This is a genomic window from Streptomyces sp. NPDC004667 (assembly GCF_040609475.1).
GTDB lineage: Bacteria > Actinomycetota > Actinomycetes > Streptomycetales > Streptomycetaceae > Streptomyces.
The window spans coordinates 1-50,754 of the sequence record NZ_JBEXKC010000059.1 but is presented as its reverse complement, the minus strand read 5'-3'; the positions used below and the strand labels follow the sequence as shown (position 1 = coordinate 50,754).

48 protein-coding genes are annotated in these 50,754 nt (G+C 73.2%); 25 read left to right on the top strand and 23 right to left on the bottom strand.

What is annotated here, in order from left to right:
* The 3 genes from ABZW32_RS27755 to ABZW32_RS27745 all read left to right on the top strand — a co-directional run.
* Positions 1-1,021 (top strand): dihydrolipoamide acetyltransferase family protein (locus ABZW32_RS27755; protein ID WP_356220744.1); only part of this gene is annotated, 1,021 nt, incomplete at its 5' end.
* Between the two features lie 129 nt (positions 1,022-1,150).
* Positions 1,151-2,104 (top strand): GNAT family N-acetyltransferase, encoded by a 954-nt coding sequence (locus ABZW32_RS27750; RefSeq protein ID WP_356220741.1) that lies wholly within the window; start codon positions 1,151-1,153, stop codon positions 2,102-2,104.
* A 34-nt stretch (positions 2,105-2,138) separates the two neighbouring features.
* Positions 2,139-2,903 carry a hypothetical protein gene (locus tag ABZW32_RS27745; RefSeq protein WP_356220739.1) on the top strand — a complete coding sequence of 255 codons (765 nt, stop codon included), beginning with the start codon at positions 2,139-2,141 and terminating at the stop codon, positions 2,901-2,903.
* Here ABZW32_RS27745 and ABZW32_RS27740 read toward each other — a convergent pair.
* Positions 2,877-3,611, bottom strand: coding sequence for a TetR/AcrR family transcriptional regulator (locus ABZW32_RS27740; protein ID WP_356220737.1), 735 nt, complete (start codon positions 3,609-3,611; stop codon positions 2,877-2,879). The genes ABZW32_RS27745 and ABZW32_RS27740 overlap by 27 nt on opposite strands.
* Before the next feature lie 190 nt (positions 3,612-3,801).
* On the opposite strand from ABZW32_RS27740, the gene ABZW32_RS27735 reads away from it, so the two are divergent.
* Positions 3,802-5,211, top strand: coding sequence for a DHA2 family efflux MFS transporter permease subunit (locus ABZW32_RS27735; RefSeq protein WP_356220735.1), 1,410 nt, complete (start codon positions 3,802-3,804; stop codon positions 5,209-5,211).
* Here ABZW32_RS27735 and ABZW32_RS27730 read toward each other — a convergent pair.
* Complete coding sequence (locus tag ABZW32_RS27730; protein WP_356220733.1) at positions 5,208-5,621, bottom strand: PPOX class F420-dependent oxidoreductase; 414 nt, start codon at positions 5,619-5,621, stop codon at positions 5,208-5,210. The two genes, ABZW32_RS27735 and ABZW32_RS27730, sit on opposite strands and share 4 nt — an antisense overlap.
* A 74-nt stretch (positions 5,622-5,695) precedes the next feature.
* Positions 5,696-6,904: a DUF1266 domain-containing protein gene (locus ABZW32_RS27725; protein ID WP_356220731.1), complete on the bottom strand. Its 1,209-nt coding sequence runs from the start codon at positions 6,902-6,904 to the stop codon at positions 5,696-5,698.
* Positions 6,905-6,986: 82 nt separating this feature from the next.
* On the opposite strand from ABZW32_RS27725, the gene ABZW32_RS27720 reads away from it, so the two are divergent.
* The 6 genes from ABZW32_RS27720 to ABZW32_RS27695 all read left to right on the top strand — a co-directional run bounded on the left by ABZW32_RS27720 (position 6,987) and on the right by ABZW32_RS27695 (position 13,167).
* Positions 6,987-7,259: a glutaredoxin domain-containing protein gene (locus ABZW32_RS27720; RefSeq protein ID WP_356220728.1), complete on the top strand. Its 273-nt coding sequence runs from the start codon at positions 6,987-6,989 to the stop codon at positions 7,257-7,259.
* Positions 7,260-7,358: 99 nt separating this feature from the next.
* Complete coding sequence (locus ABZW32_RS27715) at positions 7,359-8,579, top strand: FAD-dependent monooxygenase (RefSeq protein WP_356220726.1); 1,221 nt, start codon at positions 7,359-7,361, stop codon at positions 8,577-8,579.
* Positions 8,580-8,715: 136 nt separating this feature from the next.
* Positions 8,716-10,731: a C1 family peptidase gene (locus ABZW32_RS27710; protein ID WP_356220723.1), complete on the top strand. Its 2,016-nt coding sequence runs from the start codon at positions 8,716-8,718 to the stop codon at positions 10,729-10,731.
* 12 nt (positions 10,732-10,743) lie between these two features.
* Positions 10,744-11,061 carry a protease inhibitor I42 family protein gene (locus ABZW32_RS27705; protein WP_356220720.1) on the top strand — a complete coding sequence of 106 codons (318 nt, stop codon included), beginning with the start codon at positions 10,744-10,746 and terminating at the stop codon, positions 11,059-11,061.
* A gap of 82 nt (positions 11,062-11,143) precedes the next feature.
* On the top strand, positions 11,144-11,809 hold the full coding sequence (locus ABZW32_RS27700) for a GntR family transcriptional regulator (protein WP_356220718.1): 666 nt from the start codon (positions 11,144-11,146) through the stop codon (positions 11,807-11,809).
* A complete protein-coding gene (locus tag ABZW32_RS27695; RefSeq protein ID WP_356220715.1) occupies positions 11,806-13,167 on the top strand; it encodes an MFS transporter in 1,362 nt (453 codons plus the stop codon). The genes ABZW32_RS27700 and ABZW32_RS27695 overlap by 4 nt, the downstream gene beginning before the upstream one ends.
* Before the next feature lie 22 nt (positions 13,168-13,189).
* On the opposite strand, the gene ABZW32_RS27690 is transcribed toward ABZW32_RS27695, so the two are convergent.
* A complete protein-coding gene (locus ABZW32_RS27690; RefSeq protein ID WP_356220713.1) occupies positions 13,190-14,014 on the bottom strand; it encodes a maleylpyruvate isomerase family mycothiol-dependent enzyme in 825 nt (274 codons plus the stop codon).
* Positions 14,015-14,152: 138 nt separating this feature from the next.
* On the opposite strand from ABZW32_RS27690, the gene ABZW32_RS27685 reads away from it, so the two are divergent.
* Positions 14,153-14,965: a carbon-nitrogen family hydrolase gene (locus ABZW32_RS27685; protein ID WP_356220710.1), complete on the top strand. Its 813-nt coding sequence runs from the start codon at positions 14,153-14,155 to the stop codon at positions 14,963-14,965.
* 125 nt (positions 14,966-15,090) lie between these two features.
* Here the strand turns inward: ABZW32_RS27685 and ABZW32_RS27680 are convergent, their stop codons facing one another.
* Together ABZW32_RS27680 and ABZW32_RS27675 are read right to left on the bottom strand one after the other, a co-directional pair.
* A complete protein-coding gene (locus ABZW32_RS27680; RefSeq protein ID WP_356220708.1) occupies positions 15,091-16,341 on the bottom strand; it encodes a cytochrome P450 in 1,251 nt (416 codons plus the stop codon).
* A gap of 61 nt (positions 16,342-16,402) precedes the next feature.
* On the bottom strand, positions 16,403-16,909 hold the full coding sequence (locus tag ABZW32_RS27675) for an LURP-one-related family protein (RefSeq protein ID WP_356220705.1): 507 nt from the start codon (positions 16,907-16,909) through the stop codon (positions 16,403-16,405).
* A gap of 32 nt (positions 16,910-16,941) precedes the next feature.
* On the opposite strand from ABZW32_RS27675, the gene ABZW32_RS27670 reads away from it, so the two are divergent.
* The gene (locus ABZW32_RS27670) at positions 16,942-17,748 is read left to right on the top strand and encodes a hypothetical protein (protein WP_356220704.1); all 807 of its coding nucleotides are present in this window, start codon (positions 16,942-16,944) and stop codon (positions 17,746-17,748) included.
* On the opposite strand, the gene ABZW32_RS27665 is transcribed toward ABZW32_RS27670, so the two are convergent.
* From ABZW32_RS27665 to ABZW32_RS27655, 3 genes are all read right to left on the bottom strand, one after another.
* The gene (locus tag ABZW32_RS27665) at positions 17,702-18,862 is read right to left on the bottom strand and encodes an acyltransferase (protein WP_356220702.1); all 1,161 of its coding nucleotides are present in this window, start codon (positions 18,860-18,862) and stop codon (positions 17,702-17,704) included. The two genes, ABZW32_RS27670 and ABZW32_RS27665, sit on opposite strands and share 47 nt — an antisense overlap.
* Before the next feature lie 73 nt (positions 18,863-18,935).
* Complete coding sequence (locus ABZW32_RS27660) at positions 18,936-19,490, bottom strand: Uma2 family endonuclease (protein WP_356220699.1); 555 nt, start codon at positions 19,488-19,490, stop codon at positions 18,936-18,938.
* Between the two features lie 103 nt (positions 19,491-19,593).
* Entirely contained in the window at positions 19,594-20,208 is a 615-nt protein-coding gene (locus ABZW32_RS27655; protein WP_356220696.1) for a hypothetical protein, read from the bottom strand.
* A 190-nt stretch (positions 20,209-20,398) separates the two neighbouring features.
* On the opposite strand from ABZW32_RS27655, the gene ABZW32_RS27650 reads away from it, so the two are divergent.
* The 5 genes from ABZW32_RS27650 to ABZW32_RS27630 all read left to right on the top strand — a co-directional run bounded on the left by ABZW32_RS27650 (position 20,399) and on the right by ABZW32_RS27630 (position 24,074).
* Positions 20,399-21,613 carry a histidine kinase gene (locus ABZW32_RS27650; protein ID WP_356220694.1) on the top strand — a complete coding sequence of 405 codons (1,215 nt, stop codon included), beginning with the start codon at positions 20,399-20,401 and terminating at the stop codon, positions 21,611-21,613.
* Positions 21,614-21,617: 4 nt separating this feature from the next.
* Positions 21,618-22,292 (top strand): response regulator transcription factor, encoded by a 675-nt coding sequence (locus tag ABZW32_RS27645; protein ID WP_356220692.1) that lies wholly within the window; start codon positions 21,618-21,620, stop codon positions 22,290-22,292.
* Between the two features lie 193 nt (positions 22,293-22,485).
* Positions 22,486-22,713 carry a hypothetical protein gene (locus tag ABZW32_RS27640; protein WP_356220746.1) on the top strand — a complete coding sequence of 76 codons (228 nt, stop codon included), beginning with the start codon at positions 22,486-22,488 and terminating at the stop codon, positions 22,711-22,713.
* A gap of 43 nt (positions 22,714-22,756) precedes the next feature.
* Complete coding sequence (locus tag ABZW32_RS27635; protein ID WP_356220689.1) at positions 22,757-23,200, top strand: DUF6879 family protein; 444 nt, start codon at positions 22,757-22,759, stop codon at positions 23,198-23,200.
* Positions 23,201-23,216: 16 nt separating this feature from the next.
* Entirely contained in the window at positions 23,217-24,074 is an 858-nt protein-coding gene (locus tag ABZW32_RS27630) for a helix-turn-helix transcriptional regulator (protein WP_356220687.1), read from the top strand.
* A 199-nt stretch (positions 24,075-24,273) separates the two neighbouring features.
* On the opposite strand, the gene ABZW32_RS27625 is transcribed toward ABZW32_RS27630, so the two are convergent.
* Positions 24,274-24,930: a hypothetical protein gene (locus tag ABZW32_RS27625; protein ID WP_356220685.1), complete on the bottom strand. Its 657-nt coding sequence runs from the start codon at positions 24,928-24,930 to the stop codon at positions 24,274-24,276.
* Between the two features lie 128 nt (positions 24,931-25,058).
* Between ABZW32_RS27625 and ABZW32_RS27620 the strand changes: the two genes are divergently transcribed.
* Positions 25,059-26,903 (top strand): NHL domain-containing thioredoxin family protein, encoded by a 1,845-nt coding sequence (locus ABZW32_RS27620; protein WP_356220683.1) that lies wholly within the window; start codon positions 25,059-25,061, stop codon positions 26,901-26,903.
* Between the two features lie 69 nt (positions 26,904-26,972).
* Here ABZW32_RS27620 and ABZW32_RS27615 read toward each other — a convergent pair whose 3' ends face one another.
* From ABZW32_RS27615 to ABZW32_RS27595, 5 genes are all read right to left on the bottom strand, one after another.
* The gene (locus tag ABZW32_RS27615; RefSeq protein ID WP_356220681.1) at positions 26,973-28,265 is read right to left on the bottom strand and encodes a M18 family aminopeptidase; all 1,293 of its coding nucleotides are present in this window, start codon (positions 28,263-28,265) and stop codon (positions 26,973-26,975) included.
* Between the two features lie 99 nt (positions 28,266-28,364).
* Positions 28,365-29,099, bottom strand: coding sequence for a hypothetical protein (locus tag ABZW32_RS27610; RefSeq protein ID WP_030225004.1), 735 nt, complete (start codon positions 29,097-29,099; stop codon positions 28,365-28,367).
* A gap of 159 nt (positions 29,100-29,258) precedes the next feature.
* The gene (locus tag ABZW32_RS27605; RefSeq protein ID WP_356220678.1) at positions 29,259-31,085 is read right to left on the bottom strand and encodes an acyl-CoA dehydrogenase; all 1,827 of its coding nucleotides are present in this window, start codon (positions 31,083-31,085) and stop codon (positions 29,259-29,261) included.
* Positions 31,086-31,152: 67 nt separating this feature from the next.
* Entirely contained in the window at positions 31,153-31,599 is a 447-nt protein-coding gene (locus tag ABZW32_RS27600) for an ATP-binding protein (RefSeq protein WP_356220676.1), read from the bottom strand.
* Positions 31,596-31,805 carry a hypothetical protein gene (locus ABZW32_RS27595; protein ID WP_356220674.1) on the bottom strand — a complete coding sequence of 70 codons (210 nt, stop codon included), beginning with the start codon at positions 31,803-31,805 and terminating at the stop codon, positions 31,596-31,598. The genes ABZW32_RS27600 and ABZW32_RS27595 overlap by 4 nt, the downstream gene beginning before the upstream one ends.
* A 115-nt stretch (positions 31,806-31,920) precedes the next feature.
* Here ABZW32_RS27595 and ABZW32_RS27590 point away from each other — a divergent pair, with 115 nt between their 5' ends.
* Genes ABZW32_RS27590 through ABZW32_RS27580 form a run of 3 tightly spaced genes read left to right on the top strand, consistent with a single transcriptional unit; the run spans position 31,921 to position 33,452 of the window.
* Entirely contained in the window at positions 31,921-32,820 is a 900-nt protein-coding gene (locus ABZW32_RS27590) for a helix-turn-helix transcriptional regulator (RefSeq protein ID WP_356220673.1), read from the top strand.
* Positions 32,753-32,983 (top strand): DUF397 domain-containing protein, encoded by a 231-nt coding sequence (locus tag ABZW32_RS27585; protein WP_356220670.1) that lies wholly within the window; start codon positions 32,753-32,755, stop codon positions 32,981-32,983. The genes ABZW32_RS27590 and ABZW32_RS27585 overlap by 68 nt, the downstream gene beginning before the upstream one ends.
* 10 nt (positions 32,984-32,993) lie before the next feature.
* Complete coding sequence (locus tag ABZW32_RS27580; protein ID WP_266840166.1) at positions 32,994-33,452, top strand: SseB family protein; 459 nt, start codon at positions 32,994-32,996, stop codon at positions 33,450-33,452.
* Here ABZW32_RS27580 and ABZW32_RS27575 read toward each other — a convergent pair.
* Positions 33,449-33,895, bottom strand: coding sequence for a hypothetical protein (locus tag ABZW32_RS27575; RefSeq protein ID WP_356220668.1), 447 nt, complete (start codon positions 33,893-33,895; stop codon positions 33,449-33,451). The genes ABZW32_RS27580 and ABZW32_RS27575 overlap by 4 nt on opposite strands.
* Before the next feature lie 189 nt (positions 33,896-34,084).
* Between ABZW32_RS27575 and ABZW32_RS27570 the strand changes: the two genes are divergently transcribed.
* Positions 34,085-35,056 carry a pirin family protein gene (locus ABZW32_RS27570; RefSeq protein ID WP_356220665.1) on the top strand — a complete coding sequence of 324 codons (972 nt, stop codon included), beginning with the start codon at positions 34,085-34,087 and terminating at the stop codon, positions 35,054-35,056.
* A 45-nt stretch (positions 35,057-35,101) separates the two neighbouring features.
* Here the strand turns inward: ABZW32_RS27570 and ABZW32_RS27565 are convergent, their stop codons facing one another.
* Together ABZW32_RS27565 and ABZW32_RS27560 are read right to left on the bottom strand one after the other, a co-directional pair.
* Positions 35,102-36,160, bottom strand: coding sequence for an AI-2E family transporter (locus ABZW32_RS27565; protein ID WP_356220663.1), 1,059 nt, complete (start codon positions 36,158-36,160; stop codon positions 35,102-35,104).
* Positions 36,161-36,216: 56 nt separating this feature from the next.
* Positions 36,217-38,403, bottom strand: a complete 2,187-nt coding sequence (locus ABZW32_RS27560; protein WP_356220661.1) for a SpoIIE family protein phosphatase — start codon at positions 38,401-38,403, stop codon at positions 36,217-36,219.
* Positions 38,404-38,619: 216 nt separating this feature from the next.
* Here ABZW32_RS27560 and aspS point away from each other — a divergent pair, with 216 nt between their 5' ends.
* Positions 38,620-40,449 carry an aspartate--tRNA ligase gene (aspS, locus tag ABZW32_RS27555; RefSeq protein WP_266840161.1) on the top strand — a complete coding sequence of 610 codons (1,830 nt, stop codon included), beginning with the start codon at positions 38,620-38,622 and terminating at the stop codon, positions 40,447-40,449.
* Positions 40,450-40,546: 97 nt separating this feature from the next.
* Here aspS and ABZW32_RS27550 read toward each other — a convergent pair whose 3' ends face one another.
* Complete coding sequence (locus tag ABZW32_RS27550) at positions 40,547-42,592, bottom strand: VWA domain-containing protein (RefSeq protein WP_356220658.1); 2,046 nt, start codon at positions 42,590-42,592, stop codon at positions 40,547-40,549.
* Positions 42,593-42,886: 294 nt separating this feature from the next.
* Between ABZW32_RS27550 and ABZW32_RS27545 the strand changes: the two genes are divergently transcribed.
* The gene (locus tag ABZW32_RS27545) at positions 42,887-44,977 is read left to right on the top strand and encodes a PhoX family phosphatase (RefSeq protein ID WP_356220655.1); all 2,091 of its coding nucleotides are present in this window, start codon (positions 42,887-42,889) and stop codon (positions 44,975-44,977) included.
* Positions 44,978-45,014: 37 nt separating this feature from the next.
* Here the strand turns inward: ABZW32_RS27545 and ABZW32_RS27540 are convergent, their stop codons facing one another.
* The 4 genes from ABZW32_RS27540 to ABZW32_RS27525 all read right to left on the bottom strand — a co-directional run bounded on the left by ABZW32_RS27540 (position 45,015) and on the right by ABZW32_RS27525 (position 50,080).
* Complete coding sequence (locus ABZW32_RS27540) at positions 45,015-46,343, bottom strand: ATP-binding protein (protein WP_356220653.1); 1,329 nt, start codon at positions 46,341-46,343, stop codon at positions 45,015-45,017.
* Positions 46,331-47,041 carry a hypothetical protein gene (locus ABZW32_RS27535; RefSeq protein ID WP_356220650.1) on the bottom strand — a complete coding sequence of 237 codons (711 nt, stop codon included), beginning with the start codon at positions 47,039-47,041 and terminating at the stop codon, positions 46,331-46,333. Before ABZW32_RS27535 ends, ABZW32_RS27540 begins: the two co-directional genes overlap by 13 nt.
* 138 nt (positions 47,042-47,179) lie before the next feature.
* Positions 47,180-49,177 carry an FUSC family protein gene (locus ABZW32_RS27530; RefSeq protein ID WP_356220648.1) on the bottom strand — a complete coding sequence of 666 codons (1,998 nt, stop codon included), beginning with the start codon at positions 49,175-49,177 and terminating at the stop codon, positions 47,180-47,182.
* A 75-nt stretch (positions 49,178-49,252) separates the two neighbouring features.
* Positions 49,253-50,080, bottom strand: a complete 828-nt coding sequence (locus ABZW32_RS27525; RefSeq protein WP_356220645.1) for a hypothetical protein — start codon at positions 50,078-50,080, stop codon at positions 49,253-49,255.
* Positions 50,081-50,246: 166 nt separating this feature from the next.
* Here ABZW32_RS27525 and ABZW32_RS27520 point away from each other — a divergent pair, with 166 nt between their 5' ends.
* Positions 50,247-50,657 (top strand): hypothetical protein, encoded by a 411-nt coding sequence (locus ABZW32_RS27520; RefSeq protein ID WP_356220642.1) that lies wholly within the window; start codon positions 50,247-50,249, stop codon positions 50,655-50,657.
* The last annotated feature ends 97 nt before the right edge of the window (positions 50,658-50,754 follow it).

Here is a 50,754-nt window from a genome sequence, read left to right as displayed (position 1 = left end):
CTCCGCAGCTCATGAGCCCGAGCCTTTCAGGTCGTTCGACTCTCCCGCGCCGGCGGGGACCAGCCCGCGCTCACGGGCCCCGGCGCAGCCGGACGGGGAGCGCCCGCTGGCCAAGCCGCCGGTGCGCAAGCTCGCCAAGGACCTCGGCATCGACCTTGCCGCGGTGGTCCCCACCGGGGACGGCGGCATCGTGACCCGCGAGGACGTGCACGCCGCCGCTGCCGCCGCGATCGCCCCGGCGCCCGTGGCCGTCGCCCCGGCTCCGGCCGCCGCCGAGGCGCCCGTGGCCGTACCCGTACCGCAGGCCGTGGAGGCCTCGGCGCGGGAGACCCGGATCCCGGTCAAGGGCGTCCGCAAGGTCACGGCCCAGGCGATGGTCAACTCCGCGTTCACCGCGCCGCACGTCACCGAGTTCATCACGCTCGACGTGACCCGGACGATGAAGCTGGTCCAGGAGCTCAAGGAGGACCCGGACCTCCAGGGCCTGCGGATCAACCCGCTGCTCCTGATCGCGAAGGCCGTGCTCGTCGCGATCCGCCGCAACCCGGACGTCAACGCGTCCTGGGACGAGGCGGCCCAGGAGATCGTGCTCAAGCACTACGTCAACCTGGGCATCGCGGCGGCCACTCCGCGCGGGCTGATCGTCCCGAACATCAAGGACGCGCACGCCAAGACCCTCGGCGAGCTGTCGACGGCCCTGTCCGGGCTGGTCGCCACGGCCCGCGACGGCAAGACCTCCCCGGCCGACATGCAGAACGGCACCATCACCATCACCAACGTCGGCGTCTTCGGCGTCGACACCGGTACGCCCATCCTGAACCCGGGCGAGTCCGCGATCCTCGCGGTCGGCGCGATCAAGCTCCAGCCGTGGGTCCACAAGGGCAAGGTGAAGGCCCGTCAGGTCACCACCCTGGCGCTGTCGTTCGACCACCGTCTGATCGACGGCGAGCTCGGATCCCGCTTCCTGGCCGACATCGCGGCCGTCCTGGAGCACCCGCGCCGGCTGATCACCTGGTCGTAACGGCTTCGCGGCACGCCTTCCGAGGGGCCGGTACCGCGCACGCACGTGCGCGGTACCGGCCCTTTGCGTTCCGCTTCCGCACAGCCGAAATGCCTGGTCGGAGGCATCGTGGCGTGTGATCATCGCCGGATGATCCTTCGCGCCGCCACCGCAGACGCCGCCACCGCGGACCCCGCCGCCCTCGACCGCGCCGTCGCCTACCGGGCCGACGGCCCCGTCGCCGCCCTGAGCGCCGAGCGGATCCGCGAGGAGCTCGCCGCGAACCGGATCCGTCCCGAGTGGATCTGGACGGCCGAGGACGGGGACGGGGAGCCGATCGCCCGCGCCCTGTGGTGGGGGCGCGCCGACAGCGAGCGGCCCGTCGCGCTCGACTGCCTCCAGGTCCGCGAGGGCGTGGCCGACCCGGCCGCCCTCGCCGCACGCCTCCTGGAAGCCGGCCACGCCGCCTTCGGCAAGGCCCCGGGCTACAACATCTCGCTGCCCCGCGACTGGCGGTCCGACCCGGCGTCGGCCGCGGCGGTCGCCTGGCGGCAGGAGGCCGCGCGGCGGGCCGGTCTGACGCAGGAGGTCGAGCGCCTGCGCTACGAGTGGACCCCGGCCGCCGGGACCGCCGCGCCCACCGGACGCCTCGTCTTCCGCGAGGGCACCGACGAGGAGTTCCTCGACGTCTTCGCCCGGCTCTCCCGGGGCAGCCTCGACGTGAACACCCGGCAGGAACTGGCCGTGATGACGGAGGAGGAGTTCGCCAAGGACGACTTCGCCTTCTACCTCGACTGCCCCGGCGAGCGCTCCTGGTGGCGCCTGGCCCACCTGCCCGACGGCACCCTCGCCGGGATGGCCGTCCCCTCCGCGACCCCCTACCACCGCAACGTCGGCTACCTCGGCGTCGTCCCGGAGCAGCGCGGCAAGGGCCTCATCGACGAGATCCTCGGCGAGATCACCCGCTTCCACGCCGCCGACGGCGCGGAGCGGATCACCGCGACCACCGACACCGTCAACCTCCCGATGGCCGCCGCCTTCGACCGGGCCGGCTACGAGGTCACCGAGATCCGCCTCGTCCTGGAGGAGCCGGCGGCGGCGTGAGGCGGTAACCTCCCCCACCGGGAAGGGGGTCGGGGTGCCCATCACCGAGTTGCAGGTGTACCGCGTCGAGGAGGCCGACGTCACGGGCGGCGTGTGCCTCGTACGGTGCCTCGGCGGGGTCGCCCGGTCCGGGCAGGTCTACGCCGCCGGGCCGTCGCGGCTCGGGCTGCGCCGCATAGAGCGCCACGGCCGCCCGGCCGACTCCTTCGGCGCCGGGCACACGGCGCGGGTCCGCCTGACGGGGGCCGTGGTGGCGCTGCTCAGCCGGGGCCAGGTGCTGACCTCCGTACCGCCCGACGGGCACGCCCTGGCGGAACTGGAGGCGTGGCTGGCCACCGGACCCCCGCTGGGGGACGAGCCCCTGCCGCGGACCCTGCGCGGCCTCGCGGTGGGCGGCATGCGGGACGACACCCTGCCGGACGCGGTGCGGCTGCGCTGGGGCCGGCTGGCGGTGGCGGCGGCGTACCGCTGCGCGCGGGCCGAGGGCGCCCCGGACCTGGTGCGGGGGATCGACCTGGCCTTCGTACGGAGCTACCTGATCCGGGAGTTCGGGCCCGGACCGGGCGGGGACCCGGCCGCGCTGTGCCGGGAGGCGCTCGCGCTGATCGACCTCACCCCGGCGGAGGCGGCCGCACGGGCCCGGGACTGGCGCGCGCTGCCCCGGGACCGGATCGTGCACCTGAGGCTGATCAGGAACCTGCTGCGGTGGACGGGCGCCGCCCGTCCGTACCTGGCCCCCGGGGACCCGCTGGCCGCGTCGGTGGACGCCTGGTCACAGGTCGCCGGCCGGCTGCCCTGAGGCCTCTCGTGCGGGCCCTCGGCGGGAGCGGTAGGCGCGGAGGAAGGCCGCGACGCCGCCCTGGACGAGGCGGTCGGTCCGGGCCTCGGACAGGGGCAGGACCCCGTAGTGCGAGAGCTGCGCGACGGCGCTGGAGGTCAGCGCCGTGAAGTGGGCGCCCGCCAGCTCCGCGTCGCCGTGCACGTCGATCAGCCCCGCCTCCTCCAGGCCCGCGAGGGCGTCCGCGAGGGCGTCCCCGACCGGGCCGGGGCCCGCGGACTTCCAGGCCGCCAGCACCTCGGGCGGCACGTGGTCGGCCTCGGCGTGGACGTGGCGCACGAGGGCGAAGTGGTCGGGGTGCTCGACCATCACGTCGATCAGCGCCCGGACGAGGGCGGCCAGGTCCCGTTCCAGGTTGTCGGGGTGGGGCGGGCGCCCGGGGTCCAGCAGGGTGCGCACGGTGGCCACGTGGGCGTCCCGCACCTCGCCCGAGCTCCAGGTCACGACGGCCCGGAAGAGCTCCGACTTGCCTCCGGGGAAGTGGTTGTAGAGCGTCCGCGTCGAGACCCCGGCCGCGGCGGCGAGGGCGTCGACGGAGGCGCGCGCGTACCCCTCGCGGCCGAACACCGCGCAGGCGGCGCGCACGATCGCGATCCGCTTGGCCAGCTTCCGGGGCGGGAGCGCGTCCGCCGTCCCCTCCGGGCCGCCGCCCGGGGCCTCCTCCTCCATCGCTCCTCCATCGCCGCTCGCGCCGTCCTCCACAACGGTCGTTGTGGTTCTTACAACGTGCGTTGTAGCTTACTGGCAGGCCAGAGGCACAAACCAACCATCCGGTTCTTCAGAGGGGGACAGTCAGTCATGTCTGCTGCCGAAACCGTCCGCACGGTCCACCCGTACGAGCTCTGAGGGCCACCGCACGATGCCGACCGCACCCACCGCCGAGGACTCGCCGGCGGCGTTAGGGACCGCGCCCGGGCAGCTCGGGCGCATCCTCACCGTCGTGATCACCGGCGCCGTCATGTCCGTCCTCGACACGACCATCGTCAACGTGGCGCTCGACAGGCTCTCCGAGTCCTTCGGGGCCCCGCTGGAGACCGTCCAGTGGACCGCCACCGCCTACACCCTGGCCCTGGCCGCCGTCATCCCGGCAGCAGCCTGGGCGATGGGCCGGATCGGCGCCAAGCGCACCTACCTCGCGGCCCTGTCCCTGTTCACCCTCGGCTCCCTGCTCGCCGCGTGCGCGTGGAGCGCCGGCAGCCTGATCGCCTTCCGCGCCGTCCAGGGGCTCGGCGGCGGACTGCTGATGCCGGTCGGCATGACGATGGTGATGCGGGCCGCCGACCGCGACCGGCTCGGGCGGGCGATGGCCCTGCTGGGGCTGCCCGTGCTCGTCGGCCCCGTGGCCGGGCCGATGCTGGGCGGCTGGCTGATCGACGCCGCCTCCTGGCAGTGGATCTTCCTCGTCAACCTGCCCGTCGGAGCGGCCGCCCTCCTTCTCGCGGTGAGGCTGCTGCGCCCGGACTCCCCCCTGGGCGCGGCGGCCCCGCCGCGGCTCGACGTCCCCGGACTGCTGAGCCTCTCCCCGGGCCTCGCGCTGCTCCTGTACGGGCTGTCCCGGGGCGGCGGGAGCGGCGGGTTCGGCTCCCCCGGGGTGCTGCTGCCCCTGCTGGGCGGCGCCGTCCTCGTCGCGGCCTTCGTACGGCGTGCGCTGCGCGTGCCGGAGCCGCTGCTCGACCTGCGGCTGCTGCGCGACCGCACCTTCGCCGCCGCCATCGGCACGCTCGCCCCGTTCACCTGCGGCTACTTCGGCTCGATGCTGCTGGCCCCGGTGTACTGGCAGCAGGCGCGCGGGCTGAGCGCGAGCGCGGCGGGGCTGCTGGTGGCGCCCGTCGGCCTCGCGGTCGGGGTGACCATGCAGATCGCCTCCCGGCGCGTCGACGCGGTCGCCCCGCGCCGGCTGATCCCCGCGGGGGTGGCGGTCGCGGCCCTCGGGATGCTGCTCGCCGGCCTGCGGACCGGCGCGGCGGAGGTGCCGGGCGGGCAGGTCGTGGGCTCGCTGATGCTGATGGGCGTCGGCGCCGGGATGGTGCTGATGCCGACGATGACCACCGCCGGCCGGGACCTGCCCGCCGCACGCATGGCGGCGGCGAGCACGGCCCTCAGCATCAACTCCCAGCTGTGCGCCTCGGTCGGGACGGCCCTGACGTCCGTGGTCCTGGGCGCTGCGGGCACCGGCCCGGCCGGCTTCCGCACCGCGTACGCGGTGGCGGCGGGCCTGATCGCGCTGTCCCTGCTGCCGTCCCTGCGCCTGCCGGGGCGGCGTCGTTAGCCCTTCGCGGCGTTGCCCAGGACCTTGGACGGGGTGAGCCGCAGGACCACCCGTACCGCACCGTCCCCGGTGTTCCCGTACTCCTTGCCGGCGCCCGGGCCGAGGTACTCCTCGGCGATGCGGACGGCGATCGCCCGGCCGGTGTCCTCGGTGACGGTCACGGTGCCGCGGATCTCCGCGTAGAGGTACGGGTTGGCCAGGTCGAAGACGGTCAGGCCGACCCGCCCGTCGCGGGCCGCGTTGCGCTCCTTGCGCCGGCCCCGCTCGGTGGAGATCAGGACGTCGTCGCCGTCCCGGGTCACCCAGACCACCGAACTCTGCGGACTGCCGTCGGGGTCGATGGTGGAGAGTACGGCCGGGTGCGGGGAGTCGAGGAGCTGTCGCACGGTGTCGTTCAGCGCAATCGTCATGCGGGGGAGCCTAGTTGGCGTCTGGGCGGCCGGGGGCCGGTCCGGCGCGCGGCGCGGGGACTACCCGAAGTCGCTCAGCGCCAGGGGATGTTGAGCCAGGGGCTGGCCGGGTCGGTGGTCAGCGTCAGATGGGTGGCGAGCGAGGAGGCGTACCAGTCCCCGAACTCCTCCTCGTCGAAGTGCAGGCACCGGCCGAGGGAGTATCCGGCGGAGAAGTCCGACCAGGAGCGGTAGGCCCCGCGGGCGGCCTCGCCGGCGCGGAGCACGCCCCGCTCGGCGTCCTCCAGGGTGCCGTAGCGGGTGGCGACGCCCCAGCGGGCCATCTGGGAGGCCCGGCCGTGGTCCCAGCCCTCCACGGAACGCACCCAGCCGTCCGGCGGGAGCAGCCCGTCGGCCCGGAAGCGCTGCTCGTAGCGGGCGATCCGGCCGATGAGCCGGCGCACCCCGGCGATCTCGCCCTCGACCTCGGCGGCGGGGCGCGGCTCGACGACGGTGACCCCTTCGGGGGTGAGCTGCGGCTCGGCGGAGCGTTCGGCGCCGCGGCGCAGGCTGGCCTCGGCGGCGTGCCGCCAGTGCTCCACGTCGACGGGCCCGGCGAAGTCGGAGGCGAGGACGCGGCGCACGCGCAGCGCGTACTCCCAGACGGGGCTGACGGCGTCGGCGTTCTGCAGCTGCCGCAGGGCCTCCAGCCAGCCCGCGCCGTCGGTGACGCCCCACCACTTGCGCATCCGCTCGCGCTCGCGGGTGTAGCCGTTGCCGTGCTGGGCGAGGGCGTTCCAGAACTCCCCGTTGGCGACGGCGAGGTGCGCGCCGACGGCCAGCCCGTGTGCGACCGGACCGTGCAGCGGCCCGCCGGCGTGCAGGGCGTGCACGGCGCCTTCGGACAGGCCCCACGAGGGGGCGGCGTCCCAGTGCGCGCGCCAGCGGGCGCGGTCCTCGGGGCGGGTGGTGAGGTAGGCCTCGGCGGGGCAGCCGGGGTTCACGGCGAGGTAGGCGGGGTCCCGGTCGTCCCAGGCGTTCGCGAACCAGGCGAGGCTCTGGCGCAGGTACACGGTGTGCGGGTCGGGAGCGGGCAGCATGCCCCGGGTGTAGACGGCCAGGCTCGCCCCGCCGGGGGCGGGGTGGAAACGGGCCTGCCGCGGATCGGCGTCGACGGCGGCGCGGTGCTGGGGGAGGAACAGCTCGGCGCGGGCGAGGGCGTCCAGGAAGGCCGGCCAGTCCCCGCGGGACTTCGCCTCGTACAGCTCTCTCTCGATCGCGCTCGGCGCCGTCCAGCCATCCATACCGACCGACCCTATAGGGGAGCTCCGGGCGCTTCCCAGGGGCTCCGGCCGTGCCGGGCTCCGGCCGTGCCAGGCTTCGGGCATGGACACCTCATCTGCCTCGGCCCCGGCCGTCACCGTGTACTGGCGGCCCGGCTGTGCGTTCTGCATCAAGCTCTGGGTCAAGCTCCGCCTGACCGGAACCCGCTACCGGCCGGTGAACATCTGGCGCGACCCGGAGGCCGCCGCCTTCGTCCGCTCCGTCAACGACGGCAACGAAACGGTGCCCACGGTCCGCGTGGTCTCCCCGACGGGCACCGGGTCCGTCATGACGAACCCGTCGCTCAAGCGCATCAGGCAGGCCCTCGCCGGCTGAGCGGTGCGCGGTGCGGGGCGGCCGGGTCGCCGGGCACCGGTGGGCGCCCGCGCGCCTGGGTAGGGCTCCGCACACATACAACTAGATCAGGAGTCGGACATGCAGGGTGGAACGGTCGCCGTGATCGGCGGGAGCATCGCGGGGTGCGCGTTCGCCTCCGCGGCGGTGCGGGCGGGGGCGGAAGAGGTCGTCGTACTGGAGCGCACGCGCGGCCGGCTCGCGGACCGGGGCCTCGGGCTCTGCGTCCACGACGACCGGGCCGCCGAACTGGCCGCGGCCGGGGCGCTGCCCGCGGGGATCCCCGCGCACCGGCTGGAGCGGCGCCGGTGGGTGGTGCGGGAGCCCGGGGCGCAGGGCGGCCGGCTGATCTGGGAGCAGCCCTTCCCCTTCCACTCGTACCACTGGGGGCTGCTGTGGCGCGGGCTGCGCGCGGCCACCCCCGACGGGGTGCGCTACCGGCAGGGCGTGACGGTGGCGGGCGTGGCCGCGGACGCGGGCGGCGCCGCCGAGGTGCGGACCGCCGACGGCTCCGTCGAGCGGTACGACCTGGCCGTCGGGGCGGACGGCTACCGCTCGGTGGTCCGCGAGGCGGTCTGCCCCGGGTCCCGGCCGCACTACGCCGGGTACGTGTGCTGGCGCGGCAACTTCGACGCGGCACGGCTGGCGGAGCCCGCCGGCGGGGGCGCCGACCCGCACCCCGAGGCCGTCACCACCGTCTGCTTCGCGGGCGGGAGCTGCGTGATCTACCGGATCCCCGGTCCGGACGGCCCCCGGGTGAACTGGGTGCTGTACGCCCCGCCGCCGCGGGACGGCGCCCTGCGCTACGACGACCCGACCAGCTTCCCGCCGGGCGCGCTGACCCCGGAACTGTCGGGGCACCTGCGGGAGCTCCTGGAGCGTGAGTTCCCGCCGTACTGGGGCCGGGCGCTCGCGCTGACCGACCCGGCGGACACCTTCGTGCAGCCCATCTACGACCTGGAGACCGCGCGCACCACCGCCGGGCGGCTCCTGCTCGCCGGTGACGCGGCCACCGTGGTGCGCCCGCACAACACCAGCGGCGCCGCCAAGGCGCTCCAGGACGCGACCGCGTTCGCCGCCGCGTGGCGCCGCGCGGACTCCTGGGAGGAACTGCTGGACGCCTACCAGGCCGCCCGGGGACCGGCCGGCCGCGACCTCGTCGCCCTGGCCCGCCGGCTGGGCCGGGCCCAGGTGGAGCGGACGCCGCCGTGGGCGCGGATGAGCCGCGACGAGGTGGCGGCGTGGTGGCGGGCACAGCTGGCGGGGGCCGCGGGCATCGGGGGCCAGGCGATGGCCCCGTAGCCGCACCCGTCGGCGGGCTCCCCGCACCGTACGACCCCCGTGCCTCCGCGCGACCGCGCGGACCCCCTTGACGCGGTCCCGCGCCGGGGAGACGCTCCCGGGGCTCGGGAACGGGGCGGTTGCAGCTGGGGGCGGTATGCCGGGGGAGTCTGTCCAGACGGCCGGGGAGCTGAGGGCACAGCTCGTGGCGCGGGGGGCGCGGTGGTCGGTGAGCGAGCACCTGGCCGACGGGGAGCCCGTGCCGCGCCCCGCGCTCGGTCTGGAACCGGGGGTGAACCTGACCCCGGCCGCGGAGGCCGGGACCGTGGACCTGCGGGCTCTGATCGGCCACCCCAGCGGCAATCCGCACCTGACCCGGCGCCGTGCCGCGCACGGCCTGCTGCCGGACGGCGGCGCCGACGGCGGCGCTGACGGTGGCGCGGGCACTGCCACGGGCGCCGCCGCCGGAACGGACGCGGACACGGACGCGGACGTGGACACGGCGGCGGGCGTGACGGCGGGCGTGACGGCGGGCGTGACGACGGGCGTGCCGGCGGGCCGGCCCACCGCCGTGGACTGGCGGACCCGTTGGGGCTGGCCCTGGCTGACGAAGGTGAAGGACCAGAACCCCTGCGGGTCCTGCTGGGCCTTCGGCGCGGCCGGTCTCGTCGAGTCGATGGCCCGGATCGAACACGACGTGTGGGCGGAGCGGTCCGAGGGGGACGTCCACGACGGGCTCAAGTCCACCTGCGGGCAGGGCGGCAACCCGGAGACCGCCCTCGACTGGATCCGCGCCAACGGCGGCCTCGCCGACCCGGACTGCTGGCCCTACAGCCCCCCGCCCCCCGGACTGCCCGCCGAGCGGCGCGACGCGTGGCGGGCCGAGTACACGCCCAGCTGGGACCGTTCGGGCCGGACCGTGCGGATCACCGACTACGTCCGTCTCGGGGACGTGGAGCAGCAGAAGGCCTGGCTGGACACGGTCGGCCCGCTCACGGCCTGCTTCGACGTCTACGACGACTTCTTCGGGCTCGGCTCCGGCGTCTACCACCGCACCAGCGACCGGCTCGCGGGCGGCCACTGCGTGCTGGTCGTCGGCTACGACGACGCGGCCGGCTGCTGGCTGTTCAAGAACTCCTGGGGGACCGGCTACCACGTCGGCGGGTACGGCCGGATCGCCTACGGCGAGGTCAACATCGACTACTGGGCCAAGTGCGGACTGCGCGGCACCAACATCGACCCCTGGAGCAAGCGCCGCCTGCACGCGGGCAGCGTCTACGAGAGCGGCAACGGCCGGGCCCACCGCAACTTCGAGATGGCCGCGGCGGCGGGCGGCGGGCGGCTCCAGCACTGGTGGCGCGAGGGCGACGCCCCCTTCGCCTGGTCCCGGGGGGCGTCCTTCGCCGCAGACGCCGGCGGCCAGCCGGCCTTCACCGGCTCCACCTACAACCGGAACATGGAGTCCCTGCACGTCACCACGGGCGGCCGGCTGCGCCACTGGTACTACGAGCAGTCCGTCGGCGTCTGGCGCGACGGCGGCGCCTTCGGCCCCGGGGACGCGGCGCTCGGCTCGACGCCCGGGTTCATCCAGAGCGACTACGGCGCGCCGGGCAACTTCGAGGTGGTCGTGCGCACCGCCGACGGCCGCCTGAACCACTGGTGGCGGATCAACGGCGCCCCCTGGACCTGGAACGACGGCGGCCGCTTCGCCTCCGGGATCGCCCACTACGGCCCCGCCCTGGTGCAGACCCGAAGCCGCCACCTGGACCTGGTGGCGGCCCGTACGGACGGCACGATGCAGCTGTGGTGGCGCGACGACGCCAACGGCTTCGTCTGGCGCCCCGGCGAGGTCTTCGGCGGCGGGATCACCTCGGCTCCCTGCATGGTCGAGGCCCAGTACGGGGCCGCGGACGAGGACACCGCCGGGAACTACGAACTGTGCGCGGCCCGCGCGGACGGCCGCGTCGAGCACTGGTGGCGCGGGAACGCCTCGGGCGCCGCCTGGGCCCGCGGCGCCGTCTTCGGACACGACGTGCTCACCGTCACCGGGATGCTCCAGGGCAGTTTCGGGTTCAACCTGGAAGTCGTCGTCCTGCGCACCGACCGCCTGCTCCAGCACTACTGGCGGGACGGTGCCGGCTGGCACGAGGGGCCGGTCATCGGCCCGGCATGAGAGGGGCCGCGGGTGGAGGTGCGCCGGATCGAGCTCGGGCCGGGCGAGACGTACACCCTGCGGCTGCCCGGCCGGGGAGCGCGCGGCTACGTGTGGACCTGGCAGGTGACGGGGGACGAGGACGCCGTCACGGTCGCGGTGGCGGACGCCGGGCCCGGCGCGGAGCGCGGGCTCCTGCCCGGGGAGGCGGTCGAGCGGGCGTACACGCTCCGGGGCCGCCGGCCCGGGGCGCGGGCCCGGATCCGGTTCGCCCAGATCAGGCCGCCGTACCCGCAGGAGGCCCCGTACGACGAACTCCTGCTGGAGGTCGAGGTCCACGGTCCGCGCTGAGCGGTGGGGAGCGGTGGGCGGTGGGCCGTCCGGATGATGGACGGGCGGTCGCGCGCATCCATGATGTATCTATCCTGTGCGCATGCCCCTCCCCACGGCCGCACCCGGCCCGAAGCCGCCGCCCGCCGCCGACCGCGTGTACCGCCACGTCAAGCAGGGCGTCCTGGACCGCCGCTACGAGGGCGGGGTACTGCTCACGGAGGGGGAACTCGCCGAGGCCGTCGGCGTCTCCCGCACGCCCGTCCGCGAGGCGCTGCTGCGGCTGGAGACCGAGGGCCTGCTGAAGCTGTACCCGAAGAAGGGCGCCCTGGTGCTGCCGGTCTCCGCGCAGGAGATCGCCGACGTCATCGAAACCCGGCTGCTGGTCGAGGAGTTCACCGTCCGCCGGGCCGTGCCCGCCCCGCCCGCCCTGCTGGAGCGGCTCGCGGAGCTGGTCGAGGAGCAGCGCCGGCACGCGGTCGCGGGGGACCTGCCCGCGCTGATGGCCGCCGACCGGGGCTTCCACGCCGAGATCGTCCGCCACGCCGGCAACCAGATCCTGTCCCGGCTCTACGACCAGCTCCGCGACCGCCAGCTGCGGATGGGCGTGGCCCTGCTGCACGCGCACCCCGACCGGGTGGAGCTGACCCTCGCCGAGCACACCGAGATCCTGGACGCCCTGCGCGCCGGCGACGCCGACACCGCCGCGGCCGCCGTACGCGGGCACGTCGGGCGGGTCGAGGCGCTGGTGCGGGGGGCGGGCCGATGAGCGGGCCGCTCCAGGACCCGCCGGGCGGACGGAAGGCCGTGGCCGTCTGGTCGATCGGCGTCGCCGTCTACTTCGTCGCCGTCATCTTCCGCACCAGCCTCGGCGTCGCCGGGCTCGACGCCGCCGACCGCTTCCACGTCAACGCCTCCGCGCTGGCCGCCTTCTCCCTCCTCCAGCTGCTGGTCTACGCAGGGATGCAGATACCCGTCGGCCTGATGGTGGACCGGCTCGGCACCAAGAAGGTCCTCACCCTGGGCGCCGTCCTCTTCACCGCCGGACAGGTCGGCTTCGCGCTGTCCCCGTCCTACGGGATGGCGCTGGCCGCGCGCGCCCTGCTCGGCTGCGGCGACGCCATGACCTTCATCTCCGTCCTGCGCCTGGGCACCCGCTGGTTCCCCGCGCGGCGCGGGCCGCTGATGGCGCAACTGGCCGGGCTGGTGGGGATGGCGGGCAACCTCGTCTCCACCCTCGTGCTGGCACCCGTCCTGCACGGCCTCGGCTGGGTGCCCGCCTTCGCGGGCAGCGCGGTCGCCGGGCTCGTGGTGCTGGTGCCGCTGGTGCTGTTCCTGCGCGACCACCCCGAGGGGTACGGGCCGGCCGCCCCGGCCCGGGGCTCGGGCGGCTCCGGCGCGTCCGGCGGCTCCGGTGGTTCCGGCGGCGGCCGTGGTTCCGGTGGCTTCGTGCGCCGTCAGATCGCCGACTCCTGGCGGGAGCCCGGCACGAAGCTCGGGCTGTGGGTGCACTTCACCACCCAGTTCCCGGCGATGGTGTTCCTGCTGCTGTGGGGGATGCCGTTCCTCGTCGAGGCACAGGGGCTGTCCCGGACCACCGCGGGCGGGCTGCTGACCCTGGTGGTCGCCTCCAACATGGGCTTCGGACTGCTCTACGGCCAGCTCGTCGGCCGCCGCCAGTCCTCCCGGATCCCGCTGGCCCTGGCCACCGTGGGGACCACCGCCACGCTGTGGGGCGCCGTCCTCGTCTACCCGGGGGACCGGGCGCCGATGTGGCTGCTCGTCGCCCTGTGCGTGGTGCTCGGCACCTGCGGGCCCGCTTCGATGATCGGCTTCGACTTCGCCCGGCCCGCCAACCCGCCCGAACGCCAGGGCACCGCGTCCGGGATCACCAACATGGGCGGCTTCCTCGCCTCGATGACCACCCTGCTGGCGGTCGGCGTCCTGCTCGACGCCACCGGCGACGACTACCGGATCGCCTTCGCCTCGGTGTTCGTCCTCCAGGCCCTCGGCGTCTCCCGCATCCTGGGCCTGCGCGGCCGGGCCCTGGCCCGCGAACGGGACCGCCGGGCTACCGCCCCGGTGGCCTCCCACGGCGATCCGGCGCCGGCCCCGGCCACGGCCTGAGGGCCGCCGGGAGGCGCCGGTGCTACGGAGTCACCGCGAAGGCCGCCAGGATCGCGTCGCCCAACTCCTCGTCGCCGTCCACCTTCACCCGGTCGGCGACCGTGCGCGGCCGCACCCGGCCCGCGGCGAGCCGTACGTAGGTCTCCCAGTCCATGGTCAGCGTCACGGCCGGGCCCAGCGAGGGCGTCTCCTCCACGGTGGCCCGGCCCGTCGCGTCCACCCGTACGGTCCGCATGAACTCCAGCGCCCCGTGCACGTCCACCACCACGGCCGAGCCGGGGGGCGCGCCCGCCCCCTTCGCGACCACCTTCGCCAGCCCGGCGAGGAGGAGGTCCCGCGCCACGTACGCGCCCGGCGAGTCCCAGTTGCCGGGCGCGCCCAGCGCGGCCCGCAGGTCCTGCTCGTGGATCCACACGTCGAACGCCCGCAGCCGCAGCGCGTGCTCCAGCGTCACCTGGTCACCGAGCGGACCCCGCACCATCGTGGCCGGATCCCGCTTCTCGTTGCGCAGCTGGCGCTGCCGCCGGATGACCGTGTACTCCAGCTCCGAGGTCATCTCCGGGGCGGTGTGGTGGCGCCGGACGTCAACCTGGACCTCCATGTACCGGGTGAACTCGTCCACCACGTGGCGCAGATCGCGCGGCAGGGTGTGGATCGGCCGCGGGTCCCCGAGCTGCTCGCACTCGATGCCGATGACGTGGGACACGACGTCGCGGACGGACCAGCCGGGGCAGGGGGTCGCCCGGTTCCAGTCGGACTCGGGCAGCGGGCGCACCAGCTCGGATATCGCCTCGATGGAATGCGTCCACGCGTCGGCATAGGGCTCAAGGCTGGGATGGACGGTCAACGGGACCCCTCGCGTGCAGTTTCAGTGGCGCGTTGTGGACTATGCCCAAAACTACGCTGCCGATGAACACCCCGGCAGTGCTTTCGTGTGACGATCGTAGGCCCGAGTTGACGGCCGACAGGCCAGGACGGTGGTAATGTGCGCGCCTCGCTGATCCAAATCGCGGTGAATGAGGGGGAGTCGGTGGCTTCCCGGCGGTCGAGGGCCGCCGAACTCGTCCGGGAGCAGAGCGGCTCCGATCTCGTGGTGCTGCCCGAACTGTGGACGGTCGGGGCCTTCGCCTACGAGCAGTTCGAGACCGAGGCGGAGCCGCTGGACGGCCCGACGTACGAGGCGATGTCCAAGGCGGCTCGGGACGCCGGGGTCTGGCTGCACGCGGGCTCGGTCGTCGAGCGCGCGGGCGACGGCTCGCTCTACAACACCGCGCTCGTGCTGTCCCCGGCGGGCGAGCTCGCCGCGACCTACCGCAAGATCCACCGCTTCGGCTTCGACCAGGGCGAGGCGGTGCTGATGTCGCCCGGGGACTCGCTGACCACGGTGACCCTGCCGGAACAGACCCTGGGCCTGGCCACCTGCTACGACCTGCGCTTCCCCGAGCTGTTCCGGGGCCTGGTCGACGCGGGCGCCACCACCGTGGTGGTCGCGGCGGGCTGGCCGGCCCGCCGCCGCGCCCACTGGACGCTGCTCAACCGGGCGCGGGCCGTCGAGGACCAGTCGTACGTACTCGCCTGCGCGCTGGCCGGCACCCACGCGGGCGTCGAGCAGTCGGGACACAGCCTGGTCGTGGACCCCTGGGGCGAGGTCCTGGCCGAGGCGGGACCGGGCGAGACCGTGCTCACCGTCGACCTCGACCCGCGGAAGGTGGCCGAGACCCGGGAGCAGTTCCCCGCGCTGAAGGACCGGATGCTGGGCCTGCGCACCCCGGGCGCCACCGCCGACCGCAGCTCCTGACCCGGCACGGCGGCCGGGCCGGGGCAACCGGCGGCTCCCACCCCGCCGGGCCGGGCCACCGCCGGCTCCCACCCCGCCGGGCCGCGTCCAGTGCCGTGACCGGAAGGGTTCACCGGGTCACGGCACTAGCCGACCCGCACCCAAAGGGCCGCCGGGCCGCGCAGGGCCAGGCCCTGGAGCCACTCCAGCTCCGGGGCCGGCACCGCCAGGCGCAGCCCCGGCAGCCGCGTCACCAGCTGCTCCAGGCACACCCCCGCCTCCATCCGGGCCAGCGCCGCGCCCAGGCACATGTGCAGCCCGTGCCCGAAGGTGAGGTGGCGCCGGGTCGCGGCCACCGGCCGGCCGATGTCGAAGCGGTCGGGGTGCTCGTAGGCCCGCTCGTCCCGGTTCGCGGAGCCGGTCAGGCCGAAGACCAGGCTGCCCGCCGGGATCAGCCGGCCCCGCACCGCCACGTCGGCGGTGGTGGTCCGGCCCATCCACCCCGACAGGCTGTTCCACCGCAGCGACTCCTCGAAGGCCGGCCCCACCCGCCGCGCCGGGTCCGCGCGCAGCGCCGCCAGCTGCTCGGGGTGCTCCAGCAGCGCGAGCACCGCGTTGGCGATGGCACAGGCGGTGGTCTCGTGCCCGGCGATCACGATCAGCGCACAGCACGCCACGAGTTCCTCGTCGGTCAGCGACTGCCCGTCGACCTCGGCGGCGACCAGGTGCCCCAGCAGGTCGGCGACCGGCCGGCCGCGCCGCCGCGCGATCAGCTCCCCGCACAGCGCCTCCAGACTGTGCACGGCGGCGACCGCCCGCGCGTACCGCTGCCGCGGCTCCCCGCTCATCATCGGCACGGCCATCAGGTCCGCCGACCACTGCCGGAAGTCGTCCAGGTCCTGCGGCCGGATGCCCAGCACGTGCCCGATGACCCGCAGCGGCAGCGCCATCGCCACCTCCGCGATCAGGTCGAACTCCCCCTTCGCGGCGGCCGCGTCCAGCAGCCCGGCGCAGGTGCGGGCGGTGAAGTCGCGCAGCCCCGCGATGCCGCGCGCCGAGAACGTGCGGGTCATCAGCGCCCGCAGCCGGGTGTGCTCCGGCGCGTCGGCGAAGATCATCCAGTCGCCCAGGAAGCGGCCCAGCAGCGCCGCCTCCCCGCGTAACTCCCACGGGGCCTCGGCGAGCAGCGGGCCGACCCGGTCGGCGGAGGTGCGCCGGTCGCGCAGCAGGAAGTCGACGTCCTCGTAGCGGCTCAGCAGCCAGGCGTTCAGCGGGGCGTGGAAGTGGACGGGGTCCGCTTCCCGCATCCGCGCGTAGACGGGATACGGGTCGCGGAAGAAGTCGGGGGTCAGCAGCTCGTACCCGCGGTCGTCGCCGCGCTCCGGCAGGGTCGCCATGGTCGCCTCCTGGTGAAGGGTGGTCCCCCGTGGCCCGGAGCGTCCCCCCGGATCGGCCGTCTCACCCTTCGGGGTCCGGGCCCTCCCGCTCCTTTTCGGCCATCCGGATCACGCACACGGCGACCGCGATGAGCAGCGCCGGGTCCGCGTCCTCCCGGACCACGTCGACGGCGTAGGTCTCCCGGATCCGGTACCACTGGCGGGAGACCAGCGCGAGCAGCTCGCCGTCGTACTCGACCTTGAACTCGCGGTCCAGGATCCGCCCGCTGACGTCGAGTTCCGTGCCGTCGGTCAGGGTGACCAGGAAGTGGTTGCGCAGCAGGGAGAGCCGCTTGCGGCGGATCACCGCGAGCCGCAGTTCGTCCCGCTCCAGGGTCATCGCGTCGCGCAGCGAGAACAGCTTCGCCCGCAGGGTGATCAGGATCCGGCCGTCGCGGTCCTTCAGCTCCAGGGTGTCGCGGAAGCGCAGCGCCTTCCCGTCGACGAGGAAGGCGTGCCGGCCGTCCTCGTCCTCGATCCAGTAGTCGTCCCCGATGGCCAGCAGTTTGTCCCGTACGAGGTATTTCATGCGCTGATCGCTGCCCGCGATAGGTTGCCGCCATGCCTCTTCTCTACGTGACCGACCTGGCGTACCCGGCCCGCGGCCGCCGCTACGGCGACGAGGACATATTCCTCACCTCCCGACTGCGCGAGCACGTCCCGCTGGCCCTGTGCCACCCGCTGGACGCCGAGGCCCTGATGCCCGGCTTCGACGCCGTGATCGTCCGCAACAGCGGCCCGGTCCTGCACTACCGGCAGGCCTTTGACGCCTTCCGCGCCACCGCGCTCGCCACCGGAACCCGCGTCTACAACCCGCTCACCGGCCGCGGCGACATGGCCGGGAAGCAGTACCTCCTCGACCTGACCGCCGCCGGGTACCCGGTGATCCCCACCATCGACGACCCGGCCGACCTGCACCTGCTGCCGCGCGCGTCCTCGTACGCGGTCAAGCCCAAGCAGGGCGCCGACTCCATCGGCCTCAACTTCACCGCCGAGCCCACCGGACCGGCGGGGGAGATCCTGATCCAGCCGCGGATCGACTTCGCCTACGAGGTGTCCTTCTACTTCGTCGACGACGCCTTCCAGTACGCCCTGTACGCCCCGGACCCAGAGCGCCGCTGGGAGCTCACGGTCTACGAGCCCACCCCCGCCGACCTGGAGTTCGCCCGCCGCTTCATCGACTGGAACACCCTCGCGCACGGGATCCAGCGCGTGGACGCCTGCCGCGCCCCCTCCGGCGAGCTGCTCCTCGTCGAACTGGAGGACCTCAACCCCTACCTGTCGCTGGAGCTGCTCCCGGAGCCGGTCCGGGAGGCCTTCGTCACGGCGCTGGCCGGCTCGCTGCGCTCGTTCCTCGCCACCGCCTGAGCAGGAGCCGCCGTCCGGGGACCTCCACCCAGGTGTGCAGGGCCCAGGCGAGGGCCAGGGACACCGAGAAGGCGAGGGCGAGCACCAGCAGGCCGCCGTCCCACAGGGGCAGCTTCGGGTGGCCGCCGAAGAGGTGCTCGCCGGTCCGGATCACCAGGATGTGGACCATGTAGAAGGCGAAGGAGACCTCGCCCAGCTTCACGCTGATCCGGCCCCGCCAGGGCGAGGGCTCGCCCTTCAGGTCGGCCTGCGCGGCGGCGGCGATCAGGCAGGTGAAGCCGACGACGGTGCAGGCGACGGAGCGGAAGGGGTAGTCGGCCTGGTAGTTCAGGAAGTAGCCGCCCATGGCCAGGGCGAGGGAGGCCGTCAGCCCCGGGCCGCGCCAGCGGCCGGAGCGCACGAGTTCGGCCACGGCGATGCCGAGGACGAACTCGGGGAGCCGCACGAGCGGGAAGAAGTACTGCGCCCAGACGGTGCCGTCGGCGACGCCGGTGAGGTCCCAGACGGTCGGGACCGCCACCACGACGGCGAGCGCGAGCCCGGCCGCCACCCACGCGGAGCGCGGGCCGAGGCGGCGCAGCGGCCAGAGCAGCAGCGGGAAGCAGAGGTAGAAGAACGCCTCGCAGGCGAGGGACCAGCTGACCGGGTTCAGGCCCTGGAAGTAGGGGATCTCCAGCACCCAGGACTGCACGAGCCCGAGGTTCGCCACCAGCGGCGCCAGCCCCTGGCGGGTGTCCGGGGCGAAGACCACGGCCATGACCAGCGCGAAGGCGACGGTGACCAGGTGCAGCGGGTACACGCGGGCGAACCGGCGCCGGTAGAACGTCAGGATCCGCCGGCCGGTGGGGGCGGTGGCGGAGGACCAGGCGAGGACGAAGCCGGAGAGGACGAAGAAGAACGACACCCCGCTGTTGCCCGCGCCGAAGGCGAAGGTGACCAGGTCCTGGGCGCGTCCGCCGAAGTACTCCACGATGTGCACGTGGTAGAGGAACACCATCAGCGCGGCGGTCCACCGCAGCCCGGTGAGCGAGGGCAGGGACACGGGCACGGCCCGTTCCCTTTCGGCCGCATGACCGTCGGGGCCGGTTCCGGATATCAGCTCTGTCGTCGCCACGGCCCGGAAAACTAGCACGTGTCGCACTTCCGGTTCGAACGCGTGCGCGCGTCCTTACCGCGGGTGGCCGGATCTACAGCCCACCGGTGTCGAGCTCGATCCCGAACGGCTCCGGCAGCCGCACCGGCGTCCCGAAGGCGTGCGGCCCGTCGACCCCGGCGTAGCCGAGCCGGCCGGGCCCGGAGAACAGGGTGACGGTCTTGTCCAGCCGGTCGACCAGGAGGTAGAGCGGAGCCCCGTACTCGGCGTACCGCCTGCGCTTGACGACGCGGTCGGTCTCGGCGTTGGACTCGGAGGTGATCTCCACGATCAGCAGGGTCTGGCCGGGCAGGAGCGACCCGCCGCCCTTGGCCAGTTCCTCCGGAGCCACGGCGAGGTCGGGGACGTACCAGTTCAACGATCCGGGCAGGTCGAGGTCCCCGGAGCCGGTGATGCAGTCCAGTGCGTCGACCGTGGCCGAGAGCCGTGTACGGAGCACGTGCCGGACGTGCTCGCGGTTCCAGCAGTGGAAGGTGTCCCCGATGACGCCTTCGATCAGTTCCGCGCGCTGCCCGCGAACCCGCCGCACGGCAAACTTCAATGCCCGCTCGGGGTCGATGCCCTCGTCGTAGTCCGGCGTGGGGAGCACGGGTGCAGGCTCCCACGGGGTCCGGGTTCACGTCGTCACCCCTGCGGGTGCAGTTCGTCGGGGCGCACCACCCGTCGGCTCGGTCCGCGCTCCGTGACCGCTCTCATTCGCTGGGCGCCGAGTTCCCCGACGGGTTGGGCGGCAGCACGTGCTCGACCTTGAAGTCGCCGCTCTCGACGGTCTCGTACGGTGCGGCGCTCAGGCACTTCGGCACCTCCATCGTGGTGATGCTGCCCACGGCCCAGCTGTAGCCGACCCGGTCCTTCTTCCCGTCGCCCTTCCCGTCGTAGACGGTGAAGCCGACGCGCTTGCCGATCGCGCCGTCGGGCAGGTCGGAACGGGTGATGACACCGGTGGCGGTCGCGACCGGACCGCCGGTCAGCAGGCAGTCGATACGGCCTTCGGCGTACGCGCCCTGCTTGCCGTCGGCGGTGTAGTGGCTGAACCGGAAGGTGCCGCGCGAGGTGCCGGCCGGGGCGTCCGGCTCGTCGGGCTCGGCCGGTGCGAAGCCGTGTGCGTCGAAGGAGAAGCGGACCTGCTGGCCGTCCGCCCGGAACATCTTGGCGGAGCCGGTGAGGCTCGACTCCTTCGGCGCCTTCTGCGCCCCATCCGATACAGGAGCGGGGGCGGAAGCGGAGGCGGAAGCGGTAAGGCCGCCGATGACGGCCAGTGCGGCGATGCCGACGAGCGACGTACGGAGGGCGGTACTGCGCAGCATGACGAACTCCTCTACTCGGGCGGCCGGTTGAACCGCTCTTCGGTGTGGCACCAGCCTCCGCCGCCGGCCCGGCCCCCGACCATCGGCCGATGGGGAGATCCGCTCCGGGGCCCGGCAGCCCCTCTATGCCGTTCGGCAGAGGCCGCGGACCCCGGCAGCCCCTAAGGTCGTGGGCGTGAAGATCATGGCCATGCCATACCGGGGCCGGGACGGCGCCGTCGTCGGCGTCGTGACCGTCGCCTGCTGCGTCGCCGCGCTCTGCCTGGGCGTACGGCCGGTTCCGGCGCTCGCGGCCGTCGGAGTGGCCCTCGCCACCCTCGGCTGCCTGCCGCGGTCGTACGAGTGGACCGGGACCGCCACCGGCGCCGCAGGCGCACTGCTATTGGTGGCCACGTTCGCCTGGCCCGGACGCGGAACGGCCGAAGGATCGGTGTGGCACCTGGCCGCCGTGGGGGCGGTACTGCTGCTCCTGACGGCGGCGGTGCGCCGCTCGCCCCGGCGCCGGCTCCTGGTGGGTGGCGGGCTCGGCGCCGCGGCCGTCGCCGTATGGACCGTCCCGCTCGTACCGGACGCCTCCTTCTTCGAGTGCCTGGGCGTGATCGCCTTCTGGTCGGCGCCGGTCGTCGGCGCGGTCGTCGTCGGCGGCTACCCCCGTCTGATGGAGGACCGCCGCCGACAGGCGGTCCTCGCCGCGCGCCGCGCCCAGCAGCTCGAACTCGCCCACGATCTACACGATTTCGTCGCCCACGACGTGAGCGGCATCGTCGTGCAGGCCCAGGCGGCCCGGTTCGTGGCCCGGCACGATCCGGCGGCGGCGATCCAGGCGCTGGAGCGGATCGAGCGGGCCGGACTCGCGGCACTGGCCTCGATCGACCGTACGGTCCGGATGCTGCACGCGGCCGACCGGACCACCGACATCAACGGCGACCCGACCGATGGTGAGGCCGCGGGCGGCGCCCGCACGGTCCTCCCCGGCACCGACCAACTCGCAGCATTGATGGACCGGTTCAGCGAAACCGGAGACGTCCGGGCCCGGCTCGACCTGGCCCCGGGCGTTACCGAAGCCCTCTCCCGCGAAGGGGCCGCCACGGTCCACCGGATCGTGGTGGAGGCGCTCACCAACGTCCGTCGGCACGCGCCGGGAGCGGCCGAGGTACGGGTCGTGCTCAGCACGGACGGCACGACCGTCGAGCTCGGCGTCACCAACGACGGTGGCCGCGGCCGCCCTTCCCACCTGCCCGGACTCCCCCGCCTCGAACGCGGCTCCAGGGGCGGCGGCGGACTGCTCGCGCTCGCCGAACGCGTCCGCGCCTCCGGCGGCACCTTCGCCTCGGGCCCGCACCGGGACGGCTGGCGCGTGACCGCCGTCCTCCCCGCCACCGGAGCGCACACCACGGCATCATGACCCCGTGACCACCCGCATCCTGATAGCCGACGACCAGGAAGACGTACGCAACGGCTTCCGGCTCATCCTCGACTCGCAGCCCGACATGACCGTCGTCGGGGAGGCCGCCGACGGTGCGGAAGCGGTCGAGCTCGCCCGTGCGCTGCGGCCCGACCTCGTGCTCGCCGACATCCGGATGCCGCGCCTGGACGGCCTGGAGGTGACCCGGCTGCTGGCGGGCCCGACCGCCGAGCACCCCGTCCGCGTCGTCGTCGTCACGACCTTCGACCTCGACGACTACGTGCACACCGCACTGCGCCACGGCGCCTGCGGCTTCCTGCTGAAGCGGTCGGGCCCCAACCTGCTGATCGAGGGCGTACGGGCGGCGATGGCCGGGGACACCCTGATCAGCCCGCAGCTCACGGTCCGACTGCTGCGCAGCCTCTCCGCGCCGCAGCCCGCGCAGCAGCCCGTTCCGGAGCCGCGGACCGCCGCCGCCGACCCCCTGACCGCACGGGAGCGGGAGATCGCCCTGCTCGTCGCCCGCGGACTGACCAACGCCGAGGTCGGCGCCGAGCTGTTCATCTCGCCGGGCACCGCCAAGACCCACGTCGCCAACATCCAGGCGAAGCTGGCGGTCCGCAACCGGGTGGGCATCGCCACGTGGGCCTGGGAGACCGGCCTGGCGGGCAAGGCCTGAAGCCCGCCGACTTCCGAGGTCGCACATCGATCTTCGACGCGGCCCTCCCTGCTCGTCACCCTGACCAGGGCGGCGGGTGCGGAGGCTCTGACGTTTCCCGGGTACGTAGAAGCTCGTGCAAGTTGCTGGCAGGCGCGCGCGATCCGGCGCAAGCTCGTTCATGTTGATCGCCACCCAGCGACCGGAGGACACCATGGCGTTGCACCGGCTCGGCAAGGACCCCGAGAGTCCCAACAACGGTTCCCCTACCGTCTACTTGGACGACGAGACCGGGAACTACATCCTGCAAGGGTGGCGCGTGACGGACGCAGAGCGGCTGGCTCAGATGGACATCCCGGCCCATGAGACCGTCATCGAGTTCCCGAGGCGCATGATGCAGTTCTTCCCGGAGGTGAACGGTGGCGACGGAGTCGACGTTTGAGGGCCTGTTCCGCGCCGCGAAACACAGCGCGTACCACTTGGAGATGAGGGACGCCTACGTCCTGGATCAGGACTACTCCGAGTGGACTTCGGGCAACCGATTCGACCCGGCGGAACGCTGGCCCTGGTGGGTCGAGCTGGTCTCCGCGTCCGTGGCCCGGGGGGTCGACGTCCGCCGGGCGCGCATCGTCTCCGAGCCGATCTCCCCTTATGTGCGCTACGAGTACGAGCTGACCAGCGGCCACAACATCAAGGCGGGTGAGTCCGTGCGCTGGCTCCCGCGCCGGGAAGCTTCCGCCCTCGCCCTCCCCGGCAACGACCTGTGGCTCTTCGACGGCTCTTCGGTGCTCTTCAACCACTTCAACGGCAATGGGGAGATGACCGGTGAGGAGCTGATCACCGATCCCGCCGTGTTGGAGCTGTGCACATCCGCGTTCGCGGCTGTCTGGGAGCGGGCCACGCCACACGAGGATTACCGGCCGGTCTGATCCGGGGCGGCGAAAGGTGAGTTCATCGTCGAGTGTTCAGCAAGCCCGGGAGGCCCTGGGCAAGCGGCTGCGTGAGATCCGGAAGGATTCGGGTCTGACCGCGCGGGAACTCGCCTTCCGGGCCGGCTGGCATGAGAGCAAGTGCAGCCGCGTCGAGACCGGTCGTACAGCGCCATCTGACGACGATCTCGGCGTCTGGGCGCTGCACTGTGATGCCCAGGACCAACTGGCCGACCTGATCGCCACGGCGCGCAACATCGACGGGGCCTACGTCGAGTGGCGGCGGATGGAGCGGTCGGGCCTACGGCGGGCTCAGGAGTCGGTCCTCCCGCTGTGGGAACGGACCAGGAACTTCCGCGCCTACTCGTCCTGGCTGATCCCGGGACCCTTCCAGACGCGCGCCTACATCGAGGCGCTTCTCAGGGCGATTCGCGACCGCCGGGCGCTGCCCGATGACCTGGAAGCAGCCGTTCAAGTCCGTGTGGACAAGCAGCGGATCTTGTATTCGGGGCCGCACCGCTTCGCCGTTCTCCTGGAGGAGAGCGTCCTGCGCCACCGCATCGGTGGCGCCGACACCATGGCCGGGCAACTCGGTCATCTCCTCTCCGTGGCGACACTGCCGAACGTCAGCCTTGGCGTGATCCCGCTGAGCGCAGACCGTACGGCCTTGTGGCCGGTAGAGGACTTCTGGGTCTTCGATGAGGCACAGGTCAACGTCGAGTTGGTCTCTGCGTTCCTCACGATCACTCAACCCCATGAGATCAGCATGTACGCCCGCACCTTCGCCAACCTGGCAGAACTGGCCGTCTACGGGGCCCCGGCCCGCGCGTTGATCAGAGCAGCCATTGACCCTCTCGGGTGGTCGAGGCCGTGAAGCCGGTCACGTGTGCGCAACCTCCTGTAGAGCTGCCACTGCGGTCCGACCCGGAGCCGGCAGTGGTCGCCGGCTGCGGGGTCTTGAACGCGGGCGTGTGCACCGATATGTGCATCCAGCACACGGGCCGGACCGGGCACATGATCTTCCGCCGGGAGTTCTCGGAAGGTGCAGTGGCCGAGCGTGCCCGGTGAGGGGGTCAGTCGCCGACCTGGTGTTCCACGCGGTGGCGGATGTAGTCGTCCGGATGGGACCGGGCTATCCCCGTCGCAGTGTCCACCAGGGTATGCAGCTCCGGCGGGTAGGCGGACTTCCGGAGCGAAAGCCCCGGCAGGATGCAGCGCCGGACGTCCACGTGCTCGTTGCTCACGAACTCCCTCAGAGCGGCCTCGTTCCAGTCGGCCACCACGGCCGAGCCGTCATCGGGCTCCGCCTGACCGGTGGCTCTGCCGCTCTCCGCCCGTACGACGGGCATCCGCAGGGGCAGGTCTGACCAGTACCAGGCCCGCGCGGCGCCCGCCCGCTCAAGGTCCGTGCCCGCTCGCAGGTACCCGAGCAGCGCGATCCGGACGCGCCTGCGCCCGAACGCGTTCAGGGCGGGCTCGACGAACCAGCGGTTGAAACTCGGGTCGGGATCGTGGACGGCTGCCCTGAGCAGTACGTCGAAGGACTCTTCGGAAAGGACGATGCCCCGGCGGCAGGCATCACGAATCGCCGCCCGGACGACGTGCCCCCAGGCCCGGAGGTCCTCGCGGTCCGCTTCTGGAGCGACGTCGAGCCCCAGGCTGCGGACCACGTTTTCCAGACAGGCCTCGTAGACGTCGTCCCGGCGCTCCGTGCGCCCCGGCAGCGCCATGAACCCCTGCACCGGCCCCGCCGGCTTCCCTGCATCCGTTCCTTGCCCGTCCGTAGCCATCCCCGCCCCCTGGAGTCGTGCCGTACGCGTGTGATCCGACGTTCATATCAGGATGGCAAGCTTGAAGGATGAACGATGCTGCTGCCCCGGCGCCCACCCCCGCGCCTGCGCCCCGCCGCCGTGCCCGTGTCCGTGCCCCCGAGCTGATCGGCAAGGGCGGCTGGCTGAACACCGGTGGCAAAGAGCTCACCCTCGCCGACTTCCGAGGCCGCGTATTGATCTTGGATTTTTGGACCTTCTGCTGCATCAACTGCCTGCACGTCCTCGACGAGCTGCGCGAGCTGGAGGAGAAGCACCGCGACACCGTCGTGATCGTCGGGGTGCACTCGCCGAAGTTCGTGCACGAGGCCGACCACGCGGCCGTCGTCGACGCCGTCGAGCGGTACGAGGTGCACCACCCCGTGCTCGACGACCCCGAGCTCGCCACCTGGAAGCAGTACGCCGTGCGGGCCTGGCCCACGCTCGTGGTGATCGACCCCGAGGGGTACGTCGTCGCGCAGCACGCCGGCGAGGGGCACGCGCACGCCATCGAGCGGCTCGTCGAGGAGCTGGAGGCCGAGCACGAGGCCAAGGGGACCCTGCGGCGCGGCGACGGGCCCTACGTGGCGCCCGAGCCCGTCGCGACCGACCTGCGGTTCCCCGGGAAGGCGCTGCTGCTGGAGAACGGGAACCTGCTCGTGTCGGACTCCACCCGGCACCAGCTCGTGGAGCTGGCCCCGGACGGGGAGAGCGTCGTACGGCGCATCGGCAGCGGCGAGCGGGGCTTCGGGCCGGACGCCTTCAGCGAGCCGCAGGGGCTCGCGCTGCTGCCCGACGGCCGGATCGTGGTCGCCGACACCGTCAACCACGCGCTGCGGGTGTTCGACCCCGCCACCGGCGCCGTCGAGACCGTCGCCGGGACCGGGCGGCAGTGGTGGCAGGGGTCCCCGACCTCCGGGCCCGCCCTGGAGGTCGACCTGTCCTCCCCCTGGGACGTGGCCTGGTGGCAGGGCCGGGTGTGGATCGCCATGGCCGGCGTGCACCAGCTGTGGACCTGGGACCCGGAGGCGGGCACCGTCGCGGTGGCCGCCGGCACCACCAACGAGGGGCTCGTCGACGGCCCCGCCGCCGAGGCCTGGTTCGCGCAGCCGTCCGGGCTGTCGGCCGCCGGGGACCGGCTGTGGATCGCCGACTCCGAGACCAGCGCCCTGCGCTACGTGGAGCCCGACGGCGAGGGCGGGTACGCGATCCGGTCCGCCGTCGGCACCGGCCTGTTCGACTTCGGCCACCGCGACGGCGACGCCGACCAGGCCCTGCTCCAGCACCCGCTCGGGGTGACCGCCCTGCCGGACGGCTCGGTCGCGGTCTGCGACACGTACAACCACGCGCTGCGGCGGTTCGACCCGGCCACCGGGCAGGTGACGACCCTCGCCACCGACCTGCGCGAGCCCAGCGACGCCGTCCTCGTCGGCGAGGACATCGTGGTCGTGGAGTCCGCCCGGCACCGGCTGACCCGGCTGCGGCTGCCCGAGGAGGCCGTACGGGTCGACGCGGTCGCCCACCGGACGCAGCGCGCCGCCACCGAGGTCGCCCCGGGCACGCTCCGCCTCGACGTGGTCTTCCAGGCCCCGGCCGGGCAGAAGCTGGACACCCGTTACGGCCCTTCCACCCGGCTGCTGGTCTCCTCGACCCCGCCGGAACTCCTCGCGGAGGGCGAGGGCCCCGGTACGGACCTGTTCCGTGACCTCATGCTGAACCCGGAGGTGAGCGAGGGCGTCCTGCACGTGTCGGCGATGGCCGCCTCCTGCGACGACGACCCGGCCAACGAGTACCCGGCCTGCCACGTCCACCAGCAGGACTGGGGCGTCCCCGTCCGGGTGGTCGCGGACGGCGCCGTACGCCTCCCCCTCGTCCTCGCCGGCCTGGACGACTGAGAGCGGACCGGTGGCCGGTGACCGGCGCGCCGTGTGCGCGCGCCGGTCACCGGCCGGTCGGCCGAACGGTCAGCCCTCCAGGAAGGCCAGCAGGGCGTTGGCGAGGAGGAACGGGTCGTCCGCGCCGCACAGTTCACGGGCGGAGTGCATCGAGAGGATCGCGACGCCGATGTCGACCGTCTGGATGCCGTGGCGGGCGGCCGTGATCGGGCCGATGGTGGTGCCGCACGGCATGGAGTTGTTGGAGACGAACGTCTGCCACGGCACGCCGGCCCGCTCGCAGGCGGCCGCGAACACGGCCCGGCCGCTGCCGTCCGTCGCGTACCGCTGGTTGACGTTGACCTTCAGGATCGGGCCGCCGTTGGCGCGCGGGTGGTGCGAAGGGTCGTGGCGCTCCGAGTAGTTGGGGTGCACGGCGTGCCCGGTGTCGGAGGAGAGGCAGATGGTGCCGGCGAAGGCGCGGGCCCGGTCCTCGTAGGAGCCGCCGCGGGCGAAGACAGAACGTTCCAGCACGTTGCCCAGCAGGGGGCCGTCGGCGCCGGTGTCGGACTGCGAGCCGTTCTCCTCGTGGTCGAAGGCGGCCAGGACCGGGATGTGGTCGAGCGCGCCGCCCGTCGAGACGGCGGCCAGCGCTGCGATGCCCGCGTGCACCGACAGCAGGTTGTCCATGCGCGGACCGGCGAGCAGTTCGCGGTCGCGGCCCAGGTAGGCGGGCGGCTCGATGGAGTGGACCATCAGGTCCCAGCCGGCCACGGAGCCCTGCGGCAGGCCCTCTTCCTCTTCCAGGAAGGCGATCAGGTCGCCCTCGCGGGCGTCGCCGAGGCCCCAGATCGGCTGCATGTGCCGCTGCTTGTCGAGCTTGAGGCCGTCGGTGTTCACCGACCGGTCCAGGTGCACGGCGAGTTGGGGGACGCGCAGCAGCGCGCGGTCCACGTTGACGAGCCGCTCGGTGCCGTCCCGCAGCGAGAGGCGCCCGGCCAGGCCCAGGTCCCGGTCCAGCCAGGTGTTGAGCAGGGTGCCCCCGTAGATCTCCACGGCGACCTGACGCCAGCCCTGCGAGCCGGTGTCCGGTACCGGCTTGACACGCAGGTTGGGGGAGTCGGTGTGCGCGCCGACGATCCGGAAGGGGGTGTGCGCGGACGCGCCCTCGGGCACGTACCAGGCGATGAGCGCGCCGCCGCGGAGGACGAACCGGCCTCCCGTGCCCGAGTCCCAGGCGTCCTGCTCCGACAACTGCCTGAAGCCTGCCTTCTCCAGCCGCTCAGCCGCGTTGGCGACGGCGTGGTACGGCGACGGACTGGCCGTCAGAAAGGTCATCAGGTCGTCGGTGTGGCCGCGGTCGAAGCGGGCGGGAGAGCTCATGTGGTTCACCTTAACGACGGTCGTGTTCGCCATGGCCGGACTGCGGCGGATAGCCGGAGGGCAGGGGTCGGGGCAGGTCGCCCCGCCGTCCCGTCGCTCTCAGCCCGGTGGGCGCTCGAATCTGCGCTGCAATTGCCGACGCTCGCCCCGGCGGATGCGCGGGAGCATCTCGGGGGTCTGCGGCGGGCGCTGCGCGCGTCTCTTGCGCCCGGCGCAGAAGATACAGGCCTCACCGGGAGGTGCATCGGGGTCGATGGGCGCGCCGGGGTGTTCGGAGCAGCCGGAGGCGTTGCGCGGCCGGGACAGTTCGCGGGCGACGATGAAGGCGCGGTGCAGGTCGTCGGCGATCCGGACGAAGTCCTGGTCGGGCGAGCCGAGGGTGAGGTGGAAGCGCTGCTCGTCGATGGTCCGCAGGTACCGGCGGAGCACGTCGAGGGTGTACGGGGGCTCGGGCACGGGGTAGCCGAGGCGGCGCTGCTCGCCCGCGGGGGCGGGGCCGGCCTGGCGGCCGCCCTGGAGGCGCCGGCCGAGGCGGCGGCGGTCGTTGCAGATCAGGCAGCGGCCCCAGCCCTCGGGGGCCTCGGGGTCGAGGGCTCCGTTGGGGTGCTCGGGGCAGCCGGTGTAGCTCTTGGCGGGGGCGAGTCCGGCGGCCGTCTGGAAGGCGACGTAGAGGGCGTCGGCGACGGGGTCGTACTCGGCGGGGTGCGCGCCGTCGTAGAGCTCCGTGATCCGGTCGCCGAGGGCGCCGACATTGGCCTGGAGCTCCTTGAGGGCGTACGGCCGCCCGGTGGGGACGGAATACCCCCTGCTGCTGTGCTGCTCCTGCGGACTCATGCCTACGAGCGTCCCATGAACGACCGACAACGGGGAAAGCCGCCGGTGGCGGGCAGGGTACGGGGCCGGGTACGCCAGCGGCCGGGCCCCCGTGCGGGAAGGCCCGGCCGCTGTGCGTCCACCGTGTGCGCCGACCGCCGGGGCGGCGCCGGTCGTGGTCTAGAAGGCGGCCTCGTCGAGCTCCATGAGGGAGTTGTCGACGGTCTCGGCCAGCGCGCGCTGGACGGAGACGCCCGGCAGGATCTGGGAGGCGAAGAACTTCGCGGCGGCGATCTTGCCGGTGTAGAAGGCCACGTCCTTGGCGGAGGCGCCGGCCAGCTTCTCGGCGGCCACGGCCGCGCCCTTGAGGAGCAGGTAGCCGACGACCACGTCACCGGACGCCATCAGCAGGCGGGTGGTGTTCTGGCCGACCTTGTAGATGTTCTTGACGTCCTCGCCGGTGGCGGTGAGGTCGACGATCATCTGGCCGACGATGGCCTCCAGGTCCACGGCGGCCTTGGCGAGGGCGTCGCGGGCGGGGGCCAGGTCGTCGCCGCCGGGGCCCTCGGCGAGGAACTTCTTGATCGTCTCGGAGAGGACGTTCAGCGAGGCGCCCTGGTCGCGGACGATCTTGCGGAAGAAGAAGTCCTGGCCCTGGATGGCCGTGGTGCCCTCGTAGAGGGTGTCGATCTTGGCGTCGCGGATGTACTGCTCGATCGGGTATTCCTGGAGGTAACCGGAACCACCGAAGGTCTGCAGCGACTGGGCGAGCTGCTCGTAGGACCGCTCCGAGCCGTAGCCCTTGACGATCGGCAGGAGCAGGTCGTTCAGGCCGATCTCGGCGGAGGCGTCCTCGCCCGCGGCCTGCTTGAGCTGGATCGCGTCCTGGACGGAGGCGGTGTACAGCACGAGGGCGCGCATGCCCTCGGCGTAGGCCTTCTGCGTCATGAGCGAGCGGCGCACGTCGGGGTGGTGCGTGATGGTGACCTTGGGCGCGGTCTTGTCCATGAAGTTGGCCAGGTCCGGGCCCTGCACGCGCTCCTTGGCGTACTCCAGCGCGTTGAGGTAACCGGTGGAGAGGGTGGCGATGGCCTTCGTGCCGACCATCATCCGGGCGAACTCGATGATCATGAACATCTGGCGGATGCCGTCGTGCTTGTCACCGATCAGCCAGCCCTTGGCGGGGTGCTGGTCGCCGAAGGTCATCTCGCACGTGTTGGAGGCCTTGAGGCCCATCTTGTGCTCGACGTTCGTCGCGTAGACGCCGTTGCGCTCGCCCAGCTCGCCGGTCTCCCAGTCGAAGTGGAACTTCGGGACGAGGAAGAGCGACAGGCCCTTGGTGCCCGGGCCGTGGCCCTCGGGGCGGGCGAGGACGTAGTGGAGGATGTTCTCCTCCATGTCGTGCTCACCGGACGTGATGAAGCGCTTCACGCCCTCGATGTGCCAGGAGCCGTCCTCCTGCTGCACGGCCTTGGTGCGGCCGGCGCCGACGTCCGAGCCGGCGTCCGGCTCGGTCAGGACCATGGTGGAGCCCCAGCGCTTCTCGACGGCTATCCCGGCGACCTTCTTCTGCGCCTCGTTGCCCTCTTCGAAGAGGATTCCGGCGAACGCCGGGCCGGAGGAGTACATCCACACGGCCGGGTTCGCGCCCAGGATCGTCTCGGCGAACGCCCAGATGAGGGAGCGGGGCGAGGTGGTGCCGCCGATCTCCTCGGGCAGGCCCAGGCGCCAGTACTCGGAGTCCATGAAGGCCTTGTAGCTCTTCTTGAAGGACGCCGGGACGGGCGCGGTGTTGGTGGCCGGGTCGAAGACCGGCGGGGTGCGGTCGGCGTCCTCGAAGGAGGCGGCCAGCTCGTTCTCGGAGAGCTTGGTCATCTCGCTGAGGATGGTCCTGGCGGTCTCGGTGTCCATCTCACCGAACGGGCCGGTGCCGTACACGTTGTCGCGGCCGAGCACCTCGAAGAGGTTGAACTCGATGTCGCGGAGATTCGACTTGTAGTGCCCCATGGCGACGGCTCCGTTAAGGCTCGGGGAGACAGGTTCCTCGTACATACCAATCGGTAACGTCATGATGCTACCCGTCGGTAATAAGGCGCAACCCTTCACCGGAGACTGTGACCAGCGTCAAGCCAGGCCCGCTGGAGCGGGGCCGGGGCGCGGCCCCGGGCAGTTCGGCCCAGACGGTCTTGCCGGCCGGCTCCCGCCGCACGCCCCAGCGCAGCGACACGGCGGCCAGCAGGGCCAGGCCCCGCCCGGACTCGTCGGTGTCGCCCGCGTTCCGCGGTGCGGGGTTCCCGTCCGGATCGGGGTCGGTGAGCTCGACCCGCGTCCGGACCGCCCCGCCGGTGACCCGCAGGGTGACGGGGGTGCCCTCGCCGAGGTGGGTGATCACGTTGGCCAGCAGCTCGCTGACGCAGAGTTCCGCGTCGGGGCTCGCCCCGGCCCCGAGGTGCTCGCGCACGGCGTGCCGCAGCAGGGGGGCCGCCTGGGGGACGGCGAGCAGTCGGATGGTCAGGCTCACCGCGCGGCGCCCAGCGCGACCGTGAGCCGCTGAGCGGTGGCGGGGTTGCAGTTCCCGAGGCTGATCAGTGGGGGGCGGGTGCCGGTCGCGGCGTACGAGGGCAGGTGCAGGTCGAGGGAGGGCAGCGTGATCCCGTGTGCCGCGAGGGCGGCGCGGAGTTCGGTGAGGGCGGTGATCGCGACGCGGTCGGCGGCGGGGTCGCTCATGGGGAGACTTCCGTTCCTGTGCGGAGTGTGACGAAGCCCTCACAGGCTGGCGCGGCGCCGCGTACCGTGGGAAGGGTTTCGGCTCCACGGTGCGAAGTGTGGAAAGCAGGCGATTGTGGCCCCACGTAAGGAGATCGACGGTTCGGCGAGCGTTCCGGCCTTCTACGGCAAGGAGCTTCGCTGGAAACGGGAGTCTGCTGGGCTAACGCTCAAGCAGACGGTGGAGGGCAGCTTCTACGGGGTCAGCTACCTGAGCGAGATCGAGCGGGGTCAGCGGCGGATGCCGCTGGACCTGGCCCGGCATGTGGATCAGGTGCTGCGGACGGACGGCTTCTTTGCGCGTTGCTGCGAGGACGTTCGTAAGGCTCGGACCAGTTTGTATGCGCCGTACTTCGCCGATGCCGTGGAAATGGAGGCGAACGCCCGGGATATCGAGGAGTGGAGTCCCATGCTCATTCCGGGCCCATTGCAACTGGAGCCTTACATTCGGGAGATCGTCCACGCCTTCAGCCCGCGGGATGACGACGAGGTGGTCGAGCAGAGGGTCGCCGGGCGGCGTGCCCGCGCCTGGGTCTTCGAAGAGCCCGAAGGGCCTGCGTCTTGGGTCGTCCTTCACGAGTCGATCCTTCGGCAGCCCATTGTCGAAGACCAGCTCATGGCCGAGCAGTTGGCCCATGTGGCGGCTGTTGCCCGTCGCCGCCGTTTCATTCCACAGATCCTTCCGTGGAGTGCCGGAGCGCATCCCTTCATGATGGGATCGACTTTCCTCATGAGCTTTAGTGATGCCCCACCGGTCATGTATACCGAGGGCATGTACAGCGGCCAGATCATCGACGATCCGGGCATCGTGATGCAGTACCAGCAGGCGTACAACCGCCTCCGGGCGGTCGCCCTGCCACCCGAGGTGTCCCTGAAAATGATCGAGGCAGCAGCGGAGGACTACGCAAATGGCAATCACGCACGCCGAGCTGAGCGCCGTCGCCTGGCGGAGGAGCAGTCACAGCACGGCCCCTGAGGGGCTCTGCGTCGAGGTGGCCGACGGCCTCGCCGGACTCGTCCCCATGCGGGACTCCAAAAGGAAGGGCGGGCCCGTCATCGTGCTGTCGGCGGCGGCCTGGGCCCCCTTCGTCGAGGCCCTGAAGGGCGGTACCGCCCCGGACGGCCCGCGGCCTCGATAGGCTTCGGTCCATGTACGGCTACGACCAGAACCCGGGTGCCCAGCAGGGCTACGCGCAGCAGCCCCCGCAGGGGTACGCGCAGCAGGCGCCGCCGCTGTACCCCGAGCCGTCCCCGCCCTCGCTCGCGGACGCCGTACGGGCCTTCACCACCGGGTCGCTGTCCGCCGAGGACTTCCAGCAGATCTTCGCCACCTCGAAGGTCTACTGCCCGCGCGGAGACACCCCGGGGTTCCTGGCGCTGCACAACACGCAGCAGCCCGTCATCCCGATGTTCACCACGCTCAAGGAGCTCCGCCGGTACGCCGGCAAGGAGTCCAAGTACTTCGTGATCACCGGCGCCGAGGTGATCGACCTGCTCCCCACCGGCTACGGCTTCGTCCTCGACATGGAGGGCGACCACCGGATGGTCTTCGACGCGAAGGCCGTCGAGCAGATGGTCGACTTCGCCATGCGCCGGATGTACGGCTAAGAGCCGCTCCGCCGCAGTCTGCGCCGCCACAGGGCGGTGACCGCCGTGCCCGCCGCCAGGGTCGCCGCCCCGTACGCGTAGATGAGGGCCGGGTCCGGGTGGTGGGCCAGGGACAGGCGGATCCCGGCGTAGGCCGGCAGGACGAGGAGCTGCCAGCGGCCGTCGTATTCGACCTTCGCGGTGGCCCACTGGAGCAGCAGGCCAGCCAGGAACGTCAGGACCGCCCAGGCGGTGAGGTAGGGCCACGGGGACCCAGGCAGCGGTGACAGCGGCATGCCGGTCGAGGCCCAGCGGTACATGGCGTAGCCGATGGCCGTGACCAGGGCGGCGATGCCGGCGGCCCGGCCGAGGGCGGCCAGGGGCGCGGGCACGCGTCGGCGGCGATCGGTCTCCGCCTCGGAGGCGGGTTCGGGATCGGGCTCGGTCGTCGGGTGGGTCTCCATGTCCGGGAAGACCCCGCGGCAGTCCCTTCGGTTGTCATGCGTACGACATTTGGCGGGATTTCCCTGCTCAGGGCCCTGTCGCCCCCCAGCGCACCCGTCCGGGAATGACCCGGGCGGGTGCGCTGTTCTGTGCGGTGTGGCAGAAAGTTCGACTTTCAACTAAAGTCGAAGCAGAAGGAGGTCCTGACCATGCCCGCAGTGACTGTTGAGAACCCGTTGACCCTTCCGCGCGTGGCTGTGCCGCAGACCGCGGCGGCCCGCAAGGTACTGGCCGTGTCCACGGCCCCGGGCGGCTTCGAGGGCGAGGGCTTCCCGGTGCGCCGCGCGTTCGCCGGGATCGACTACCGCCACCTCGACCCGTTCATCATGATGGACCAGATGGGCGAGGTGGAGTATCAGCCTGGGGAGCCGAAGGGCACCCCCTGGCACCCCCACCGCGGCTTCGAGACCGTCACGTACATCATCGACGGGATCTTCGACCACCAGGACTCCAACGGCGGTGGTGGCACCATCACCAACGGCGACACCCAGTGGATGACCGCGGGCTCGGGCCTCCTCCACATCGAGGCCCCGCCGGAGCACCTCGTCATGTCCGGTGGCCTTTTCCACGGCCTCCAGCTGTGGGTGAACCTGCCGGCGAAGGACAAGATGATGGCGCCGCGCTACCAGGACATCCGCGGTGGCAACGTCCAGCTGCTGACCACGCCCGACGGCGGTGCGCTGCTCCGCGTGATCGCCGGTGAGCTGGACGGGCACGCGGGTCCGGGTATCACCCACACCCCGATCACGATGATCCACGCGACGCTGGCTCCGGGCGCGGAGGTGACCCTGCCGTGGCGCGAGGACTTCAACGGGCTGGCGTACGTGCTGGCGGGCAAGGGCTCGGTGGGTGCCGAGCGCCGTCCGATCCACCTGGGACAGACGGCGGTCTTCGGCGCCGGCGGTTCGCTGACCGTCCGCGCGGACGAGAAGCAGGACGCGCACACGCCGGACATGGAGGTCGTCCTGCTCGGCGGGCAGCCGATCCGTGAGCCGATGGCCCACTACGGCCCGTTCGTCATGAACACCCGGGAAGAGCTCCAGCAGGCGTTCGAGGACTTCCAGAAGGGACGGCTGGGAACGATCCCGGCCGTGCACGGGATGACCGAGGGCGGCCTGTAGCAGGACGCTGTCCCTTCACCCAGGGGCGCCCGACCCGGGCGCCCCTCAGGGGAGCGGGGGCTCTGGGGTCCGCTCCGGGAAGCGGTCGCGCAGTTCCGAGACGATGCCGAAGGCGGCCGCCGTCAGGGGGACGGCCAGCAGCATGCCGAGGATGCCGGCGACGCTGGCCCCGGCCGTGATCGCCAGCATCACCAGCGCGGGGTGCATCTGTACCGTCCGGCTCTGGACCAGGGGCTGGAGTACGTACCCCTCGATCATCTGGACCGCCAGGACGACGCCCAGGACCCACAGGGCGATGACCCAGCCCCGGTCGGCGAGGGCCACGAGGACCGCCACGGCGCCGGAGAGGAAGGCGCCGAGGTAGGGGACGTAGGCGGTGACGAACACCAGCGCCGCCAGTCCCACCGCACCCGGCACCCCGAACACCAGCAGTCCCGCGCCGATCAGCACGGCGTCGACGAGGGCCACCAGGGTGGTGCCGCGCATGAAGCCCTCGACGGCCTCGAAGGCGCGCCGCCCCATCGCCTCCATCAGGTCGCCCGACCGGCTCGGGACCAGGGAGCGCAGGGTGTCGGCGGCCCGGTCGGAGTCGCGCAGGAAGAAGAAGATCAGCACGAGGGCCAGGACGGCCATCGCGATCGTCGTGCCGACCACGCTGAGCCCGGCGAGCAGCTCGGAGGCGGCGGTCCCGCCGAACTTCGCGAGCAGACCCTGGGAGTTCTTGGCGAGGTCCTCCACCGAGGTGCCGACCGCCCCGAAGTGCTCGGCGAGGGCCTGGCCGGCCCGCCGGAGGGCGTCGACGATCTGGTCGCCGGTCTCGACGAGCGCGAGGACGACGACGTACACGGCCCCGCCGACGACCGCGAGGACGGCGAGGCAGGTGAGGGCCGCGGCGAGCGAGCGCTGCACCCCCATCCGGATCAGCCGCCGGTGCAGGGGCCCGAGCAGGGCGGTACCGAGCACGGCGAGCAGCACGGGCGTGACGACGGTCTTGAGGACGACGCACAGCCAGACGGCGACGGCGAGGACGCCGGCGGCGAGCAGGACGACGGCGCACCAGGCGGCGAGCCGCCGCACCGGGGCGGGGAGCAGGGGTGTCGCCATCGCCGCGTCCGCCTTTCGGCCTTCAGGGTGAACTAGCGGTCTACCGGTCTACCGGTCTACCGGTCCAGCCGGTCCTGGTCCTGTTCCTCGTTCGGTTTGGAGCGTTCGCGCAGTTCGAACCAGATCGACTTGCCCGCGCCGCGCGGGTCGACGCCCCAGGTGTCGGCGAGCATCTCCATCAGCAGTACGCCGCGCCCGCTCGACGCCATCTCGCCGGGGTGGCGCATGTGCGGCAGCTCGTCGCTGGCGTCCGCCACCTCCACGCGCAGCCGGCGCGCGCCCAGCTCGCCCACCGCCTCCGCGACCAGCAGCGCGTCGCCGTCGGTGTGGACCAGTACGTTGGTCACCATCTCGGAGACCATCAGCTCGGCCGCGTCGACCTGCTCGGGGTCCGCCCAGTCGTGCAGCAGTTCCCGGACCTGGCGGCGGGCCCCGGCGATCCGCTCCGGCTCCGCCTGCGCCACGGTCAGCACCGTGCGCCGGGCGGGGCGCGCCGGGTGCGTCAGCGGGGTTCCGCAGCCGCAGTCCGCGCTCTCGCGGCAGAGCAGCACCACTGCTATGTCGTCCTCGCGGCGGTCGGCCAGCGGCCCGGTGGTGTGGTGCGAGGAGGGCCCGTGGACGGCCTGCACCAGCAGGTCGGCCAGTCGTTCGAGGTGCCGGGGCTCCAGGCTCTCCGTGTCGTGGGTCCCGGATTCGAGGATGGCCCGCAGCCGGGCCCAGCCGGTGTCCAGGTCGTGCCCGCCGGTCTCGATGAGCCCGTCGGTGCAGAGCATCATCGTCTCGCCGGGTTCCAGGGTGAACCGGGTCGTGGGGTAGTCGGTGTCGGGGATGATGCCGAGCGGCAGGCCGCCCGCGGTGGGCCGCATCAGGACGGTGCCGTCCGCCATCCGGATCGCCGGGTCGGGGTGCCCGGCGCGGGCCACCTCCAGGAGGCCCGTCTCCGGGTCGCACTCGACGTAGAGGCAGGTCGCGAAGCGCGGGCTCTGGTAGTCGGGGCCCTCGGCCGGGTCCGACTCCTGGGAGGAGCAGAGCCCGGACAGGAAGCGGGAGGCCCGCGAGAGGACCGCGTCGGGGCGGTGGCCCTCGGAGGCGTAGGCGCGCACGGCGATGCGCAGCTGGCCCATCAGGCCGGCCGCCCGTACGTCGTGGCCCTGGACGTCGCCGATGACCAGCGCGAACCGGCCCGAGGGCAGCGGGATCACGTCGTACCAGTCGCCGCCGACCTGGAGGCCGCCGCCGGTGGGGACGTAGCGGGCCGCGAGGGTCATGCCGGGGATCTCGGGGCCCAGCTGCGGCATCATCGACCGCTGGAGTCCGGTGGTGAGTTCCCGCTCGGACTCGGCCACCCCGGCCCGCTGGAGGGCCTGGGCCAGCATCCGGGCCACCGTCGTCAGCACGGAGCGCTCGTCGGGCGAGAAGGTCACCGGGTGCTTGAAGGCGGCCATCCAGGCCCCCATGGTGCGCCCGGCCACGATCAGAGGCAGGAAGGCCCAGGATTCGCGTCCGAAGCGCTGGGCGAGCGGCCAGGTGACCGGGAAGCGCCGCAGGTAGTCCTCCGGGCTGGGCAGGTAGATCGCCCGGCCGCCCCGGACGACCTCGGCGGCCGGGTAGTCGGTGTCCAGCGGCATGTCGGTGAAGGGGCTCTCCTCCCCGGCGCCGTGCCCGTGGTGCCCGATGATCGACAGCCGGTCGCCCGCCACTCCGAAGACGGCCAGCCCGTCCGGGTTGAAGCCCGGCATGGACAGCGAGGCCGCGACCCGCAGCACCTCCGCCGTGGAGCGGGCCTCGGCCAGCGCCCGGCCCGCGTCCAGCAGGAAGGCCTCGCGGGAGCGCCGCCAGTCGCCGGTGATCGGGGTGTGCGCCGCGGTGGTGCCCGGCTGCGGTTCGGCGATCTCCTGGATGGTGCCGATCAGCTCGTAGTCGACGCGGCCCTCGGCCGTCACGTTCAGCAGGGGCTTCGAGCGGCTGCGCACGGTGCGCAGCACGCGCCCGTCCTCGTCCATGACCCGCAGCCGGGCCTCGGCGAGGGTGCCCTCGGCGACGGCGAGGTTCACGATGCCGTTGATCTCGTTCCAGTCCACCGGGTGGAAGCGGGAGCGGGCGGCGGCCTCCGGCAGGACGACGGGATCCGCGGGCAGGCCGAGCAGCCGGGCGGCCTCGCCGTCGAGGGTGACCGTCCCGGAGGCGTTGTCCCATCGCCACAGACCGGTCGCGATGGCTGCCAGGACGTCCTCGGTGCGCACCCGGCCATCTTTACAGGTCATCCGGCCGGGCTGCCTGTTCATCCCCCTGTACGGGCGCGGCAGGGGCGCGGTGCGGGTGCCGGCACGGACGCGGTACGGGCCCCGGCACGGATGCGGTGCGGGCCCCGGCACGGGCGTGCCCGTCGGGCGGCCCGCCCGGACGGTAACCTTGGGACGGTTGAATCCACCCTGGTATCGCGTAGAACTGGATGACTGATGCATCGGTACAGGTCCCACACGTGCGGCGAGCTCCGTGCCTCCGACGTCGCCTCCGACGTCCGGCTGAGCGGCTGGCTGCACAATCGTCGAGACCTGGGCGGCATCCTCTTCATCGATCTGCGTGACCACTACGGCATCACGCAGCTCGTCGCCCGCCCCGGCACCGCGGCCGCCGCCGTCCTGGACAAGCTGTCCAAGGAGACGGTCGTGCGGGTCGACGGCAAGGTCGTCTCCCGTGGCGCCGACAACGTCAACCCCGAGCTGCCGACCGGCGAGATCGAGATCGAGGCCGTCGAGGTCGAGGTGCTCGGCGCCGCCGCCCCGCTGCCCTTCACGATCAACACCGACGACGGGGTGAACGAGGAGCGGCGTCTGGAGTACCGCTTCCTCGACCTGCGCCGCGAGCGCATGCACCGCAACATCATGCTGCGCTCGGCCGTCATCGCGTCGATCCGCTCGAAGATGGTGGCCCTCGGCTTCAACGAGATGGCGACCCCGATCCTCACCGCGACCTCCCCCGAGGGCGCCCGTGACTTCGTCGTCCCGTCCCGTCTGAACCCGGGCAAGTTCTACGCGCTGCCGCAGGCGCCGCAGCAGTTCAAGCAGCTGCTGATGATCTCCGGCTTCGACCGGTACTTCCAGATCGCGCCCTGCTTCCGCGACGAGGACGCCCGCGCCGACCGCTCGCCGGGCGAGTTCTACCAGCTCGACGTCGAGATGTCGTTCGTCGAGCAGGAGGACGTCTTCCAGCCGATCGAGCGCCTGATGACGGAGATCTTCACGGAGTTCGGCAAGGGCCGCGAGGTCACGTCGCCGTTCCCGCGGATCCCGTTCCGCGAGTCGATGCTGAAGTACGGCAACGACAAGCCCGACCTGCGCGCCAAGCTGGAGCTCGTCGACATCACCGACGTGTTCGAGGGCTCGGAGTTCAAGGCGTTCGCCGGCAAGCACGTGCGCGCGCTCGCCGTCCCGGACACCGCCGCGCAGCCGCGCAAGTTCTTCGACGGCCTCGGCGAGTACGCGATCTCGCTGGGCGCCAAGGGCCTGGCCTGGGTCCGCGTGGGCGAGGACGGCGCGCTGACCGGCCCGATCGCCAAGTTCCTCACCGAGGAGAACGTCAAGGTCCTCACCGAGCGTCTGGGCCTGGCGGCCGGGCACGCGGTGTTCTTCGGTGCGGGCGAGTTCGACGAGGTCTCCAAGATCATGTCGGGCGTGCGCGTCGAGGCGGCCAAGCGCGCGGGCCAGTTCGAGGAGAACGTCTTCCGCTTCTGCTGGATCGTCGACTTCCCGATGTACGAGAAGGACGAGGAGACCGGCAAGATCGACTTCTCCCACAACCCGTTCTCCATGCCGCAGGGCGGCATGAAGGACCTGGAGGAGAAGGACCCGCTCGACATCCTGGCCTGGCAGTACGACATCGTCTGCAACGGCATCGAGCTGTCCTCGGGCGCCATCCGCAACCACGAGCCCGAGGTCATGCTGAAGGCCTTCGAGATCGCCGGTTACGAGGCCGAGACCGTCGAGCGCGAGTTCGCCGGCATGCTGCGCGCGTTCCGCCTCGGCGCCCCGCCGCACGGTGGCATCGCCCCGGGCGTGGACCGCATCGTGATGCTGCTGGCCGACGAGCCGAACATCCGCGAGACCATCGCCTTCCCGCTGAACGGCAACGCCCAGGACCTGATGATGGGCGCGCCGACGGTGCTGGAGGAGGCCCGCCTGCGCGAGCTGAACATCGCGCTGCGCAAGCCGGTCGAGACCAAGGCCGCGGCCTCGGAGCGGCCCGTCTCCGACGCGGTCGCCCCGGACGCCGGTTCGCCGCGCGGCTGATGCCTCGCGGGCCCTGGGGCCCGCTCGTACGAAGGCGGCGCCCCCCTCCCGGACCGGGAGGGGGGCGCCGCCTTTCGTCGTCGTCGTCCGGGGGCGTTCAGAACCGGTCGAGCAGGCCCTTGAGGAGGGCGGCCGGGGCGAGCTCGGCGGGGGCCGGGCCGGCGTGGAAGAAGCCGGCGTTGTCGGCGTCCAGCTTGCGCAGGAAGTCGAAGGCCTTGTTGTCGTGGTCGCCGAACGCGACGAACTGCCAGTGGACCTCGGGGGCGGTGGCGGCGGCGTCGACGATCGCCTGGCGGGCGGGCTGACGGCTGTCGGGCGCGCCGTCCGTCTGGAAGACGACCAGGGCGGGGCCGGTGCCGCCGTCCTTGCGGTAGTGCTCCAGGACGGCTTCCACGGCCACGTGGTAGCTGGTGCGGCCCATCCGGCCGAGTTCGGCGTGGCGGGCCTCGACCCAGGCGGTGTCGTGGGCGTCGAGGGTCAGCTCGGCGGTGCCGTCGAGCTCGGTGGAGAAGAACACCGTGTGGACGGTGGCCTCCTCGTCGAGGTGCGCGGCCAGGGCCAGGGTGTGGTCGGCGAGGTACTGGGCGCTGCCGTCCTTGTAGAAGCCGCGCATGGAACCGGAGCGGTCGAGGACCAGGTACACCCTGGCGCGGGCCCCGGCCTTGCCCTTGGTGCGCAGCACCTGGCCGGCGGCCTTGTACGCGGCCGCCACCTCGGGCGCCCGCCGCCGTACCGCTGCCGCGGCGATGGCGGGCCCCTGAGGCTCCGCCTCAGGCTCCGGCTCCGGCTCATCGGCCTCGGCCTCTGCCTGCGGCGCGGGGGCCTCGGCGGCGGCTTCGGCCTCCGGCTCGGCCGCTTCGGCCTCCGGCTCGACGGTGCCGGTGGCCTCGGGCAGCGTGTCCGTGGTGGCTTCGGCTTCGGCCGTCACGGCCTTGGCGTCGGTGGCCTCGGTCTCCGGCTGCGCCGGGGCGGCGACGGTTTCCGGCTGCGCCGGGGTGGTCTCCGGCTCGGCGGTGGCGACGGCTTCCGGCTGCGCCGGAGCGGCCTCGGGCTCCGCGTCGGCCTGCGGCGCGGGGGCCTCGGGCAGCGTCTCCGTGGTGGCTTCGGCTTCGGCCGTCACGGCCTTGGCGTCGGTGGCCTCGGTCTCCGGCTGCGCCGGGGCGGCGATGGCTTCCGGCTCCGCCGGAGCGGCCTCGGGCTCCGCATCGGCCTGCGGTGCGGAGGCTTCGTCTTCGGCCGCTTCGGCCGGGGCCTCGGGCAGCGTCTCCGTGGTGGCCTCGGTTTCGGCCGTCACGGCCTCGGCTTCGGTGGCCTCGGCTTCCGGCTCCGCCGGGGTGGCCTCCGGCTCAGCCTGGGCGGCGGCGGGCTCGGCGTCGGCCTCCGGTGCGGGGGCTTCGGTGGTGGCGGCTTCGGGCTCGGCCGGGGTGGCCTCGGGCTCCGTGACGGCTTCCGGCTCGGCTGCTTCGGCCGGGGCCTCGGGCTCCGCCTGGGCGGCGGAAGGCTCGGCTTCGGCCGTTGCGGGCGCCTCGGTCTCCGGCTGGGCCGGCGCTGCGGTGGCCTGCGGCTCCGCCTCGGCGGCGGGCTCCGCGTCGGCCTCCGGTGCGGGGGCTTCGGTGGTGACGGCCTCGGGCTCGGCCTGCGCGGCCGGGACGGCCTCGGGCTCGGCGGCGGTGGCCTCGGGCTCGGTGGTGGCGGCTTCGGCCTCCGGTGCGGGGGCTTCGGTGGTGACGGCCTCGGGGTCCGCCTGCGCGGCCGGGACGGCCTCCGGCTCCGCCTCGGCGGCGGAAGGCTCGGCTTCGGCGGCGGGCTCCGGTGCGGGGGTGTCCGGACCGGCCGGGGTCGGCTTCGCCGGGGAGGGGGTTTCGGGAAGCGCCGGAGGCGAAGGGCGCCGGGCCTCCGGGACCGTGGGGTCCGTCGTGTGCGCCGGGGCGGTCAGCAACGTGGCCGGCTCGCGGTCGCGCGGTGCGGACTGCGGCGGGACGGTGGGGTTGTCGAAGGAGGCCGCCACCAGATCGGCGGCCGCGTCCAGGGGATTGCGTTCCGCCTGGCTGGGGACCGCCGCCGAAGCAGTGGAATCCGACGTCTCCGGAACCGGCTCGGCCGACCGTCCGAACACCTTGCGCAACAAGCTCCGAATACCCATGGGCCAGGCCTTTCGCATGAGTGCGTGCGTCATTTGTCCGTGCTGCGCGGTTGATCCCTGCCCAGAGTGGACACGTAAGGTTATCGGCCCCTTGGCTGGAACTTCGGCAGGGGCGCCTTTCGTGGCGCCCAGCCAACCAGGGAACAGCGGCCTCCGCCCGAACTGCCCCTCCGCCGTGCCGGGTTCATTCAGCGTTCACTCCCGCGCCGCCGCATCGGCGCAACCCGCGCCTAGCGTCGCCGCTGATTCGCCCCGACATGTCGTCGGCGTCGTGCACCCACCGGAGGACACCTCGTGCGCAAGCTCCTGCCGCTCATCGGCAACCCGCACGGCAGCGGCCGTTCCGCTCTCACCTGCCGCTACCGCTGTGGCGACGCCTGCTTCCACGAGGTGCCCAACACCAGTGACAACGAGTACGTCGGCGACGTCATCGCCCGTGCCTACTCCCGCCGCTCGATGCTGCGCTCCGCGGCGGTCGTGACCGTCGCCACCGCCGCCGGCACCGCCGTCACCCTCGGTGCGGGCGGCGGCCAGTCCGCCGAGGCGGCTCCCTCCGCCGACCCCAAGGCCGGTTCCGGCGAGGCCGCCCGCGGCCTGCGCTTCAAGGCCGTCGCACCGAACACCGACGACCGGGTGACCGTCCCCGAGGGTCACGACCAGAACGTGGTCATCCGCTGGGGCGACCCGATCGTCAAGGGCGCCCCGGGGTTCAATCCGGACAAGCAGACCGCAGCAGCCCAGGCCGGTCAATTCGGTTACAACAACGACTTCCTGAGCCTGCTCCCGCTCGGCGGCGGCTACGAGCGCCAGCAGCTGCTCGTGGCCAACCACGAGTACACGGACGAGAACCTCATGTTCAAGGGCTACGACCCGGCCAACCCGACCCGCGAGCAGGTCGAGGTCGCGTGGGCCGCGCACGGCCTCGGCGTCGTCGTCGTCCAGGAGGACCACCGCTCCGGCAAGCTGACCGCGGTCAACCGCCACCAGCTCAACCGCCGCCTCACCGCCACCAGCGAGTTCCGCCTCACCGGCCCGGCCGCGGGCAGCGCGCTGCTGAAGACCTCCGTCGACCCGACCGGCACCAAGGTCCTCGGCACGCTGAACAACTGCTCGGGCGGCACCACCCCGTGGGGCACCACCCTCCACGGCGAGGAGAACTTCAACCAGTACTTCGCCAACGCCGGCCAGGTCACCGACCCGGCCGAGGCGGCCCGCCTCAAGCGGTACGGCGTGAGCACCGGCGCCACCGAGCGCAAGTGGGAGCGGTTCGACAAGCGCTTCGACTGCCTCCAGGAGCCCAACGAGTCCCACCGCTTCGGCTGGGTCGTCGAGCTCGACCCGTACGACCCGAACTCCGTCCCGCGCAAGCGCACCGCGCTGGGCCGCTTCAAGCACGAGGGCGCCCAGCCCCGGCTGACCGAGGACGGCCGTCCCGTCGTCTACATGGGCGACGACGAGCGCTTCGACTACTTCTACAAGTTCGTGTCGAGCAAGCAGATGAAGCGGGGCGACAGCCGCGCGGCGAAGGAGCACAACCTCACGCTGCTCGACGAGGGCACCCTCTACGTCGCCAAGCTGACCGGCGACTCCCCGGCCGCCGAGGTCGACGGCTCCGGCAAGCTCCCCGCCGACGGCCAGTTCGACGGCTCGGGCGTCTGGATCAAGCTGGCCACCGCCTCCGCCTCCGGCAACGTCTCGCACGTCGAGGGCATGACCGCCGAGGAGGTGTTCGTCTTCACCCGCCAGGCAGGTGACAAGGTCGGCGCCACCAAGATGGACCGCCCCGAGGACATCGAGCCGAGCCCGCGCACCGGCCGCGTCTACGTGGTGCTGACCAACAACACCGACCGGGGCAAGGCCGGCAAGGCCGGCGCGGACGAGGCCAACCCGCGCAACCTGAACAAGCACGGCCAGATCCTGGAGCTCGCCGAGAACTTCGACGACCCGGCGGGCGACGGCTTCGCCTGGCGCCTGTTCCTGGTCGCCGGCGACCCGAACGACGCGTCGACCTACTTCGCGGGCTTCCCCAAGGACAAGGTCAGCCCGATCTCCTGCCCGGACAACGTGACCTTCGACCCGCACGGCAACCTGTGGATCTCCACGGACGGCAACCAGCTCGGCTCGCACGACGGTCTGTTCGGCGTCGCCACCGCCGGTGAGCGCCGCGGTGAGCTGAAGCAGTTCCTGACCGTGCCGCGGGGCGCCGAGACCTGCGGTCCGCTGGTCCAGGACAAGCGCGTCCTGGTCGCGGTGCAGCACCCGGGCGAGATCGACGGCGCATCCGTCGAGAAGCCGCAGTCGGTGTGGCCCGACGGCCCCGGCAAGATCGTCCGCCCGGCGGTCGTGTCGGTCTGGCGCAAGGACGGCAAGAACATCGGCGTCTGATCAGCCCGGTGGACGGGGCCGGTCGACCGCGCCGCGGTCAGCCGGCCTCCGGCAGCCGCCCCACCGGCAGGCGCAGGGTCGTCAGCGCGCCCCCGTCCGGGGCGTTGACGAACTCCAGGACGATCTCCAGGACCGCGGCCTGGCCCGCCACGATGGTCAGGCCCAGGCCGTGGCCCCGGCCGCGCCCGGGGTCACCGGTGCGGAAGCGCTTCGGGCCCTGCTCGATCAGTTCGGCCGGGTAGCCCGGACCGTGGTCGCGGATCGCCACGACCGGCCCCTCCACCGTCACCTCGACCGGCGGCCGGCCGTGCTTGTGGGCGTTGGCCAGCAGGTTGGCCAGGATCCGGTCCAGGCGCCGCCGGTCGGTGAGCACCACCGCGTCGCGGACCACCCGGACCTCGGCGGGCAGCCGGGTCCCGGCGACGGCCCGCTCCACGGCCCGGCCCAGCTCCACCCGGGACAGGTCGGCCCGCTCCACGCCCGAATCGAGCCGGGAGATCTCCAACAGGTCCTCGGTGAGCAGGTGCAGGGCCCGCAGCCGGTCGTTGATCATCTCCTTCGGGCGGCCTTCGGGCAGCAGCGCGGCCGCCGCCAGCGATCCCGTCAGCGGGGTGCGCAGCTCGTGCGCCACGTCCGCCGTGAACCGTTTCTCCGCCTCCAGCCGTTCCTGGAGCGAGGCCGCCATGGTGTCGAGGGCGTGTGCGACGTCGCGTACCTCGTCGCGGTAGCGGCGCGGCCGCGGGCGTCCGTCCGGGTCCGCGTCCGGGGCGGCGTCCGGGTCCGTGTCCGGGGCGGCGCCCGCGCCGGTGGCCCGGCCCCCGTAGGCCGGGAAGTCCACCCGGGCGTCCAGGTTCCCGGCGCTGATCCGGCGGGCCACGGCGGCCGTGGTGGCGAGCCGTCTGCTGATCCGGTCGGCGAGGAAGAGGCCGGCCAGTGCCACGACCCCGGCCGCGAGCGCCGCGGAGGCCAGGATCGCGGTGTCGATGTGCCGCAGCCGCCCGCGCGTGCTCCCGTACGGGATCCAGACCGCGAGGGCCGCGCGGTCGGCGGGTCCGGCCGCCCACATGACGGGTTCGCCCCCGTGGGTGCCGACCATGCTGCCGGTCCGGCCGCGCGCGACGAGTTCGCGCAGCGGGGCGGGCAGGCCGGGCGGGTCCAGGGCGGCGTTCACGTCGCCGTGCGCCGTCCCGTACTCGTAGTGGCCGAGGGCGTGGTCGAGGTCCCGGGCCGCCTCCTTGCGGACCTCGCCGACGATCTGCCGGGCGACCACGTTGTGCACGAGGATCCCCAGCGCGGCGGCGACCAGGCAGCACACCGTCGTGGTGGTGAGGGCGATCTTCCAGCGCAGGCTGCTCAGCGCGCGCATCGCGACCGGGCCCCGGGCAGCGGGACGTCCGTGAGGGACGCGCACTCGTCGAGGGTGAGCTGCGACAGGCTCATGCTGCGCGTCCCGGCGTCCCAGACGTAGTCGGAGACCGAGGTGTAGCGCGGGTTCGAGGTCGGCTCGCGGACGGCCAGGTGCCCGGCGGCCACCTCGACGCCCTCCAGTACCCCGCGCCGGGCCAGGATCCGGGCGATCCGGCCGTCGTCCCGGACGGTGTAGACGCGCAGTTCGCTGGTCCGGCCGTCCACGTCCAGGGCCGTGATCAGCTCCTCGCGGCCGTCACCCGTCAGGTCGTGCAGGACGCCGGGGCGCACCGGGCAGTCGGGCCCGCCGTCCGCGGCCCCCGTGCAGAGCGCGAGCCTCCGCACCGCGCGCGGGTCGACGAGGCGGCCCGTCCCGCCGTCCTCGGCGGTGGCGGAGGTGATGTCGGCGCGTACGACGGCCGGCGCGTCGACCCCGCGCATCGTCAGCGCCGGCGCCCTGGGGAGTCCCGGCACCGTGGCCGCCTCGCCCGGCTGCTGTCCCCTGGCGGGCGGGTCGGGGTGGATGTCCTGCCACAGGGTCTTGGGGGCGTGCACGGTGCCGAGGTTGCCCTCGCTCTTGATCCCCTCCACGTCGGCGCACCCCGCCGTGCCCGCCAGGACGGCGGCGAGGACCATCACGGCCGGGACCCGGTGCATGCTCCGATGCTCCCCCGCGGCGGTCGGCCCGGCCCGGCCCGTGCGCCGTTCGGGGGACCGGGGCGTCCGGGAGGCGCGTCGGGCCGCCGCCGGGGGTCACCGGTCCGGCTGGGGGATCGGGAGGACCGCCGCCGGAGGTCACCGGTCCGGCTGGGCGATCGCGCGGGCCGCCGCGACCTCCTGGTGGACCGGGGCGAGGACGGAGTCCCGGGCCTCCGGCGGGAGGGGCCGGACGCGGACCTCCTTCAGGGTCGCGCTGCTGCGCACCCCGCGCGCCAGGCCGTGCAGCTCGTCCCGCAGGGCCGCCACCTCCTCGGCGCCGGGGGGCGGGGCTCCGTGGTTGACCCGGACCCGGGCCGCCGTCGTCGCGTCCACGATCCGCTCCACCGCCACCACCAGCGGCCACCACGCGGCAGCCCGGGGGCCGGTGGGCGGGGGTTCGGTCAGGGCCCGCTGGAACTCGCTGCGCACGTCGGAGAGGTCCCGGTAGATACGGCGGCGGGCCTTCTGCCGGGTCAGCCGGGCGGCCCGGAGCGCGGCGTCGTCCGGGAAGGGGGCGAAGGCCCGCTCGACGTAGCCGGCCGCGTCGTCCACGGCGTCGGCGAGCCGGTCGCCGATCCGGGTGTGCCAGCTCTCGGGCCACAGGAGGTAGCCGGCGACGAGGGCGATGGCGCAGCCGATGAGGCTGTCGATCAGGCGCGGCCGGATCAGGTCGAAGCCCTGGTGGTTGAGGAGGTCCGAGAGCAGCAGGATCACCGGGGTGATGGCCGCGGTCTGGAAGGCGTACCCCTTGGTGGAGAACACCGGGATCAGCATGGCCAGCAGCGCCATGACCGGTACGTCCCACCAGCCGCGCGGTACCTCGGCGAGGACGGCGGCCGACAGGACCAGCCCGCCGGCGGTGCCCAGGGCGCGCAGCACGGCGCGGGAGAAGACGGAGCCGAAGTCCGGTTTGAGGACGAAGGTGACGGTCAGGGCGACCCAGTAGGACCGCTCCACCTCGATCAGGGAGACGAGGGACTGCGCGAGACCGATGCACAGGGCGAGGCGCAGCCCGTACCGCCAGGAGGCCCCGGACAGCATCGTGTCGCGCACCGCCCGCCGGGCCCTGGTCCGCAGGGCGGCGGGCCGGCCGAGCCGGTCGTCGATGGCGTCCGGGTCCGGTCCGGGGGACCGCACGGTGGTCGCGGCGTACGTCAGCGCGGAGTCGAGGGCCCGCTCCGAGGGGCTCCGCGGAGCGGGCAGGTCCGGTACGGGGGCGCCGGGGCGGCCCTCCTCGACGGCCCGCGCCAGCTCCCGTACGGCCGCCGGGATCGCGGGCGCCAGGGGCCGGCCGCGCAGGTGGGCGGCGGGCGCGGCTTCGACCAGCGGGATCAGGGCGTTCAGCTGGGCTTGCAGGAGCACCAGCGAGGGGCTGCGGCCGTGGACCCGGGCCCGGCGGCCCAGGACGAGGTCGTAGGCGTGGTTGAGGGCCTGGGTGAGCCGGTGGCGGTGTTCCTCGTACGCGGGTCCGCCCGCGGCCTCCAGGCTGTCGGCGAGGGCCCGGTAGGCGGACGCGACGGCGGTCCGTTCGGGCAGCCGGCCGCGCAGTGGCCAGCCCAGCAGGCTCAGGGCGAGCACGAACAGGCCGCCGGCGCTGAGCAGCAGCGGGGCGGTCCACCAGGGTTCGGGCATCGGCAGGCCGGCGCCGACGACCGCGTTGAGCAGGAGCAGCAGTCCGGACACGGAGGCGACGGTGCCGATCGAGGAGATCATCCCGGAGACGAGGGCGATCAGCGTGAGGACGCCGACGGCGAGCCAGCCGTGGCCGTAGACGAGGGTGCCGGCGGCGACGCCGACGGCTCCGAAGAACTGCGGGACGGCGATGTTCAGGATCCGCATCCGGTACGCGTCGGCGGTGTCGCCGATGACTCCGGAGAGGGCGCCCATGGAGACGAGGGCGCCGTATTCGGGCTCGTCCAGGGCGAAGCCGACGGCGAGCGGGGTGGCCAGCGCGATCCCGGCGCGGACGGCCGCCGCCCAGGGGACGGGAGCGCGGCTCGGCCGCAGTCCGGCGAGCAGCCAGGCGGGGGGTGCGAGCGGATTCGGCCGCAGCCGCCCGGACGGTATGTGCTCGGTGCGTCGTTCGGTGGTCATTCCGCTTCCGTGTCGCCACTCGCGAATCGGTTCTTCTGGGGAGTTCTGCGGAGTATGGGTGTGTACGTACCGAGCTTATGGGGTGTGGCGCAGCCGTCCGGCCAGCCAGGCGGCCAGGGCCGCCGCCAGCCCGATGGCGAGGACCACCCAGGCGGTGGTCCGCAGGAACGCGGTGAGCGCGTCGTACACCGCTCCGGCGGCGGCCCGGTCGACGTCGGCGGGCAGGTCGTCGAGGGTGAGCCGGCGGCACAGGACCACGGCGATCCAGAGCAGTACGGCCCCCGCGGCCAGCCCGAGACCGGTGGCCAGGACGGCGCGCCGGCGGTGGACGGCGACGGCGACGGCGGCGACGGCCAGGCACAGGGTCAGCAGGGGGAGCCAGACACCGGCGATCTGGAGCACGTGGAACCCCTTCCGGAGCGCGCCGAGGTTGTCGTACTCCATGACCTTCACGGTCAGGTGGGTTTCCGGGATGCGGTCGGCGAAGGGCACGCCGTCGGCGATCAGTTCTCCCCTGACCTGGGCGAGCACCGGCGCGAGGTCGATGGTGACCGCGTCCCCGCGGCCGGAGTCGAGGGCGGCGAGGAAGGCGGTGTGCGCGGCGCGGTTGGCGGCGTCCCAGGCCGTGCGGTAGGCCGGGGTCCCGGCGAAGGAGCGCAGGGCCTCGCCGATCAGGGCGTCGACCCCGCCCTGGAAGGGGCCCGCGTCGATCTGTCCGGAGAGGGCGCGGGTGGCCTGGGTGACGACCACGCCCCGGACGGCCGGGTCCTCGGCGAGCGGGGCCATGGCGGCGGTGTAGCGGTCGGCGTTCCCCAGCTCCCGGTCGGCCCAGTAGGCGACCGCGCTCGCGGGCACGAGGAGGGCCACGAGCACGACGAGGGCCGCCGACAGGTAGGTGCGCACGTCACCAGGGAATGCCCCCGGCGGTGGGCGGCGCCACCCCTGTTGCTGCGTCCGGGTGGGGACCGGGCGTCCGGCGGGGTGGAACCGGGGCCACCCGGACGAGTGATCCACTTGCCGCGCCGGGACGCCGGGTGTGCCCTGGATGAGGGAAGAGAGGAGCCCCGCCATGGCACATGCGGCACCCACCATGTACGGGAGGCAGCGCCCCACGACATCGGTGAACGTGGACCACAGCAGCAGGAACGCCCTGATCCGTGCGCTGCTGCTCGGCCTCGTGTACGGGGTCTGGGCGGCCCAGATCGAACGCGACACGGCCGCGGTGACCGTGGGCAACGTCTTCTTCGGGATCCTGTGCGGCGTGCTGTTCGCCGCCGTCATGTTCGCCCTCCACGAGTTCGGTCCGCGCCTGATGCGGGAGCTGCACGCCACCGCCTACGGCGTCTTCGCGGGCGTGGCCGTCGGCTACCTGCACAGCCTCACCAACTCCTCGGTGCTCCGGTCCACCACCGTCGGCCTGTTCGTCGGCGTGGGCGTCGGACTCGCCGCCTTCTACCGCTACTACACGCGGGAGGACTGAGCGGAGCCCGGCGGGGGGCGGGGGGGGGCGGGGGGCCCGGGGCGGCGCCCGGGGGGGGGGGCGGCCGGCGCGGGCGGTGCCCCGGCCGACTATGCGC

Bases quoted from the DNA above. Each gene is read 5' to 3' on its own strand.
- ABZW32_RS27750 (WP_356220741.1), top strand. From the start codon at position 1,151: ATGATCCTTCGCGCCGCCACCGCAGACGCCGCCACCGCGGACCCCGCC.
- ABZW32_RS27740 (WP_356220737.1), bottom strand. From the start codon at position 3,611: ATGGAGGAGGAGGCCCCGGGCGGCGGCCCGGAGGGGACGGCGGACGCG.
- ABZW32_RS27735 (WP_356220735.1), top strand. From the start codon at position 3,802: ATGCCGACCGCACCCACCGCCGAGGACTCGCCGGCGGCGTTAGGGACC.
- ABZW32_RS27730 (WP_356220733.1), bottom strand. From the start codon at position 5,621: ATGACGATTGCGCTGAACGACACCGTGCGACAGCTCCTCGACTCCCCG.
- ABZW32_RS27725 (WP_356220731.1), bottom strand. From the start codon at position 6,904: ATGGATGGCTGGACGGCGCCGAGCGCGATCGAGAGAGAGCTGTACGAG.
- ABZW32_RS27720 (WP_356220728.1), top strand. From the start codon at position 6,987: ATGGACACCTCATCTGCCTCGGCCCCGGCCGTCACCGTGTACTGGCGG.
- ABZW32_RS27715 (WP_356220726.1), top strand. From the start codon at position 7,359: ATGCAGGGTGGAACGGTCGCCGTGATCGGCGGGAGCATCGCGGGGTGC.
- ABZW32_RS27710 (WP_356220723.1), top strand. From the start codon at position 8,716: ATGCCGGGGGAGTCTGTCCAGACGGCCGGGGAGCTGAGGGCACAGCTC.
- ABZW32_RS27700 (WP_356220718.1), top strand. From the start codon at position 11,144: ATGCCCCTCCCCACGGCCGCACCCGGCCCGAAGCCGCCGCCCGCCGCC.
- ABZW32_RS27695 (WP_356220715.1), top strand. From the start codon at position 11,806: ATGAGCGGGCCGCTCCAGGACCCGCCGGGCGGACGGAAGGCCGTGGCC.
- ABZW32_RS27680 (WP_356220708.1), bottom strand. From the start codon at position 16,341: ATGGCGACCCTGCCGGAGCGCGGCGACGACCGCGGGTACGAGCTGCTG.
- ABZW32_RS27675 (WP_356220705.1), bottom strand. From the start codon at position 16,909: ATGAAATACCTCGTACGGGACAAACTGCTGGCCATCGGGGACGACTAC.
- ABZW32_RS27670 (WP_356220704.1), top strand. From the start codon at position 16,942: ATGCCTCTTCTCTACGTGACCGACCTGGCGTACCCGGCCCGCGGCCGC.
- ABZW32_RS27655 (WP_356220696.1), bottom strand. From the start codon at position 20,208: ATGCTGCGCAGTACCGCCCTCCGTACGTCGCTCGTCGGCATCGCCGCA.
- ABZW32_RS27650 (WP_356220694.1), top strand. From the start codon at position 20,399: ATGCCATACCGGGGCCGGGACGGCGCCGTCGTCGGCGTCGTGACCGTC.
- ABZW32_RS27640 (WP_356220746.1), top strand. From the start codon at position 22,486: ATGGCGTTGCACCGGCTCGGCAAGGACCCCGAGAGTCCCAACAACGGT.
- ABZW32_RS27635 (WP_356220689.1), top strand. From the start codon at position 22,757: ATGAGGGACGCCTACGTCCTGGATCAGGACTACTCCGAGTGGACTTCG.
- ABZW32_RS27625 (WP_356220685.1), bottom strand. From the start codon at position 24,930: ATGGCGCTGCCGGGGCGCACGGAGCGCCGGGACGACGTCTACGAGGCC.
- ABZW32_RS27620 (WP_356220683.1), top strand. From the start codon at position 25,059: ATGAACGATGCTGCTGCCCCGGCGCCCACCCCCGCGCCTGCGCCCCGC.
- ABZW32_RS27615 (WP_356220681.1), bottom strand. From the start codon at position 28,265: ATGAGCTCTCCCGCCCGCTTCGACCGCGGCCACACCGACGACCTGATG.
- ABZW32_RS27610 (WP_030225004.1), bottom strand. From the start codon at position 29,099: ATGAGTCCGCAGGAGCAGCACAGCAGCAGGGGGTATTCCGTCCCCACC.
- ABZW32_RS27605 (WP_356220678.1), bottom strand. From the start codon at position 31,085: ATGGGGCACTACAAGTCGAATCTCCGCGACATCGAGTTCAACCTCTTC.
- ABZW32_RS27595 (WP_356220674.1), bottom strand. From the start codon at position 31,805: ATGAGCGACCCCGCCGCCGACCGCGTCGCGATCACCGCCCTCACCGAA.
- ABZW32_RS27585 (WP_356220670.1), top strand. From the start codon at position 32,753: ATGGCAATCACGCACGCCGAGCTGAGCGCCGTCGCCTGGCGGAGGAGC.
- ABZW32_RS27580 (WP_266840166.1), top strand. From the start codon at position 32,994: ATGTACGGCTACGACCAGAACCCGGGTGCCCAGCAGGGCTACGCGCAG.
- ABZW32_RS27575 (WP_356220668.1), bottom strand. From the start codon at position 33,895: ATGGAGACCCACCCGACGACCGAGCCCGATCCCGAACCCGCCTCCGAG.
- ABZW32_RS27570 (WP_356220665.1), top strand. From the start codon at position 34,085: ATGCCCGCAGTGACTGTTGAGAACCCGTTGACCCTTCCGCGCGTGGCT.
- ABZW32_RS27565 (WP_356220663.1), bottom strand. From the start codon at position 36,160: ATGGCGACACCCCTGCTCCCCGCCCCGGTGCGGCGGCTCGCCGCCTGG.
- aspS (WP_266840161.1), top strand. From the start codon at position 38,620: ATGCATCGGTACAGGTCCCACACGTGCGGCGAGCTCCGTGCCTCCGAC.
- ABZW32_RS27550 (WP_356220658.1), bottom strand. From the start codon at position 42,592: ATGGGTATTCGGAGCTTGTTGCGCAAGGTGTTCGGACGGTCGGCCGAG.
- ABZW32_RS27540 (WP_356220653.1), bottom strand. From the start codon at position 46,343: ATGCGCGCGCTGAGCAGCCTGCGCTGGAAGATCGCCCTCACCACCACG.
- ABZW32_RS27535 (WP_356220650.1), bottom strand. From the start codon at position 47,041: ATGCACCGGGTCCCGGCCGTGATGGTCCTCGCCGCCGTCCTGGCGGGC.
- ABZW32_RS27530 (WP_356220648.1), bottom strand. From the start codon at position 49,177: ATGACCACCGAACGACGCACCGAGCACATACCGTCCGGGCGGCTGCGG.
- ABZW32_RS27520 (WP_356220642.1), top strand. From the start codon at position 50,247: ATGGCACATGCGGCACCCACCATGTACGGGAGGCAGCGCCCCACGACA.